49 protein-coding genes (1 of these 49 running past the window's edge) are annotated in these 57,671 nt (G+C 38.9%); 23 read left to right on the forward strand and 26 right to left on the reverse strand.

Annotation, left to right across the window (positions count from 1 at the left end; translation table 11 throughout):
* From Q8M41_RS00585 to Q8M41_RS00600, 4 genes are all read left to right on the forward strand, one after another.
* Positions 1-2,242: Ig-like domain-containing protein (locus Q8M41_RS00585; protein ID WP_305363287.1), on the forward strand; the 2,242-nt coding region annotated here is incomplete at its 5' end.
* A gap of 22 nt (positions 2,243-2,264) precedes the next feature.
* On the forward strand, positions 2,265-3,206 hold the full coding sequence (locus Q8M41_RS00590) for a type IX secretion system membrane protein PorP/SprF (protein WP_305363288.1): 942 nt from the start codon (positions 2,265-2,267) through the stop codon (positions 3,204-3,206).
* Positions 3,207-3,223: 17 nt separating this feature from the next.
* Positions 3,224-5,323, forward strand: a complete 2,100-nt coding sequence (locus tag Q8M41_RS00595) for an OmpA family protein (RefSeq protein WP_305363289.1) — start codon at positions 3,224-3,226, stop codon at positions 5,321-5,323.
* A gap of 65 nt (positions 5,324-5,388) precedes the next feature.
* Entirely contained in the window at positions 5,389-6,213 is an 825-nt protein-coding gene (locus tag Q8M41_RS00600) for an FkbM family methyltransferase (RefSeq protein ID WP_305363290.1), read from the forward strand.
* A gap of 265 nt (positions 6,214-6,478) precedes the next feature.
* On the opposite strand, the gene Q8M41_RS00605 is transcribed toward Q8M41_RS00600, so the two are convergent.
* The 4 genes from Q8M41_RS00605 to Q8M41_RS00620 are packed head-to-tail and all read right to left on the reverse strand — an operon-like array spanning position 6,479 to position 11,416.
* A complete protein-coding gene (locus tag Q8M41_RS00605; RefSeq protein ID WP_305363291.1) occupies positions 6,479-7,810 on the reverse strand; it encodes a flippase in 1,332 nt (443 codons plus the stop codon).
* Positions 7,807-9,621 carry a glycosyltransferase gene (locus Q8M41_RS00610; protein WP_305363292.1) on the reverse strand — a complete coding sequence of 605 codons (1,815 nt, stop codon included), beginning with the start codon at positions 9,619-9,621 and terminating at the stop codon, positions 7,807-7,809. The genes Q8M41_RS00605 and Q8M41_RS00610 overlap by 4 nt, the downstream gene beginning before the upstream one ends.
* A 12-nt stretch (positions 9,622-9,633) precedes the next feature.
* On the reverse strand, positions 9,634-10,494 hold the full coding sequence (locus Q8M41_RS00615) for a glycosyltransferase family 2 protein (RefSeq protein ID WP_305363293.1): 861 nt from the start codon (positions 10,492-10,494) through the stop codon (positions 9,634-9,636).
* 22 nt (positions 10,495-10,516) lie between these two features.
* On the reverse strand, positions 10,517-11,416 hold the full coding sequence (locus Q8M41_RS00620; RefSeq protein ID WP_305363294.1) for a glycosyltransferase family 8 protein: 900 nt from the start codon (positions 11,414-11,416) through the stop codon (positions 10,517-10,519).
* 150 nt (positions 11,417-11,566) lie between these two features.
* On the opposite strand from Q8M41_RS00620, the gene Q8M41_RS00625 reads away from it, so the two are divergent.
* Entirely contained in the window at positions 11,567-12,298 is a 732-nt protein-coding gene (locus Q8M41_RS00625) for a class I SAM-dependent methyltransferase (RefSeq protein WP_305363295.1), read from the forward strand.
* Positions 12,299-12,304: 6 nt separating this feature from the next.
* Here the strand turns inward: Q8M41_RS00625 and Q8M41_RS00630 are convergent, their stop codons facing one another.
* The 11 genes from Q8M41_RS00630 to Q8M41_RS00680 form a co-directional block, all read right to left on the reverse strand.
* Positions 12,305-13,516: a glycosyltransferase gene (locus tag Q8M41_RS00630; protein WP_305363296.1), complete on the reverse strand. Its 1,212-nt coding sequence runs from the start codon at positions 13,514-13,516 to the stop codon at positions 12,305-12,307.
* Positions 13,513-14,133 carry a DapH/DapD/GlmU-related protein gene (locus Q8M41_RS00635; protein WP_305363297.1) on the reverse strand — a complete coding sequence of 207 codons (621 nt, stop codon included), beginning with the start codon at positions 14,131-14,133 and terminating at the stop codon, positions 13,513-13,515. Before Q8M41_RS00635 ends, Q8M41_RS00630 begins: the two co-directional genes overlap by 4 nt.
* Positions 14,134-14,144: 11 nt before the next feature.
* Entirely contained in the window at positions 14,145-15,233 is a 1,089-nt protein-coding gene (locus Q8M41_RS00640; protein ID WP_305363298.1) for a class I SAM-dependent methyltransferase, read from the reverse strand.
* Positions 15,234-15,237: 4 nt separating this feature from the next.
* Positions 15,238-16,692, reverse strand: a complete 1,455-nt coding sequence (locus Q8M41_RS00645) for an O-antigen ligase (protein ID WP_305363299.1) — start codon at positions 16,690-16,692, stop codon at positions 15,238-15,240.
* A gap of 235 nt (positions 16,693-16,927) precedes the next feature.
* A complete protein-coding gene (locus tag Q8M41_RS00650; RefSeq protein ID WP_305363300.1) occupies positions 16,928-18,115 on the reverse strand; it encodes a glycosyltransferase in 1,188 nt (395 codons plus the stop codon).
* Between the two features lies 1 nt (position 18,116).
* Positions 18,117-20,312 carry a lipopolysaccharide biosynthesis protein gene (locus tag Q8M41_RS00655; protein WP_305363301.1) on the reverse strand — a complete coding sequence of 732 codons (2,196 nt, stop codon included), beginning with the start codon at positions 20,310-20,312 and terminating at the stop codon, positions 18,117-18,119.
* Positions 20,313-20,320: 8 nt separating this feature from the next.
* Positions 20,321-20,923 (reverse strand): TolC family protein, encoded by a 603-nt coding sequence (locus Q8M41_RS00660; protein ID WP_305363302.1) that lies wholly within the window; start codon positions 20,921-20,923, stop codon positions 20,321-20,323.
* Positions 20,924-21,001: 78 nt separating this feature from the next.
* Positions 21,002-22,111 carry a sugar transferase gene (locus Q8M41_RS00665; RefSeq protein ID WP_305363303.1) on the reverse strand — a complete coding sequence of 370 codons (1,110 nt, stop codon included), beginning with the start codon at positions 22,109-22,111 and terminating at the stop codon, positions 21,002-21,004.
* Positions 22,095-22,481 (reverse strand): two-component system response regulator, encoded by a 387-nt coding sequence (locus Q8M41_RS00670; RefSeq protein WP_305363304.1) that lies wholly within the window; start codon positions 22,479-22,481, stop codon positions 22,095-22,097. Before Q8M41_RS00670 ends, Q8M41_RS00665 begins: the two co-directional genes overlap by 17 nt.
* A 491-nt stretch (positions 22,482-22,972) precedes the next feature.
* Positions 22,973-23,437: a rhodanese-like domain-containing protein gene (locus tag Q8M41_RS00675; RefSeq protein ID WP_305363305.1), complete on the reverse strand. Its 465-nt coding sequence runs from the start codon at positions 23,435-23,437 to the stop codon at positions 22,973-22,975.
* A gap of 78 nt (positions 23,438-23,515) precedes the next feature.
* A complete protein-coding gene (locus tag Q8M41_RS00680) occupies positions 23,516-24,097 on the reverse strand; it encodes a TlpA disulfide reductase family protein (RefSeq protein ID WP_305363306.1) in 582 nt (193 codons plus the stop codon).
* Between the two features lie 330 nt (positions 24,098-24,427).
* Here Q8M41_RS00680 and Q8M41_RS00685 point away from each other — a divergent pair, with 330 nt between their 5' ends.
* Complete coding sequence (locus tag Q8M41_RS00685; RefSeq protein WP_305363307.1) at positions 24,428-24,718, forward strand: hypothetical protein; 291 nt, start codon at positions 24,428-24,430, stop codon at positions 24,716-24,718.
* A 33-nt stretch (positions 24,719-24,751) separates the two neighbouring features.
* Here Q8M41_RS00685 and Q8M41_RS00690 read toward each other — a convergent pair whose 3' ends face one another.
* From Q8M41_RS00690 to Q8M41_RS00715, 6 genes are all read right to left on the reverse strand, one after another.
* On the reverse strand, positions 24,752-25,600 hold the full coding sequence (locus tag Q8M41_RS00690) for an N-acetylglucosamine kinase (RefSeq protein ID WP_305363308.1): 849 nt from the start codon (positions 25,598-25,600) through the stop codon (positions 24,752-24,754).
* 2 nt (positions 25,601-25,602) lie between these two features.
* Positions 25,603-25,995, reverse strand: coding sequence for a response regulator (locus tag Q8M41_RS00695; protein ID WP_305363309.1), 393 nt, complete (start codon positions 25,993-25,995; stop codon positions 25,603-25,605).
* A gap of 57 nt (positions 25,996-26,052) precedes the next feature.
* Positions 26,053-27,375, reverse strand: a complete 1,323-nt coding sequence (locus Q8M41_RS00700) for a TolC family protein (RefSeq protein ID WP_305363310.1) — start codon at positions 27,373-27,375, stop codon at positions 26,053-26,055.
* A gap of 56 nt (positions 27,376-27,431) precedes the next feature.
* Positions 27,432-30,539, reverse strand: a complete 3,108-nt coding sequence (locus Q8M41_RS00705) for an efflux RND transporter permease subunit (RefSeq protein ID WP_305363311.1) — start codon at positions 30,537-30,539, stop codon at positions 27,432-27,434.
* A 48-nt stretch (positions 30,540-30,587) separates the two neighbouring features.
* On the reverse strand, positions 30,588-31,658 hold the full coding sequence (locus Q8M41_RS00710) for an efflux RND transporter periplasmic adaptor subunit (RefSeq protein ID WP_305363312.1): 1,071 nt from the start codon (positions 31,656-31,658) through the stop codon (positions 30,588-30,590).
* A gap of 124 nt (positions 31,659-31,782) precedes the next feature.
* A complete protein-coding gene (locus tag Q8M41_RS00715) occupies positions 31,783-32,250 on the reverse strand; it encodes a MarR family winged helix-turn-helix transcriptional regulator (protein WP_305363313.1) in 468 nt (155 codons plus the stop codon).
* A gap of 135 nt (positions 32,251-32,385) precedes the next feature.
* On the opposite strand from Q8M41_RS00715, the gene Q8M41_RS00720 reads away from it, so the two are divergent.
* Complete coding sequence (locus tag Q8M41_RS00720) at positions 32,386-34,191, forward strand: M61 family metallopeptidase (RefSeq protein ID WP_305363314.1); 1,806 nt, start codon at positions 32,386-32,388, stop codon at positions 34,189-34,191.
* A 135-nt stretch (positions 34,192-34,326) separates the two neighbouring features.
* Here the strand turns inward: Q8M41_RS00720 and Q8M41_RS00725 are convergent, their stop codons facing one another.
* Positions 34,327-34,800 carry a hypothetical protein gene (locus tag Q8M41_RS00725; protein ID WP_305363315.1) on the reverse strand — a complete coding sequence of 158 codons (474 nt, stop codon included), beginning with the start codon at positions 34,798-34,800 and terminating at the stop codon, positions 34,327-34,329.
* A 210-nt stretch (positions 34,801-35,010) separates the two neighbouring features.
* Here Q8M41_RS00725 and Q8M41_RS00730 point away from each other — a divergent pair, with 210 nt between their 5' ends.
* Together Q8M41_RS00730 and ggt are read left to right on the forward strand one after the other, a co-directional pair.
* Entirely contained in the window at positions 35,011-36,777 is a 1,767-nt protein-coding gene (locus tag Q8M41_RS00730; RefSeq protein WP_305363316.1) for a long-chain fatty acid--CoA ligase, read from the forward strand.
* Positions 36,770-38,479: a gamma-glutamyltransferase gene (ggt, locus tag Q8M41_RS00735; RefSeq protein ID WP_305363317.1), complete on the forward strand. Its 1,710-nt coding sequence runs from the start codon at positions 36,770-36,772 to the stop codon at positions 38,477-38,479. Before Q8M41_RS00730 ends, ggt begins: the two co-directional genes overlap by 8 nt.
* Positions 38,480-38,610: 131 nt before the next feature.
* Here ggt and Q8M41_RS00740 read toward each other — a convergent pair whose 3' ends face one another.
* Both Q8M41_RS00740 and Q8M41_RS00745 read right to left on the reverse strand, forming a co-directional pair.
* Complete coding sequence (locus tag Q8M41_RS00740) at positions 38,611-39,126, reverse strand: hypothetical protein (protein WP_305363318.1); 516 nt, start codon at positions 39,124-39,126, stop codon at positions 38,611-38,613.
* Positions 39,127-39,144: 18 nt separating this feature from the next.
* Positions 39,145-39,546, reverse strand: a complete 402-nt coding sequence (locus Q8M41_RS00745; RefSeq protein WP_305363319.1) for a hypothetical protein — start codon at positions 39,544-39,546, stop codon at positions 39,145-39,147.
* Positions 39,547-39,671: 125 nt separating this feature from the next.
* Here Q8M41_RS00745 and Q8M41_RS00750 point away from each other — a divergent pair, with 125 nt between their 5' ends.
* The 11 genes from Q8M41_RS00750 to Q8M41_RS00800 all read left to right on the forward strand — a co-directional run bounded on the left by Q8M41_RS00750 (position 39,672) and on the right by Q8M41_RS00800 (position 50,663).
* Positions 39,672-40,136 (forward strand): MarR family winged helix-turn-helix transcriptional regulator, encoded by a 465-nt coding sequence (locus tag Q8M41_RS00750; RefSeq protein ID WP_305363320.1) that lies wholly within the window; start codon positions 39,672-39,674, stop codon positions 40,134-40,136.
* An 85-nt stretch (positions 40,137-40,221) separates the two neighbouring features.
* Entirely contained in the window at positions 40,222-42,627 is a 2,406-nt protein-coding gene (locus tag Q8M41_RS00755; protein ID WP_305363321.1) for a 3-hydroxyacyl-CoA dehydrogenase/enoyl-CoA hydratase family protein, read from the forward strand.
* Positions 42,628-42,689: 62 nt separating this feature from the next.
* Positions 42,690-43,049: a four helix bundle protein gene (locus Q8M41_RS00760; protein WP_305363322.1), complete on the forward strand. Its 360-nt coding sequence runs from the start codon at positions 42,690-42,692 to the stop codon at positions 43,047-43,049.
* Between the two features lie 60 nt (positions 43,050-43,109).
* Positions 43,110-44,288, forward strand: a complete 1,179-nt coding sequence (locus Q8M41_RS00765; RefSeq protein ID WP_305363323.1) for an acetyl-CoA C-acyltransferase — start codon at positions 43,110-43,112, stop codon at positions 44,286-44,288.
* A 299-nt stretch (positions 44,289-44,587) separates the two neighbouring features.
* Complete coding sequence (locus tag Q8M41_RS00770; protein WP_305363324.1) at positions 44,588-46,378, forward strand: acyl-CoA dehydrogenase family protein; 1,791 nt, start codon at positions 44,588-44,590, stop codon at positions 46,376-46,378.
* 219 nt (positions 46,379-46,597) lie between these two features.
* Entirely contained in the window at positions 46,598-46,786 is a 189-nt protein-coding gene (locus Q8M41_RS00775; protein ID WP_305363325.1) for a hypothetical protein, read from the forward strand.
* 19 nt (positions 46,787-46,805) lie between these two features.
* Positions 46,806-47,471 (forward strand): TetR family transcriptional regulator C-terminal domain-containing protein, encoded by a 666-nt coding sequence (locus tag Q8M41_RS00780; protein ID WP_305363326.1) that lies wholly within the window; start codon positions 46,806-46,808, stop codon positions 47,469-47,471.
* Between the two features lie 34 nt (positions 47,472-47,505).
* The gene (locus Q8M41_RS00785) at positions 47,506-48,816 is read left to right on the forward strand and encodes an AarF/ABC1/UbiB kinase family protein (RefSeq protein ID WP_305363327.1); all 1,311 of its coding nucleotides are present in this window, start codon (positions 47,506-47,508) and stop codon (positions 48,814-48,816) included.
* Between the two features lie 122 nt (positions 48,817-48,938).
* A complete protein-coding gene (locus Q8M41_RS00790) occupies positions 48,939-49,412 on the forward strand; it encodes an FKBP-type peptidyl-prolyl cis-trans isomerase (protein ID WP_305363328.1) in 474 nt (157 codons plus the stop codon).
* Positions 49,413-49,421: 9 nt separating this feature from the next.
* Positions 49,422-50,294: an FKBP-type peptidyl-prolyl cis-trans isomerase gene (locus Q8M41_RS00795; RefSeq protein WP_305363329.1), complete on the forward strand. Its 873-nt coding sequence runs from the start codon at positions 49,422-49,424 to the stop codon at positions 50,292-50,294.
* Between the two features lie 57 nt (positions 50,295-50,351).
* Positions 50,352-50,663 carry a ferredoxin gene (locus tag Q8M41_RS00800; protein WP_305363330.1) on the forward strand — a complete coding sequence of 104 codons (312 nt, stop codon included), beginning with the start codon at positions 50,352-50,354 and terminating at the stop codon, positions 50,661-50,663.
* Between the two features lie 71 nt (positions 50,664-50,734).
* Here the strand turns inward: Q8M41_RS00800 and Q8M41_RS00805 are convergent, their stop codons facing one another.
* Positions 50,735-51,163, reverse strand: a complete 429-nt coding sequence (locus Q8M41_RS00805; protein WP_305363331.1) for a CBS domain-containing protein — start codon at positions 51,161-51,163, stop codon at positions 50,735-50,737.
* Positions 51,164-51,454: 291 nt separating this feature from the next.
* On the opposite strand from Q8M41_RS00805, the gene Q8M41_RS00810 reads away from it, so the two are divergent.
* The 3 genes from Q8M41_RS00810 (at position 51,455) to odhB (ending at position 57,210) form a co-directional block, all read left to right on the forward strand.
* Positions 51,455-52,888 (forward strand): DASH family cryptochrome, encoded by a 1,434-nt coding sequence (locus tag Q8M41_RS00810; protein ID WP_305363332.1) that lies wholly within the window; start codon positions 51,455-51,457, stop codon positions 52,886-52,888.
* A 276-nt stretch (positions 52,889-53,164) separates the two neighbouring features.
* Complete coding sequence (locus Q8M41_RS00815; RefSeq protein WP_305363333.1) at positions 53,165-55,960, forward strand: 2-oxoglutarate dehydrogenase E1 component; 2,796 nt, start codon at positions 53,165-53,167, stop codon at positions 55,958-55,960.
* Positions 55,961-55,980: 20 nt separating this feature from the next.
* Complete coding sequence (gene odhB, locus Q8M41_RS00820; protein ID WP_305363334.1) at positions 55,981-57,210, forward strand: 2-oxoglutarate dehydrogenase complex dihydrolipoyllysine-residue succinyltransferase; 1,230 nt, start codon at positions 55,981-55,983, stop codon at positions 57,208-57,210.
* Between the two features lie 106 nt (positions 57,211-57,316).
* Here odhB and Q8M41_RS00825 read toward each other — a convergent pair whose 3' ends face one another.
* On the reverse strand, positions 57,317-57,671 hold the 3' portion of the coding sequence (locus Q8M41_RS00825; protein WP_305363335.1) for a head GIN domain-containing protein. The gene runs 386 nt beyond the window's last position; 355 of the gene's 741 nt are visible here — the last part of the coding sequence; its start codon lies beyond the right edge, outside the window; it ends in the stop codon at positions 57,317-57,319.

Genomic DNA, 57,671 nt, shown 5'->3' on the forward strand with positions numbered 1-57,671 from the left:
CAATGATACGGATGTAGACGGAACGATCGATGTAACGAGTGTGGACCTTGATCCGGTTACGGTGGGGGTTCAGACCACTTTTACGGTGAGCGGACAAGGAACCTACACGGCTTCTAATACCGGTACGGTGACTTTCACCCCAGTACTTAACTATAACGGTACGGCCACCCCGGTCAATTATGTGGTTAAAGATAATAGTGGTTCATTGAGCAATAGTACGACGATCACGGTCACGGTCACGGCGGTGAATGACGCCCCTGTTGCCGTAGCGGATGCTTACACAGTAGTAAGAGGGGGAACGCTGACCATATCAGCTCCCGGATTACTTAATAATGATACAGACACCGAAGGCAGTACAATTACAGCTATAAAAGTAACAGATCCGGCGAATGGTATCCTGACTCTAAATAGCAATGGTTCATTTACTTATGTTCATAATAATGGCACATCCACTTCAGACAGCTATACTTATAAAGTAAATGACGGAACGATAGATGGGAATACAGTTACAGTCAGCATTATTATCACTTTCTCAAATACACCTCCTATCATTGCGGATATTTCTAAAACAGGGCCAAGAGATCAGGCTGTTCCATTTACAAGCAGCGACTTTACAAGTAAATTTACTGACCCGAACGGAGACGCATTATCAAAGATAAAAATCGTTACCCTGCCAACCAGTGGTACCCTGAAACTTGATGGTGTAAACATTATAATGGGTCAGGAAATCCCTCTGGCAGATCTGGCAAAGATCACCTTTGTACCCGCGACCGGCTTTACCGGAGGCCCTGTGGTCTTCCAATGGAATGGTTCAGATGGAACAGACTATGCGCCAACATCTAAAAATGTTAATGTTATCATTACTGCCGTAAATACACCTCCTGTAGCTGTAGCGGATAATTATTCTACAACTAAGGGCGGTACGTTAACGGTCGCGGCACCGGGGGTGTTAACGAATGATTCTGATGCCGATGCTAACCAAATAACAGCGATAAGGGTTACTTCCCCTTCAAATGGTACGCTTACCTTGAATGCCAATGGTTCATTTACTTATATTCATAATAATGGAGCATCAGCTTCTGATAGCTTCACCTACAAGGTAAATGACGGAACAGCAGACGGGAATACGGTTACTGTAAGTATCACAGTGGTTAATAATCCGCCTGTAGTATCTAATATTGTAAAAACAGGTACAGGACCTCTGCCAATTCCATTTACTGTAGCAGACTTTACCACTAAGTATACTGATCCGAATGGTGATCCTCTGGTTAAAGTTAAGATCGCGACACTTCCTTCAAACGGAGTATTGAAATTAAATGGAGTACCGGTAATTATCAATCAGGAGATCCCTGTCGCTGATCTTGGAGGACTTATTTTTGAGCCTGCATTGAACTTTACCGGAACAACAAATTTTGCCTGGAATGGCTCTGATGGCACATCTTATGCCCTTAATAATGCAAACGTAGGTATTACTATTGCCCCTCCAACTGATCCAAATGCAAAGATAGGGCTTGCTAAGAACCTGGCTTCTGCTACCCCGGTTTTGAATGGAACTTATGATGTTAAGTTTGTTTTTATAGCAGTCAATTTTGGTCCTAATGGTTTAGAAAATATTAGTATAAAGGACAATCTTGCTTTGGCATTTGGCGGTTCAGAAGTGATAATCAAGTCGATAACAGCCTTTGGAAATCTGAGAGCAAATACGTTATTCAATGGTTCAACTGATACAGAACTTTTACTACCGGCCAGTCGTCTGCTTGCCGCTGAAGAAGCAAAAATAGAATTATTGATTAATGTCAGGCTGGTAACAACATCCGGTGTTTTTCAAAACACAGCTACTGCCGAAGCTAGTTCATCTGTTAATGGATTTAAAGTAAGGGATGTTTCAACTAACGGTTTGAGACCTGATCCAAACACGGCTGCTGATGTTAGTCCTGCAGAGACAACACCGATTAAACTTGATCCTTTACCTGCCTATGTTCCTGCAGGTTTCTCTCCGAATGGAGATGGTACGAACGATAAGTTTGTCGTGCAGAATGCGAACGGTAAACAGGTATCCCTTGAAATGTATAACAGATGGGGTAACCGTGTTTATAAATCCGAAGATTACAAAAATGACTGGGGAGGAGAGGTTACTGAAGGATTTTTCCTTGGCAGGGACATCCCTGATGGTACCTATTACTATATTATTATAATAGATAAAAAGGATAAATACGCGGGCTTTATTACTGTGAACAGGTAATTAAATGAGAATATTAACAGTAATGATGCGCAGAATATTAAAAGGATTATTTGTTATTGTAGTTTTGTTATTACAAGTTGCTGAAGTGTTTGCACAGCAAAATGCATTGTTTTCACAGTATATGTTTAACACCCTTGCATTCAATCCCGCCTATGCGGGAAGCAGGAACGTGGCAGCCGCTACAGCACTCTACAGAAATCAATGGGTAGGTATTGAAGGAGCACCTCAAACCGGAACCTTCACTATGGATGCACCTTTTGCAAATGAACGTTTGGGATTGGGTATACAGTTAATGAGTGATAAAGTTGGAATTACAAAAACCACAGGAATCGTGTTAAGCGGGGCTTATCGTATTCCGATGAATGAAGGAAGTCTTTCATTTGGTTTGCAGGGAAGTATGAATAATTATTTCGCTGGTTTCTCAAATGTTAATCTTGATCCTTCGGGTCCGGTACCTGATATGGCATTCGCCACTGATATAAATAAAACATTGTATAATTTTGGTGCAGGTACATACTACCGCAATAGCCGATTCTATGCAGGATTATCAATTCAGGATTTCGTTAGAAACCGACTCAATTATAACGACATAAATGCCGGGGATATTACTGCCAGACAATCTGCTCATGCTTACTTTGCAACAGGTTATGTTTTTCCATTGGGGTATGACTTTAATCTCAAGACCTCTGTACTTGTTAAGGGAGTTAAGGGAGCTCCTGTTCAGGGCGATTTAAATGCGACACTTTGGATAAAGGAAGTGCTCGCAATTGGAGCTGAATATCGTACGAGCGCTGATATCTCTGCAATGATGGAAATAAGGGTAAGTCCCCGGGTGAGTTTAGGTTATGCTTATGATAAGAGTATCACAAGTTTGAGAACATATAATTCCGGGAGTCATGAGTTTATGTTGAGGTACGAGTTTTCTTTTGACCGCGACAGAGTACTATCACCCAGATATTTTTAATAAAGAGGATTTAAGATATGCAATTAAGGAAACCATTAACGATCATTTGCTTATCAGTAATGCTGTTCATTGCTATGCCATTTGCAGATGCACAGCAGCTTGATAATAGCCCCTTGTTACGGAAAGCCATAATTGAATACCAATCTCTGCGATTTACTGATGCTATAAGGGAGCTTAAAAAAGTTTTGGATAAGGATCCTGAGAATGTATCAGCTCAGGAGATGATGGCAGCAAGTAACCGGAATATTAAGGATTATGAAGAAGCAATGTATTGGTATGGTGAGCTTTGTAAACTTAAAAATGTTAAACCAGAGTGGGCTCTGTATTATGCGGAAGCATTGGCAAATAAAGAAAAGTATGAGCAATCTGAGCAGTGGTACCGTAAATTTCTAAGTATGAAGCCCAGTGACCGCCGGGCAGATGCATTTTCCAAAGCAAATTTGAATTCTTTCTCAAGGAATGCAGGGGAATATAGGGTTAGCTACTCAAGTATCAATACAGATGCTTCTGAATATTCACCAATGTATTACAAAGATGGATTGCTCTTCGTGAGCAACCGCTCTCAAAAAACCAGATATATTTTTCAATGGGACAGGACTTCCTATTCGGACCTGTATATTATTGACAAGCTGGAGGATATCACAGAGGCTGATCCCGACAGTGTTGGTAAATCAGATAAGGCATCTAAACCTTCTAAGTATATCGCATCGAATTCAGACACAGAGCGGTCTATATTGTCTTTATTTGCTTCAAACAAAGCTGAAAGTACTGATGAAGGCTCTGAGCCTTATTTACTCAGAGGGAAAGTGAAGAGCAGCTTTCATGAAGGCCCTTCGATTCTTTTGCCAGAAGGAAGTCTTTTATTTACAAGGAACAATTATGTTGGAGGAAAGGCTGCAAAAAGCAATAATGGAGTTAATAAATTAAAGCTTTATACAGCTTCAGGACCAGGCTGGAATAAGATAACACCTTTCCCATACAATAATAACGAATACTCAACCGGGCATCCGGCTCTTTCTCAGGACGGAAGAATATTGATCTTTGCTTCAGATATGCCCAGAGGGTTTGGCGGTACCGATCTTTACTATAGTGTTCGTACAGGCGATGGAAAGAAATGGGGTAGGCCAACCAATTTAGGTCCTAAGATTAACACTGAAGGTAATGAACAGTTTCCATTTCTACATAAAGATGGTAAGCTTTACTTTTCTTCAACAGGACATCCTGGTTTAGGTGGACTGGATATTTTTGAGGTAATATTGAAAGATCTTAAAGCAGTAGGTAGCCCCAAAAATATGGGAACTGATATTAACTCTTCTTCGGATGATTTTGGCTTTATTATGGATGAGCCTGCGAAAAGCGGATATTTCAGTTCAAACAGAAGAGGTAATGATGATATCTATCAATTTACCCGTATGGCATATACTGTTGTACTCAAAGGCAAAGTTATTGATGCAGGGACAAATGCCCCGCTTCCGGGTACCAGGGTAATTCTGCGTAACAACGGCTTAACTGATACCCTTGTGGCAAACAGTAATGGAGAGTTTACCAGAGTGCTTTTAAAGGAGACGGATTATGAATTGAGTGGTAGCCGAATGTCTTATGTAAGCCGTCAAAGTTTCCTGAGTACAGTTGGTATTACTGCTGATTCAACTATCAACGTCCTTGTTAAATTGAACAGGGCTGAGAACCTTCAGCAATGGGTAAGCGACAACTGTGAGACATTAAAGAAAACCTTCAGTCTGGATAATATTTATTATGATCTCGACCAGGCAGAAATCCGTCCTGATGCAATCCCAACTCTTGATAGAATTGCGATGATCATGCAAAAAAATCCGGAAATCAGTATTATTTCTGCAAGTCATACTGATAGTAGAGCTACCGATAATTATAACAGACAGCTGTCATTGAGAAGGGGAGAAGCTGCGCGTTCTTATTTGATTTCCAAGGGGATAGATGGAAGGCGTATCGAAGTGAAATACTACGGTAAAAGCAGGCTGGTAAATTTATGCGTGGAAGGTGTTAACTGCCCTGAAACTGAGCAGCAGATGAACAGAAGAACAGAATTTGAGGTTATATTGAATGATGTTAATATCACCCAGTTGAATTGTAAAGATTGATTGTTTTGGAGTTTAAATTTAATTGTATATTGATTCCTTAGCCATTTTGAAATAATTTAAACAGAATGTTAAAATACTGGCGATTAAACTGGACTCTTCAGCAAATTTTTACATTTCAAAACTATAGAAGGCATAATCAAATACTTCATTCTTCATGGAAATATTGGTTCACACTGATTCTAAAGTTTTTCCCTTCGATTTATAAAGGCCCAATTTATCTCAAGCTGAAAGAGGGCGGAAGTTTTATCGTGAAGGACTTTATGACCCTTTATATCTATAACGAGATATTTGTTGAGAAGTCGTATGATTATCCCCATCTTACAGCAAATCATCCGGTTATTATAGATATTGGTGCAAATACAGGACTTTTTTCCTTGAGAATGAAGCAACTTTATCCTGAATCAAGCCTGTATTCTTACGAGCCATTCCTGAAAAATTTTGAGCAGCTTGAGCGGAATATTAATTTAAGTAATCTCAGGAATATTGATATATTTCAGAAAGGTGTCGGAGGAAGGACGCGGACTGAAAAGCTTTTCCTCAACAAAAATAATCTTGGTGGGCATAGTCTGTTTGAAATGGAAGCCCGAAGTAGTGAATTCGTTGAAATTGAGATCATTGGGATTGCTAATCTACTAAGTAATTTGGGCCTGGACCGGATTCATTTGATTAAAATGGATTGTGAAGGAGCTGAATATGAGATAATTAAAGGAATTGACGCTCAGCTGGCCTCAAAAATAGAAATTATCTTATTTGAATCAACCGAAAGTGTATATAGCTTGAATAAGTTGACAGATCATCTAAAAGCTCTGGGCTTTGAGATTGAATTCATTGAGAAGAGCTGTAATTATGTTGCCCGGAATCTGAATTTTTCGACTTGCAAAATCACCTAACAGAGCGGAAAGTAGATTTCGTCTTCGCTTACTAATGGAGCGACTGACGAATTTATCTTGCATGGTGCCTATGTAAATTCGTAAGTCTGAACTACCCTGACTTGCGAAATCACCTGACAGAGCGGAAAGTCGATTTCGTCAGTCGCATCTTAAGAATTTATAGAGTAGGATTTCTAAGTATAAAAGCGACTGAAGAATTTAAATGCATAGCGCCCAGGTAAATTAAAGTCAGGAATTCGATTTGGCCATCGGATCAAGTACTTTTTCAGGATGCTTTCAGATACTTCCTGAAGAATTCAGGGTAGAATTGCCAGGCATAGATAAAGGTGTTTTTAATACTAACATTCAATTCTTTCCTGAGAATACTTTGGCCAATGAAAAAGCCAATTATGTGGGCCGCTAAAGTGGCATAGGCAGCACCCATTACCCCAAATCTACTGATTAAGATATAGTTCAGCCCTATATTTATTGAGGTAACCATCAATACCACAAAAAATGTCAGGCGGGTTTTGCCAATTGAGTCCAGTATATTGCCAAACTGCCTTCCATACGGAGTAAAAAGACAATAGAGCAGGGTGATATGAAGTAGTGGAATAGTATCCTTATAGTTTGTGCCGGCTACGAGTGTGACCACAAAATCAGAAAAAAGGTAAAGAACTATTACCCCAGGAATAAGTAATGCAATCAGAGTGCCTACTGATTTTTCATACAGGTACTTAATGCCTTCTTTTCCTTCAGTAGCCATACGCTTTGCGCTTTGAGGAAATACAATTACCGCAACTGCATTGGTTGGTATGTCGAGCAGATTTGTGATTCTAACCGCTACATTAAAAGCCCCGGCCTGAACAGGTGATAGAATTGCCCCCAGCATCATCTGGTCAACTGTAACTGAGAGAATAGCACTCACAGAAGTTCCAAAAGCATATTTTCCGTAATTAAATAGTTTTTTGACCCATTCGGTGTAGATTTTGAATGAAATGGATAAATAGGGTCTGACCAGTAAAAATGCAATCAGGGCGCCTATAAGATTGGTTGCTATCTGAACATACACCAAATTGATGAGACTGATGCTAAAATTGCAGATATAGCAAACAGCTACATATGTAAAGAAAGCTAGCTGCATAATAAATGAGCTCAGAAAAATGCTTCTGAATTGTAAATTAGCCTGAAGAATACAATTAAACTGGGTCAGTATACCTGAAATGATAAATGTAATGCAATAGACATTGAAGATTTTAATCAGTTCTGGAGCTTTCCATAATAAGGCAAGAATACTTCCAAATCCAAGAATAAGCAGAATACATATCAGGCTTAGAATACCACTGATGGTGAATGATGCAGCTGTAATTTTATGATGCTCACTTTTTTCTTCGGCTGCAAGGAATCTGATTAAAGCATTCTGAAGAAGCCCTCCTCTGATGGTCTCAATAATTGTGGTAGTTACCATGAACAATACCCAAACTCCATATTCATTAGGCCCCAATATTCTCAAAAGAATATAGAAACTCCCTATACTAAAGAAAACACCCGAAAGATTCTGAAGCAGGGAGAAAAACCCTGCTCTGATCCAGTAAAGATCCTTATTGAAGATCTTCATTGCCGGGATAGGGTTTTTTCATCGGATAGGTAATTGTCAATATGACTGAACAGTTCTTTATCACTTTTTGCGTGGTATATCCTTGCACCAGATAGTTTGGGGTATAATTTCTGATAACATTTAAAATGATGCTCCGGACCTTTTTTAGAAAGGATCAGGTTAATGCCTCCAAAATAGCTGGCAAGAGTTGCTGTTCCTCCATGTGTAGAAATGAAATGACTGGCATTTGCATAAACCATCAGTTGCAGATGATTGAAATTAGTTGCTTTGGCTTTATTCTCCTTATATAAAGTTTCCATCAGGATTACATCCGGATGCTCTTGCTCCAGCCATTCATATTCATGAAGATCATAAATTACACTGTCATCAACGGTAATATTTTGTGACCTCGGGCGGTTATAGATGATTGTATATTTGCCACTTAGTTTTTTTATAATTGAATCAAGTACAGGAATACTAAGGAAGCTAACAGGCGCATCATCCCATTCCATATTATATCGATTGGCTATAATCAGGATAGGCTTTTCATAAACATAGACTAAATTCTGGTAAGTCTGCTTTAGTGGTACCTGTTCCCATTTTTTGATGTCATAATCCTGGCTATAGAGTATTCGGGGTATTTCAAAATTGTAATTTCCTTCGTTAGAGCGTTCTTCAAAAGCCTCCTCATGATTCGTTGAAAAAAAGTAGAGTTCCTTGGAGTATTTTGATGATCGGGTTTTATCCAATGTGCCATTTTTAAAATGCCAGTAAGCAAAGGGAAGTACAAACTGTAATTCTGGCGCAAATTCACCATTGAACGAAATGGTTTTATATTTTTTCCGGATAAAAAAATCTTGCAACAGATGCCTGAACTGGACAATCTGGCAATAATAAGTATCCTTATAAAACTGCATGTATTCTCTGGAAACACCTGAATACCTGATTCTTACATAAAGACTCAAGATCTTATTTAGTACTGCCTTGGAAAGATCGATAAAGCTGTTACTTTCTTTTCTGAGTTTTGCGATGTCTGATTGTATCGCAAAACCATGGTTTGTTCTGAGAAAACGGAGGTCATAATTATACCTGAACTGACGGTAAAGATCTCTTGAAAATTTTATGAATGGGTTTTTACTCAGTGTTAATACCCCTCGGATAGTAGTGCTTGGCTCTTCTTCCGGATTAATCTGCTTGAAGAGGCTCAGGTAATCGTTATAAAAAAGTCCTTTACCTCTTTGCTGAATAAACGATATGCACATCCGGTACTCAGAACGGTCAACGCTCACTTGCTCTGTATATGGACCGAATTTTTCAATAAAATTGGATCTTCTTAAGTGAGGATGATCACTGTAATAATAGATTTTACGGTAATTCAATGACCATGGTTTATAGACCATTTGAGAAAATCCTTTTTCAAATGGTATAAGATGTGGGTATTTGATATAGGAATAAAAGCGAATGATATCCAGATCTTTCTTTTTCTTTATGATTTCAAGAGCATCTTTAAACCGTTCCCCAAAAGGAGGTAATGGCACAAAATCTTCCTGAACATAGAGAGTATAGGGTAATGTAACGGCTGCCTGTCCTTTATTAATATTATTGCCCAGTCCACTATTAACTTCAGTTGTGATCAGTTTAAAATCATATAGGCTTTGAAGTTCTTTGATAACTTCTAAATGCTCGGGTAAACTGCCATCGTCCGAAACGACAATTTCTTCAAAAGCATAGTTGAGGTCTTTGAAGGTTTTCAGTAGACGTTCGAGAGAGCTGCTGCGGTTATAGTGGGTAATAAGTAAACTGACGTCTTTGAAAAAGTAGTCTGAGGTCATAGCTTCTGAAGATCAGGACTTTCCTTCTGGTTTTTTATTTTCGGGTAATCTGGAATGCAAATTATAAAAAAAACGTCTAAGTTCTTTGAAGAAGCGAATAATTAGTGCACCCGAGATGCTTCCATCAAGCCTCAGGGTTCGGATGCCTGTCCATGTTCTTGCTTTTTTTGCTTTTACCTGTTTAATTTTTCCATATTTCATCAGGTCAAGGCAGAGCTGTCCATCTTCACCTCTCCGGTTTATCTTTATAAAACCAACCTTCAAGCCATATTCTTTAAGATAACCCATACTCATTCCATAGGCATTGAAATAGGGTCGGTTAACATGTCTGAATTCTGCAATAATGTCTTTCATTAATTCAAAAATGCTCAGTTTCCAGCGGGGATATCCGGATTCACTGATAAAGGAATAGCGGCCATAAACACATACCACTTCCGGCTGTGATAGAACACTGATCATTTCATCAAGCCAGCAATCAGGATACAGACAATCGGCATCACCCATTAAGATATACTTCCCCAATGCATTCTCCTGCCCCAGCTGCCTGGCCGATCCGCAACCCTGTACCTCTTCAAACAATGATTGAATATGTAATTGGTCTAAGGTGTTTTGAGTTTGGTCTGTTGAATTATTATTAACTACAATTATTTCAAATGGAATTGAACTTTTCAATTTAGAAAGACTTGCAATGCATCGAAGAATATTGACTTCTTCATTCCAGGCAGCAATTACTATACTTACTACCGGATCTTTACTGATATTTCTATCCAGATTTTGATTAATTTCCTCAAAAACCGATTTGGGAATGTCCTTAGCTGAATTGTAAGGGTATTGAAACTGCTTAAGCCAGGTAGGATTTGCTAAAAAGTACATTGCTTTTGAGGATTGATCATATTTATATGGTTATACTCTTATTCAACCAGTTTCTTTTCTCGAATTTATTATAAATTTTCTTCAATAACCTACGATATTCTCCAATAGGTTTAAAATTGTTCCACTTGGTTTGTTTTAAATATTCATAAAATTGATCCTTGTAAGAACTATTATAATTATACGATTTATAGAAAGGTTTACGTCCGGTAAAGTGAATAATAAATGGCTTTTCTATGGCAAGCATTGCCTGACTATTCCAACGTGGGTCCAATTCGAACCATTGATTGGCAAATACTACATTTAAGCCATACTGATCAGGGAAATCTGCGAAAGTAATATTATCATGGATACACTTTATTACCTTCTGAGTAATATTTAATTGCCTCCATTTCTGAGTATTAATAAGCAACAAGCCACTATTATAGTATTTTGCATCAGGTGAAATACCCAGGTCTTTGTAATTTTTTATTCCCAGCCATTCATTACTTACTGAACCAGACCTGTCTACAACACCGGCAATCACCTTATTTCCAATATTTCTCTCCCATAATTTAGAAATATCCTCAAGCACGATCATGTCCACATCGAGGTAGATAGCCTTTTCTATTTGGTCAGGTATGAAATGGGGTATAAATAATCTGATATAGATATTTAGCGGGAAAGATGAATAATCTAAAGGAAGTTTAAATTCCTTTGGAGTTATTTCAGACATTTTCAGCCACTTGATATTTATGATTTCTTTATTGGTACTATCAAGCAGCATTTGTTTGTTTTTTGATGATATCTCATCTTCAACAATATAATAATCAATTTTCTCGCTGGAATGGTGGTTTTTTTCGATGGATTTTAGAAGTGCAGCAAGCATAATCATATAATGATTATCACATACAGAAATTATAGTAATTCTGTTTTGCTCATTCATGATTTAGAGATTCAATTAATTTTAATAACAAATATAATACCTTGTAGTAAGGTATTTAAGAAAATGAATACATTTTGTAAAGGCCTGATTTATTCATTCTTTTTTGGTAAATTAATCAAGGTATCGGTATCTTAGTATTATATAAATAAGATGAAATTAAGGAACCCCAGCTCGAGGTTTGACCTCTCCATAAAACCTACAGACAGAGTAATTGAAGTTGGAGGAGGGCATAATCCACATCCCCGGGCAAATGTTGTTGTTGATAAATTTGTAGACTCAAATTATCATCGTAGCGGTGATATAAAAGTGTTAACCCATCAGCAATTTTTAAGTGCTGATGGTGAAGAACTTCCTTTTGAAGATAAGTCCTTTGATTATGTAATATGTGCACAGGTGTTGGAACATGTCGATGATCCGATCCGTTTTGTAAAGGAGCAGGTAAGGGTTTCTTCAAGGGGGTATATGGAAACTCCTTCAATTATCGGTGAGTTTTTAATTCCAAAGGAATCTCATCGCTGGATTCTGCAAGAGATTGATAATAAGATCGTAATGTATGAAAAGGAGCAGATCGGATTTAAACCGGTTATGGATTTTGGTTATGTGTTTCAGGAGTTTCTGCCAAAGAATTCTTTAGGTTTCAAAATCATGCAACAAACTCATAGCGACCTGACCCTGATGAAATATGAATGGCAGGATGATCTTGAAATTCTGGTTAATCCTGACAGTTCTTATTTTCGTGATTTCTTCACAAAGCCCTGGGATGAAGAAGCTTGTAACAGGTTTTTATACAAGCGGACTTTGGGTAAGGAAGGCCTGTCTAGTTTTTCAGCCTTTATTGATATATGCCAGTCGGTGTTTAAAAGTAAAGTACTTAGAAGATAATTATGGTTAGGATTGTTTGTCTTTTATCGTATTAAAGATCAGTTCCGCAATTTCTTCTCCCCGTTTTTCCCATGTATTTTCTTTCGCAACACTGATTCGAGCCTGTTTTAAATGAGGATTGTCTGTTTTCAGGACCTCCTCAATAGTCTTTATGAATGAGGGAGCATCTCTGCAAAATGAAACCATACCATGTGTGAATTCTTCAAGATCAGGGTTGAAATCGGTTGCAATGACGGGTTTTCCGGCTCCAAGGTATTCAAATAGTTTTAGCGGGAAAATGGTTCTGCTGACTTCATCTTTTTTGAATGGGATGATGGCAATATCGAATCCTTTAATTAGCCCTGGCATATCTTCAAAAGGCAAACGTCCGATATAATGTAAATTGGGAGTTTTCAGGAACCAGTCAGGGACAAATTCGGGCATGAGGGGACCTGCAAATACAAAACTTTTATCCGGGTTAGCATCAATAACTTCTCTGATCAGCTCATAATTAAAACGTCTTTCAATGCTGCCGGCATAACCAATAACCGGACGTACCATTCCTTCTAAATGGTGGTTAATGCTTAAGTTTTCATTAAGGGCTTTTGAACTATGCTCAATGTTGGCCGCATTGGGTATGAAATAGGTGTTGGAATTCTGTTTCTTCTTTTCCTCGTAAAGCATTCTGCTTGTACAAATGACCAGATCACTTTTTAATACAAGTTCATCCTCAGAGATAATTCCGTGCTTCATATCGTAGGGGATGATCATAGGATCTACACAATGATATACAGATAGTGATGGTTTTAATGAATCAGCAATTCGCGGATAATGGAAGTTGAATGAGTTGATATAGATAAAATCCTTAATCTTATTTTTTCTGATAGCCATCTTCATTCGCTTCCGGATAAGAAATTCATTAATCCGAAGAATTGACCGGTATACTCGTCCTTCCGGAAGGAAATTGATACTTATCAAAGGCGGACTGATTATGATTTTAAGGTTTTCAACCTTGTCTGAAATGATGCCGTCTGAAAATGGGGAGAAGTATTGTTTACGTGCCTGAATTAGTTTACTGTTCTTCTTGCTGAAATAATCTTTCCAGGTGATGGGGTAGTCAATGTAATAAACAAAATTCTTTTTGGATAGTTCTCTTGCTATATTAAAACTTGTTGACTGATCAGGACCATCAAATTTTGTTGCGCCCAGAATGAAGATATGTTTACCTTTCAGAATCATGGATTAACTTTTTCCCAAACTTTGGTGTCCGGGTTGTATTGCTTCACAATTCTTGCAGGGTTTCCAACTGCAACGCAATAAGCCGGAAGATCTTTGGTTACTATACTGCCTGCCCCAATGATAGTATGCCGACCGATACTGACACCGGCTGTAATTACAGAATTCGCTCCCACCCATACATTTTCCGCAATGCGGATTTTTGAAGTACTGACCTTTTGCATAGTAGGGGGGATCTCAATATCTTCATAGCTATGATTCATTCCTGAAATGACTACATTTTGGGCTGTCATCACATGATCTGCAATTTCTACCGGACCGATAATGACGTTTGAAACCCCGATAAAGGACCTGCTGCCAATCAATACATCTCCAACACCATTATTGATTGTTGTAAAATCTTCGATAACGGAATAAGAACCTAATTCGAAATTTTTATAAGGGAAAAGATCCATTTTAGTTCTCCACCTGATGATCGAGCCTTTTCCGCGGCTATGTTTAAATGGATTAAGAAACAATCTTACCCATAAGCGCGGACGATATTGATTTGGTGAAATAAGTGCCCAGCGAGCAACTTTTTTCAAAGAATCATTAGATTGGATCAGAGATGAGAGAGACATTTTCCTGATTTTTATTTCTCAAATATAAACATTGGATATTCTCCTTTTCTACCGCATAGTTCCGGGTCTTTTTCCTCTTTAGTATAAACCCAGTTTAAGATCCGTTTTCCGAAAAGTGCAGGATGAATGTAGTAACGCATGAATGGTACACTTAAGGACCTCCACACTGCAAGTTTAAAGGGTGGCAGATTTTCTCTGAAATAGGTATAAGTATGAGCGTAGAAATAAAGTCTTTTTGCAGGTTCTCCTTTTCCAAGAAGTTTGCTGATCAGGCCTAATAAGCGGTTCTTTATAAAAACAAATCCGCGAAATGGTAGCAGATATAGGTTCATCCAGACAGAATGTTTATACCAGTCGTAAACCACTACTCCTTTACCGTTCTTTGCCAATAATCTGTATAATTCCCGGATAGCAAGTGCCTGCTCACTTTTAGGGATATGATAAATGGTATTCAGGGATACAAAACCATCCATTACATTATCCTTAAAAGGCATATTACACATATCGGCGAGAACGTAGATTCCTTTTTCCCCCAATTTTTTTCTTGCTTCTGACAATGCCTGAAATGAAAAATCTACACATACCCTGAAGGTGTAATTTGCAGAATACTGCAGATAGTCGGGATATTGCAACGCCCCGGAAGCGGCATCCAGCATATAGGTTCCTGAAGAATTCAGGTAGCGGGAAACACGGTCATGGCATTTTTTTAGATAATCTTTGGAAACATCTCTGAGATCTTCGTAAATAACAGCATCTTCATAATTACCTTCCTCATTCACAAACCAACCTTTCTGATTATAGAAATTTTGAACTAATTGCTTGTCCTTATCTTTTTCTGCCTTAATGAATTTATCAGCAGAACGAGTCAGTGCAAGATCTTTCAATAATATGATTATGCCATTAATGATGGGGTAAATGTATGATTGGTCTGACGAGATCAGACCCTGTTCTAATGTCTGATTCATCACCGATCCATCGGCTTGCCATAGCTTATGAGCGGTTGCATCTGCTTTGAGCAGCATAACCTCCTCTTCTGTAAGAATGCGAAGGTCGAGACCGGTAAGCGGGCATTTTAAAATTCCAATCCAATTCATATTCATTAATTCAATTTGACAGGGTATTTGATATCTTAAGCTTTTCTTCTTTCTTTTTCTTATCGAGGTTATAGGTTGAATCAATCAGTGCCGCTACAAGGAAAAAATAAACATTTAGGGGGTACTGTGTAATCGCTTCCTGTGGGTAGTTGCCGATGGTAATTGCATACACTATCAATACCATGGCAAGGCAGTAGCTTTTGAGTTCCGGATCTTCCATTTTAAAGAAATTTGAGATACCCTTTTGCAGAATGATAAATAACAGAGAGCAGAAGATAAATAGGCCGATCCAGCCCATTTCAACAGCTACCCTTACATAACCACTGTCTGGAGGAAATGAAGCCAGAAAGGATCCGGGCGAAAACTTTGCACCCCAAACTCCAGTAGAGCCAAGCCCACCTCCTATAGGATGCGACCAGATATAAGGCTGAATCATCTTTTGATTCCTTGCTCTTACATTGAAGGACGCATCTTCAGAGGGTTTAAATGCTGATTGGAAACGATATAAAACAGGGTTGCTGGTAGGTATGAATATGATAACAGCCATAAAAAGGGCCGCCCCGGTGGTTATCAGCATGATCTGCCGGTTGAAAACCAAAATAGTCAGCATTAACATGGCAGCCGGTAATAATACATAGGCACTTCTGGTCCCTGAAAAAAGCATGTTTGAGATGAAAAACATGACCAGGGCTGACAAGAATATTTTTCTTCTCGTTGATATCTTTCCGAACATCATCCCAATACAAAGCAGACTGCTTAAGATCATGTTATAAGAGAACACCGTTGGATCAGAGAATATGGAAAACTTCCTCCAAACTCCATTAATAAAAAGTAAATCCCTGATTAAAGGGTCAGAATAAAGATAAGCCTCTTCAAAACCCATGAAACCGATAAACTGTTGTCTATATCCATTAATTCCGGCAAAAACACTGAGAATCAGCCAAAGTTTAATAATGAATCTGATAAACTTTATGTCCCGGATATGATAACTGAATATGAAATAGGTAAGCATAACAATGGCCATACCTCTTATTGTATAGAGCCATGCCATTTTGGATTGAGCTACCGGATTTGCAACCAGGATGAGATTATAAATAATCCAAATGGAGATCATAAGACTGATCGGACTACTCAGAAATGACCAGTCGGGTCTATATTTAAGTTGAATAAACAACCCTATAATCAATAATGCAAGCAAGCCATCCATTATTGTACCTAATGGGAACCTGACCAGATCCATTCGTATTATCCACATGATCAGATAGGAAGCGATCAATAAGGCAGTAATTCCAAATTTGGGTTTAGAAATTATCGCAAATGCAATAATTGGGCCGATTAATAGAATTAATATTATGGCTGCCCCCTTGATCTGGGCTTCATTTACTATATAGGCAAACAAGATAGAAATGGCAAGTAACACGAAAAACCCCAAGGGTTTACCAAGGGCTTTTGCGAATGAGGTCATGCTATTAAATCCTGATCGTATCACTTAAACTCTTATTAAATTCTAAAAATTAGAGAAATAGTATTTTGATAAAAAAGAAAAATACAGTTATGAAAGCCAATGCCATGGATCCATATTTACTGAAAAGAAGGAAAATTTCCTTGCTTGTTTTCCTGTCTTTTATGTGGTTGTATCGCATGGTTTAAACACTCTAATCAATATTAACTATTTATATTTATGTCAGGGTCTTCAATTGTTAATCTTCAGAAGATTTTTTGTGAAGATGTTTTGTAGCCACTGAAATTTTGTTCGCCGACTTTATTTTAAGCAATGACAACACCTGTAGGAACATAAATTCTGGAATAGTTATCAGGGCCTTATAAATCCTCGGATCTGTATCTCTTTGAAATATTGTGATGCCGAAACCTGTTATAAAACAGACAAAAGCAAAGATCCATACTATAGCTATGTTTGGATCAAGAAAGATATTGAGGATGAGACATACCATTGAAAGAATCAGGAAGATAAACAGGGGTGGCCTGAGCAATGTTAATCCAAACAGGAACTGATTTAGATTAGAATACTGAAGGCCCTTTATCAGGAGCTTAAATCCATTTGAAAAGTATTTAAACCAAGTATTTATCCATCTTGACCTTTGTTTAACCAGTTGATCAGAAGCAGAGGTCTTTTCATCATAAACGATTGCTTTTTCTGCAAAGGCTATCCGGTGTTTAAGTTTTACAATAGCGTATTGGAGAACTTTATCAAAACCTGCCCCGCGTATCTCTTTGTTTTCCAGACATTCGCGAAACAGCGTAATGGTAAAAGCCATCCCTGAACCGGAAAGTGTAGCAGATGAGCCGAGACCAAATAGAACTTTTCCATCATAAAAATGATAATAAAGGTCTCTCGCAGCATCGAGGGCCGCTATTTTGGTATCCAAATTCTTAGCTTTTCTTATTCCTTGTACTGCAAGAAAACCCTTGTTGAAATGTTTATTGAGCTCATTTAAGTATCCGCTATCGACTAAATTATCACTATCAATTATTGTGAGATGTGTATGTTCTCTTTTAAAATGCCTGATTGCATAAAAATGTGAAGCGGTATTACTTGCAAGAGTTTGCTCTGGTCTGAGCAGAATTATCCGTTCATCATTGAAATGCAGGTTGGATACATCGCATTTATCGGCCACAACATAGACCAAAAACTTGCTGTAATTTGATTTCAGGATAGAACTGACTGCCGCAGGAATAAGATCGGTCTGTTCGTATGCAGTGACTATTATTGCATAATCAATCTCCTCAACATGACAAAATTCCAATGTCTGTTTTTTCAGTATACCCGAAATTTTGTAAAAAAAAAAGAGAATCAATGGTAAAAGAAGATTATATCCGATCAATACCTGGATTACTATCCAAAAATATATTGTGATATGATACAGCATATCATTCTAATACATTTGCATGGTCAATACGTTCTTCAGGTTTTCCCTGTTGCTTAACTTTATTTAGAATCCAGCCAATAAACTGGCCATTGAGTGTTGTCAGATAGTTAATGTGCTGATTCTTTATCTCATTTAAAGTTTGATCAGCTTCAAAAACACTTACAGTTTTGTCGGTAAATATTATCCATTCTTTTGCTTTATTCAGAGCATCAAGAGGAGGGGTCTCAACCAGAATAACATCGAAGTGTGATCGTAATTGTTCCAGCCTTTCCATAATGGTTTCTTCGTCGCTTACTTCAAGCAAAGATTTGTCTCCACCCCGGTTTCCCATGACCATTATTCCGGAGTTGAAATTAATTCCACCCAAATCACCTGAGTGCAGAAAATCTTCAAGGAATAGTTTGGTATTGGAGTTCTTGGTGATAGAAGGATTGTCGAAGTTTCCATCAACAAGCAGAACTTTTTTATTCACCATGACATAGGTATAGGCCATGCAGGCAGAAATGAGTGTTTTTCCTTCACCTTCGCTGATACTGGTAATGCTTAAAACCTGACCACGGTCTGAGGTGCGGGCGAGTTCACGGTTTACTTCAAATCGGGTAGAGCGTAATTGCTTTTTGAATTCACGCATTTCTGCTGTGCCATGCAGGTTCTTCCAGATACCTTTCAGATCGAGTGTCGATTTGCCAACAAGGTTGAGGTAACCGAGTACCGGTGCCTTGGTAAGCATTACAAGGTCTGCAGGGCGGCGGATACGGTTATCCAGGAAGAACATGACAAACAGGATGATTACACAAAAAACCCCACTTAATATCCCACTGATAATAACTAAGAGCATTTTTTTGGATGGTAGCGGTAGTCCGGGCATCGCAACCTGAGCTTGCCGGAGCTTAACAGGGAACTCAGCCTCCATCGTCACTTTGTTGTACTGTGCCAGTAAATCCTGATACTCTTCACTACCTGTTTGGATATCCCGTTCATAGCTTTGAATTACAGCCTCATGCGGTACCAGTTGCTCGAATTTCTTACTCATGACAGCAAGCTGATTTTTGAGTGAATTCAAGCCATAAACAGTACGGTCAAGTTCAATCTGAAGATCAAGTTTCTTTTGAATAAGTGCGGTTTTTGAGCTTAGGGGATTGTCAGTGTATTTATCCGACATCGTATTGATTTGGGCACTTACAATCCTCTGAAGTGAATCGATCGAATTTTTATAACGCTCATCAAAATCACTCTGAATGTATTTATCCTGCAGTGCATTCATTTGAGCCTTTGACCCGATTATCTTTTGATTAATATCGGTAAAGGTCGATTCCATATATCGGCGGTCAGCAGGATCGAATCTTTTATCAATGTTGGCAATGGTTCCTTTAATAGCTACAATATCTTTTTCGGCCTGCTGCATTCTCAACTCATAATCTGCAGTCTGGGTATAAATCTGGGAGGATTGTTCATTGAGGTTAAGTATTCTGTTTTCTATTTTATATTCACGCAGTCCACTAATCCTGGCTTGAAGGGTGTCAGATTTTATTTTCAACAGGTTTTTAAGGAAGTTTACAGAAGAACGCTGATTTTCTTTCACCAGAACGGTATAATAGTCGGTAAATTCGTTGGATAATGTGTTGACCACAAAGGCAGATAATTCGGAATTTTCAGATTGATAATCAATGAAGATAAAGTCTGTGGTTCCGGCACGGTATATCAGCATATCATTCATCAATGACATATAGTCATACCCCATAGACCCTAATATGCGATGCAAACCATTTTCATCGTCATTTCTTAAATTTAAACCCTCTTTTTTACTATACTTTTCTTTAAAGACGCTTAATGCATGTTTTTTAGCCTCAAGATTTAATGTTTTCAGAAGTTCACTGGGTTCTCTGAAAGGCTTACCACTCAGGTCATGTATAATTAATTTATATGAAACCAGGTCAATCATGCTTTTTGAATTCATGACCTGCACCATGTTTACAAATTTTTGATTGATTCTTGACTCCTGTAATACACTGGCCTCTGAAAGTGCCATTTGTTGAGTTTCGTCGACAATACCTGTTGCAATCTGGGCTTGTGCTGGATAAACATCAGGAAGGTTTCGGACAATATAAAAAGTAACCATGACCGTAATAAGCGGCACGGTAATTAAAACTATTTTGTAACGTAATAATAAATCGATGAATTTTTTTAGTTCTTCCATACTGTACCCTACTGTATTTCTTCGATTTTTTTCGTCAATAATTCTTCAAGAGATGCTTTGGCGATCAGAAAGTTTGATTCTGCGGCAATTTTAGATTGCAATGCTCCTGAATAGGACATTTGCATTAATGTATATTGCTCATAAGTTATTTCGCTTTTTTCAAATTTGGTTTTGACATCATTACTGACATTAAGTGCGTCAGAGCTCAGTTTGGTTTGGAGACGTAAATTGGAAAGTGCCTGAACATAGGTAAAATAACGTCGTTTTACCTCTGTTTCGAGAGTTAGATGGTATTCGTCAAGATCATACTGGGCTAGTTTTACGCTTTCTTTGGCTTGTTTTACATTGCCTGGTTTCTGGAGTAATGCACTTAAATTAAGATTGAATGCTGCCTGATATCCGTTAAAAAATCTAGGAACTGCCAGGTTCAAAGTATTGTTCGGGTTATAAATGTAGGAAAATGAAAACGCATCGAGCCAGGATAATTGCTCCTGGCCAACTGTAGTTTTAGCGATCTTTATTCGACCTTCATAATTATTCATTCTAGGATAGTTTTCTTTGGCAGTAGCAATCAGTTTTTCAAGAAAAACATATGAAATGTCTGTCATCATTGTTTCCTGCGACTTAGCAGAATTACATAAAAGAAGTAAAAAAAACGTTGCTAAAAAAAAGTATTTCCTGAACATATATTAAAATTTTTCCTTGTGCAATATTACCGGCAGTGTTTTAATCAATATTTCAAAATCGAACCAGAACGAATATTTTGACGCGTAAAAGTTATCAAATTTTTTCCGTTCCCGCTCGGAAATATCTCTTTTTCCTCTACTTTTTATTTGCCACAAACCTGTAACACCTGCAGGCCCCATAAAACGCTGTGACCAGTCATTTGATGTCAGCATTTCAGCTTCATAAAGCGGTAATGGTCTGTTCCCAACCAGAGACATATCTCCTTTTAAAACATTGAAAAGCTGGGGTAATTCATCGATACTGGTCCTTCTGATAAAGGATCCAAACCGGGTTATTCTTGGGTCGTCAATTAGTTTTACAAAAGTTGTTCGTTTTTTCTCGTCATCAGCTTCTTCTTCCGGATATTCATCGTTTTTGTATCGATTAAGATCTGATAAATCTTCCAACTGGCTGTCGGCTCCCACTCGCATGGATCTGAATTTGTAGAAATCAAATATATTGTATCCAGTACCAACCCTTTTGCTTTTATAAATAATTGATCCTTTTGAATCCAAGCGAATTAATATTGCAGTTAAAATTATGACAGGTGCTAAAACAATGATACATGTTGCTGAGATTACTACATCAAAAAGGCGCTTCATCTGTGGTAATTTGTAGATAACATCAGTGTTTTCCAGTACAGAAAGCTGTGGTCTGATCAATTTGAATTTAACTAAAAAATGGAGTCTTTCTATCAGATGTTCAATAGGGAAGGGCATGATATAAAAGTCGTGCACCTTTAATTTTAAAGCACTTGCTTTCCACACTTTATCCTTTTCAGATGCAATCAGCACAATGATCAACTCACGATAAAGTGGATTTTTCTTAATCTTCTCAATGAATTTAAAACATTTCCCCTCAGAATCAGTTTCAATCAGTATTACATCAGGTAAAGTTAAAATTGACTGATTATCCAGGTAGTCCTGAAGTTCTTCTAAGGAATGGTGCTTATTTATGAAAAATTCGGATGGTAAATCATTAATTAGCAAGGATGTAGAATCTGTGCCCATGTAAGCAATGCTTAAATGATGTACAGTGTTGGTATCCCTCCCTTGCTTAATTATTTGCGACATTATGCTTTTGGAGTGTTTCAGTTATTGATGACTTTAATTCAGTAGGATTGAAAGGTTTTTTAAAATAACAATCTGCCCGGAATGGCATTTGCTCAACAATCTTATCAAGATTATCAGCCCCGGATAGAAGAATTACAGGGGTATCCCTGTAAAATCCACTAATTTTCAGGTTTCTTATAAATGAACCACCATCAATATAAGGCATTTCCAAATCAGAAATGATCAGTGCAGGATCATTACCATCTTCAAGCCAACTTATAGCATCTGCGCCATTTTGTTTAATCACAAGATCATAGTCTTTTGACAGTATGAAATTAAGCAGTTTTAATATGCTCAACTCATCATCTACAACCAGAATTTGTTTTTTCATAATTTAAATAGCCCTGCCTTCTCATTGAATGAGATTTATTTCAATAAATACTTATCTACCAGGCAATTCAAATGTTGAATACAGATATTAAAAGTACTTAATTATTGAAAATATATTAACCTTTAAAATAAAAATTAATTAAATAATTACTTACCAAATATTACAATGCTAATGCCAATTCAAATAAACTGCCTAAGAGCCTGTGGTGTGGTAAGTGTGGAAATTATTCCCGAAATAGTGTAGAAAAATTTCCACGATTATGGCAAAAATTTAACCTAAATTCCCAGGGTGTGGAGAGTATGTTAAGCTTGATTGATAGAAGGGAGAGTTGACACCCGATAGCTATCGGGTTGATAGTTAAGGTCCCTCCTGGTGGTACTCGGGATGACAGAGTGTTGAAATGGAATCAGCTACAACAGCAATACTTTTCCTAGAAGTAAGAATTTCCTATTTCAGATAACAGCTAACTGATAACAGCCAACATCTTGAGGTTATTTTGCTCCTATTGGATAGCCCTTCTCGATCCAGTTCTGTTTCAAATTTGTTGGCAGGTTAAGCAGTTTGCCATTTGTGAATCCCATGGTTTTTAGCATGTTTACCGCAGGGCGGATATTTGGACATTTTTCAAACGGACAGCAGCCACAGTAAACGACTAAAAAAGTGTTCTTTGGCAATTTTGACAGTGCATTATTTAACTTTTGGAGATTCTCTTTTTCGCTTACTCCACCCATATTTATAGCCCCTTTGATATTATCAACCACTCCAATGTTAAATATTTTAGGTTGATTAGCCTTGGGATTAGCGATAATTGCTGCCAACGCAGAAGGCTCGATCAGGTCTTTTTGAGTCCAATTGTCTTTTTTGTCTAATGCCTGATTGGCTCTGATGGTAGTTTGAGCCAGGCTCAAGCTAGTTGCTGATATGAAAAATAATATGGTGTAAAAAAGAATTTTCATGTTGTTTTTTCGGTTAATTAATTACAAAATTAAGCATTTCTAAATAAGGGAGGTTAAAATTCTTACTAATATGTTCTTTTATCTGCTCAGAGCATTCAAGAAGTTAAGCATTTCAGTATTATCATAATCTGCCATCCCACTATGCTGAAAAACGATATCTCCTTTCGGTCCTACAATTACTGTTGTAGGGAGACTGCCGCTAAAAATATGTTCGGGGATTGCCGACTCACTCGAATAGACTTTTAGTTGGTAGGAGTGTTTTTTCATAAACTTAACAGATGATACAATTTTATTGTCAACGTCTACCATTATAAAATTGACTTTATCCTTGTTCTTAATCTTCGAAGACAATGAATTTATTGATGGCATTTCGGCACGACATGGGGGGCACCAGGTTGCCCAAAAATTGATAAAGTAAACTTCACCTTTATTTTCGCCCAGTTTAAGCAGCTCTCCATCTTCTGATCTGAAAGTCAGATCAGAAGGTACGGATTTGCTTATTTTTAGATCTGAAGAGGGCGCATCGGCATTATAAAGCCCGGTACTCATAAGCCCCTTGATGAGGAGTGTCCTCGCATCAGCACTAAAGAACATAATACCTGCAAAAAGCACAAATAAGATATTACCGATATTTGTTTTGACAAATCTTAAAAATCCCATTCTTTATCTGTTTTTGGTTCCTGGCAAGTTAACACCTTTCATTACGCCTATTTGTAACATTAGTTACAATGCTTTTTAATTACGAGGGGATTTTGAGCAATAATGTACAGAAGGATGTCCATTATTTTCTACACTTTTCTAACAAGTTCAGGTCAATATCTTCTTAGCTAAGTCATTAATCTGCAATAATTTACAGGATTAGCACTCAAATAACTTTTGTAGAGCACTTTTAGGAATTAAGCTTAATAATCTGACAATCATTTGATCAAAGGAAAAACATTTGGTCTGATTTTCGAGTATAATTAATTAATCTGTTAAAATTATATCGGTATGGTAAAAAGTAAAATAGCCGCGATAAAAGACTGGATCAAAACAATGGGATTTGAATTGATAAAATCGCATGATTTGAGTGGCGAAGAAGTTAAAATTAACTACTACAGTTTGGGTAATTTTGGTATTTACGAGGAAATATCGAATAAGAAATTGGCTGGCCGGGCTACGGGGACAAAAATGCGATTTATTTCATGGAACCCATGGGGAATTGATTTTGAAGTTAGCTCCCTTAAAGATTTGGTAGACGCTTATCAGGATTCTAAATCCCTAAGTCCAGAGATACCTTAATGACTTAATTATAGGATGAACTATCTGAATAAACTAGATTCCGTTTTTTAAAATAAACCGGGATAGTTCTTCGATAGGATGTTTCAGGATTTTCCCTACTTTAATTTCGTTTGCAGTACAGAGCTCTTTCAGGATGTCTGAGAAATGATATGCAATTGAGCCTACAAAATGGCAGGTTTGATCCCTGTAATCGGGATAAGATTTGATGTTTGTTTCTATAAATTCACTGAATCCTTTTTTTAAGGTATCAATAATAAAGGGGTGGCTGATATGTTCACTTAGAAAGGGTGCGAAAGATGCCAGATAGAAATTTGGTGCGGGTTCCTGGTAAACATGCTTAATGATCGACTCTTTATCGATTTTATAGATTGCATCAAAGCTAACAGAAAGCTCTGTTGGCATCCGTCCATATAAGAAACTGGCAATTAATTGCCTTCCGAGCCAGGTTCCTGAACCTTCATCGCCAAGAATATATCCCAAACCATGCTTACTTTCATGGATTTTTGATCCGTCGAAATAGGTAATGTTAGATCCTGTACCGATTATACAACAGATTCCTTTTGAATTGCCTGCAGTGGCATAAATGGATGCAATGATATCTATATCAACACTGACAAATGCGTTTTTAAATATTTTAGATAGAGCGTTGGATATATGTTCACGTCGGTCCGGGCTTGAACAGCCTGCTCCGAAAAAGTATATTTCGTTTACCTGATCTGTATAAGGCTGTATTGCAGGAGTATTCTGGAATATTTTGATAATATCTTTCTCAGACAGGAAGAATGGATTGATGCCACTTGTTCTGAAAGGTATGGTTTCAGTATCTGAAAGCGTTAATATCCAGTCGGCTTTGCTTGAGCCGCTGTCTGCAACTAATAACATATTTAAATTTCCTGAAGAATTTGACTTGTAAGTGGTTTGCCAATAAACTTGGATACGAGGTGATTTTCTTTCACTCTTCTTATGTCTTTTGGATCCAGAGATGAGGTGAGAACATAAATCTTAATTTTATCGGGTCCCAGATCAGGCAACTCAGTTAATGCCTTAAGAAATTCAAAACCGTTCATTAAGGGCATTCTCAGATCCAAAAAAATGACCTCGGGAAGTTCCTTACCTTCAAGGTATAAATCCCGTATGTATTTATAGGCTTCTTTTGGTGATTCGATTACGGTAATAGACTCTGCAAAATTGCCATTATCTAAAATCTTTCGATTGATCAGATTGTCTATGTAGCTATCATCTACAAGTAATACACTTTTGTATTTGAAGGTAATCATCAAATCAAAATTACTAATTCTTTACACTTAAGCAAGAGAATTAGAATTATAGGTCTTTTACTGAAGATTAAGTTTTCCTGAGAGCTGCATTAATGCTACCTCTGCCAGTTTAGCTTCGAATTGTGCATTGGTATAACGAGCATTTGCATCAATATAGTTTCGCTGAGCTTCTCTGAATTCAAGCGGTGCAACACTTCCCAGTCTGAATTTTTCGAGAGTGATATCCATGTTTTGTCTTGCTACTTCCAGGTTCTGACGTTCAAGTTTCACCAGTTGCAGGTTAGTCTGGAAGGTTTGGAACAAAGAGCTTAATTGTGAAGTGATAGACTGATTTAGCTTTTCATATTGTAACTGACTGTTTTCTATTTGAAGAGAGGCATTCTTTTCTGCTCTCTTTTGCAAATGGCCATTAAAAATATTAATTGAAGCAGTGAGACCGTAGTTAAGACCCCTTCCCACCGAATTTCTGGCAAAACCAAGTTCAGAAGTTGATCGGTTAAAGTTATAACCTGTATTCAGGTTTATTCCCGGATACCGGTTTGCCTTAACTTCTCTAAGATTGATTTCTGAAATTCGTTTATTAATCAATGCTAATTGTAGTGATGGATTTAGCTGAGCTGCAGAATTTTGTAATTCAGGAAGCATGAGACTATTGCCAATAATTATGGTGTCTGACACTGAGAAATCGGTATTAATATCTCTTGCCAGAAGTTCATTGAGTTTAATTTTTGTATTGCGGTACTGGTCAATTTGTCTAAGGAGGTTGGTGGTATCTGTATTCAGGTCAACAGAAGCGGCCAGCACTTCAAGTTTAGCAGCTTTCCCAATAGTGTACCTGCTTTTAGAATTCCGGAGTCTGATTCTGGATATTTCAAGTGCACCGCCGAGTGCTTTGATTTGCTGTTGCTGCTGAACCAGATCATAATAGTTGTTAATAACATCAGCAAGTGTTGTCTGAACTGCCAGTTTGAAGTTTGCTTCACCTAAGTTTTCAAGTTCCTTCAGTCTGTCATATCGGGCGAACATTTGAAAACCGTCAAACACTTGCCAGTTAACAACGGGTCCATAAACCAGATTGGTATTTTTTGCACCATTTCTTTCCTGTGATATTCCGCTGGAAAGTGTTTGTTTCGTATTTGAAACGGTATTGTTTGTACTTAAATTTCCTGTTACTACAGGAAGCATGCCCGCATTAGCCCTGTTCACATTATTTTTGGCCTGCTCAACCTCATTCTTGTTCAACTTGATATCATAGTTGTTTTCCAATGCGGTCTGCACCGCCTGCTCCAGACTAAGTCGTTCCTGCGCATGGATGCTTGAAATGTGCAATAGGCATGCAAAAATTAGTAGAATACTGAATTTAATTTTTTTTCTGTTCATATGTATTAATATCCCAATGATAAAGCCTCTTAATAAGCCTGATCCTAGTGTATTTATTAAGCATTAATCAATTCTGCTTCAAGAACTGCTTCTGGTTTTCCTGTTATCTCCGGAAGCGGTTTATGTTTTTTCGACCACATTGAATAAACTGCTGGGATTACGTATAGCGTTAAGATCAAAGAGAAAAGTGTACCACCTATAATTACAATCCCCATACTCATTCTGCTTTTTGCAGCTGCACCCAAAGCCATGGCTATTGGTAATGCACCTAAGGCAATTGCCAGACTTGTCATCAGGATTGGCCTTAATCGTGCTACTGATGCTTCTATAATCGCCTCACCTAAAGGCATTCCCTGTTCTTTCAATTGGTTTGCAAACTCCACAATCAAAATACCATTCTTGGTAACGAGCCCAATGAGCATGATCGTTCCGATCTGGCTAAAGATATTCCAGGTTTGTCCGAATAACCAGAGAGAAAGGAAGGCACCGGCCACAGCCATTGGCACTGTCAGGATAATAATGAATGGATCAATGAAGCTTTCGAACTGGGCGGCCAGAATCAGGTAGACTAATAGCAAGGCTAGTGTAAATGCAAAAAGGGTATTCGAAGAACTCTCTCTGTAATCACGTGATTCTCCACCAAGATCGGTAGTAAATGTATCACCCAGTATTTTTGCAGCTGCTTTGTCCATTACATCAATTCCGTCGCCAATGCTTTTTCCCGGAGCCAGGCCTGCGGACACTGTTGCGGACATGAATCGGTTGTTATGATACAATTGGGGAGGGGTACTCGTTTCCTGTACTGTAACCAGATTATCGAGCTGTATAAGCTCCCCTTTGTTATTTCGTACAAAAATAGAGGTCAGATCCAATGGGTCATTACGGTCGGGTCGGTCATATTGACCGATAACCTGATATTGCCTGCCGTTCATCTGGAAATAAGCAAATCGCTGTCCGCTAAGTGCAAATTGCAGGGTTTGAGCAACATTAAGTACCGATACACCCAGGTTTCTGGATTTTTCACGATCAATAGTGATATTAATTTCAGGTTTATTAAATTTCAGATTTGCGTCAGTTGCGGTAAAAGTTGGGTCCTGACTGATCTCTTCCATGAACAGCGGTAACTTTTCACGAAGCTTTTCAAAATTTGGAGCCTGAATAATGTAATTCACCGGTAAACCCCCACGACGGGTAACTGAAATTGTGGGCTGCTGGATTACAAATACACGGCCCTCTGTATAGGGCTTGGTAATTTTTGTCAATCTTTCAGCAACTTGTGCTTGTGAAGTTTGCCTTTCTGATGGTTCGCTCAAACGAATTCTTAAAAATCCGGTGTTTGCTGCTCCTGAACCACTAAATCCCGGAGAAGTTACCATAAGGTTAAATTCTTTCTCCGGAATAGAATCCTCTACCAGTTTGGAAAGCTCAAGAATGAAGTTATCAGTATATTCGTAAGATGAGCCCTCTGGGGTTGTAACCTGCATACTAACTGCTGCACGGTCATCATAAGGTGCGGTCTCTTTTTGAAGAACTGTCCAAAAGAGTGCGATAAGACCGATACAAACAATAATGATTGGAAATGCAACCCAGCGTTTCTTCATGAAATTTTTCAGGGAACTTGCGTAACCTGAGGTCATACTCTCAAAATAGGGTTCTGACCAATTGTAGAATTTGGTTTTCTTTTTATTGGCCTTCATCATATAAGCATTCAGCATCGGTGTTAAAGACAGCGATACAAATGCAGATATTAATACTGCAGCCCCGATGACGACCCCGAATTCGCGGAAGAGACGCCCGACAAATCCTTCCAGAAAAATTACCGGAAGGAATACTGCAGCAAGGGTTACAGAGATTGAAATTACCGCAAAAAAGATCTCATTTGAGCCCTTTATGGCTGCTTCAATTGGACTGTATCCTTCTTCAAGTTTTTTAAAGATGTTTTCTGTAACAACAATTCCATCATCCACAACCAAACCGGTAGCCAATACAACTGCGAGCAGAGTAAGTACATTGATGGAAAATCCAAACAGGTACATAATGAAGAAAGTTGATATCAATGATACCGGTATATCGATCAATGGCCTGAATGCGATACTCCAGTCACGGAAGAAAAGAAATATGATCAGAATTACCAGGATCAGAGAGATTAATATTGTTTCGGCTACCTCGGTAACAGAGCGTTTTATAAATATGGTGGTATCCATTGCAATATCAGTCCTGAAATCTTCAGGAAGATCTTTCTTAATTTGCTCGTACCGTTTGTAGAATTCATTTGAGATTTCCAGATAATTTGAACCCGGTTGTGGAATCAAACCCATTCCAATCATCGGCGTACCGGATGAGCGAAGCATAGTCTCTTCATTTTCAGGCCCTAATACTGCAGTGCCGATATCTCTCAGACGAACAATATTATCCCCCGAACTTTGAATAATCAGATTATTGAACTCTTCTTCATTGGTGAGATTACCCAATGTCTTTACGGATAATTCGGTAGCGTTTCCGGTTATTTTACCCGAAGGTAATTCCACATTTTCGCGGTCAAGAGCATTTTTTACATCCAATGCTGTAAGCCTGTATGCCGCCAGTTTAGCCGGGTCTATCCAGATACGCATGGCAAAGCGTTTCTGCCCCCAGATCTGTATTCCACTAACTCCGGGAATGGTCTGAAGACGTTGAGAAATTACGTTCTCAGCATAATCACTCAGCTCCAATTGATTTCTGCGGTCACTCTGCAAGGTCATTGAAAGAATAGCTTCTGAGTTCGCATCAGCCTTAGATACTACCGGAAGTCCGTCGATGTCTTTTGGCAAGGTTCTTACAGCCTGAGAAACCTTATCTCTTACATCATTTGCAGCTTCTTCGAGTTCCTTATCAAGGTTGAATTCAATGTTAATATTACTTGTTCCCTGATTACTTGAAGAGGATATGTTTTTGATACCCTCAATACTGTTCAATGCTTTTTCAAGGGGTTCAGTAATCTGAGATTCAATGATATCTGAGTTTGCACCCGGATAGCTTGTTCGTACCGAAACAATCGGCGGATCGATGGATGGGAATTCCCTCACGCCTAAAAAATTGAAGCCAATGACGCCGAAAAGAACCAAAAGCAGATTCATAACGATTGCGAGTACTGGTCTTTTTATGCTGGTGGTTGACAAACTCATAGGACTATTTTCTTATTTTATCTGGTAAAATATGCTACTAAGCTTAAATTAATTTGTAACCTTAACTTTTACTGGCAGATCGTTTTTCAATGACATGATACCTGTTGTCAGGACTGTATCGCCAATGCTTAATCCCGAAAGGATTAATACCGATTTTTCGGTGCGGGTTCCTGTCTCAACCATAACTTCTTTGGCTTTTCCTTTCGAACTTACGTATACTTTTTTGCCCTGAAGAACAGGTACAATCGATTCTGTTGGTATTAAAATAGCGTCATTTATATTGCTAAGAGGCAAATCAATCTTAGCGAAAGATCCCGGTAGCAAATCCCCATTAGAATTGGAAGCTTTGGCTTTTAATTGCATGGTTCTGGTAGACATATCTATTCCTGGTTCAATCGCATAAACTGTACCAGTATAGGTGTTATTCGAGCCAGCGACTGTAAAGGAGATTTGTGTATTTAGTTTTATCGTACCTGCATATTTCTCAGGAATTGAAAATAAAATCTTAACTGGGTTAGTACTGACCAATCGGGCAATATTGCTTGAGGGGGTAATATATTCCCCTGCAGAAATTGTCCTTAATCCAATTTTACCACTGAATGGTGCGCGGATCAGAGTTTTAGCCAATTGTGCGCGGATAAGTTGTGTTTGAGATTGCAATGAGCGTAATTCTGAGAGGGCAACATCGTACTCTTCTTTACTGATTGCCTCTTTTTCAAGCAGCTTACCTGCACGATATTCTGTTTCCTGCGCTAATTTTTGCTTAGTTAAAGCCTGAGAAAGCTGAGCTTGCAGCTCAAGATCATTGATCTTTAACAATACCTTTCCCTTGGAGACGGTACTACCTTCGTTGAAAAGGATCTCGGTTACAAGGCCGGATACTTCGCTCCGAATATCAACCTGCTCGTTTGCTTCTATTGTACCAGCGATTGCAAGTGAGTTTGAAAAATTCTCTGCCTTAGTAACGATACCGTTTACGGTTAGTACAGAGGCTGGTAATTCTGATCCATGACCTGCGCCTGCACCTGCTTTTTGAGCTTTATTCTTATTCATTCGGTATGCTACAAATACAGCCAGCAGGATCACAAGAATTGTGTAAACGATATATTTAGTTTTCATCTGTTTCTTTTTTGATTTTTTAATGGTGATGAAGCCCGTCCGAACTGCTTGGCCGGGCGGGCTATCATGATTGGATAATTATATCCATGAAAGGTTTAAGCAAAATCATGATGGTTTCATGCAATTAATTATAGTTTTTTAATATAGAATGTGTTTTTTCCTCTAATTCGGGTGTATTGTCGATTAAATTAAACTGAATAGTTGTTAATACCTCGTTGAATATTTGCTTTTTAGACTCACAAATATTTTGAAATGCTACTTCATTCAGCTCTTTTATAGCCTCTCTGATGATTGGTATACTGCTTTCAGCTTTTGGGGTTAATCTGATGAGTTGTTCCCTACGGTCTTGTGGATTTTTTTCACGCATCGCATAGCCCCTTTCTTCCAGATAATCTAAAATTGTGACCATATAGGATTTATCGATATGTAAAATTTCGGCTAGTGCTTTTTGGGTTAGGTTTTCATCATGAGAATCTATTAAGATTAATACATAATGATACCTGTCTATAGATAACTGAGCAACCATTTTTGAAAGGGCACTCAGATATTTTTTAGAAACAGCTATAAATGGATTAGCTAGCGGTTCAAGCATATTAATAACACAAATCTATTTTTATACTTTGTAATTAGTTGGATGTAGCAACTATTTTACCGAACATTAACAGCCACTCCAATTTAAATTAAATCGAAAACTTACTTTTGCGATCGAACAATTATTTATAGAAGAATGAAATATTTTGTCTCTTTAATTTTTATTGCCCTTATGTCCAGCTCAGTTCTTGCCCAAAATAAAATTGCTTATGAGGTTTCCTTTACAGAACCTCAGGCTCATTATGCAGAGGTACTAATGAATATTTCTGGAGTTAAAGCTGCACATATCGATCTAAAAATGCCTGTTTGGACTCCGGGGTCTTATCTGATCAGGGAATTTTCAAAAAATGTGGAGGGTTTTAAAGCCTTTGGTTCAGGCGGTAAAGAACTTCCATTTGAAAAAATTAACAAAAACACCTGGAGAATCAGTAAAGCAAACTCCGGGATGATAAAAGTGAGTTACAGGGTATATTCTTTCGAAATATCTGTAAGGACAAGCTTTGTGGATGAATCGCATGCTTTTTTATCTCCAGCAGGAGTTTTTATGTATCCGGATGGTCAGCTGAATATAGCATCTGAGATCACAATCAATCCTCATAAATCCTGGTCTAAAATATCTACCGGTCTTGAAAAAGTGACTTCAAAGCCAAATACTTTTTATGCCCCTGATTTCGATGTGCTTTATGATTCACCTTTCGAAGTAGGGAATCAGGACATTTTTGAATTTGTTGCCGAGGAAGTACGGCATGAGGTTGCGATGTACGGAAGAGGAAACTATAACAAGGAGATTCTCAAGCGGGATATGGCAAAGATCGTTACAGAACAAACCAGGACTTTTGGTATTAATCCGAACAAGCGTTATGTGTTTATTGTTCATAATTTTAATTCCGGAAGTGGCGGACTTGAGCACCTGAATTCAACTGTTTTAGGAGCCAGCCGCAATTCATACAATACAGAGACAGGCCTTTTGAGGTTCCTGGGACTTGTTTCTCATGAGTATTTTCATATTTGGAACGTAAAGCGTTTGCGTCCGATAGCATTGGGGCCATTTAACTATGAGCAGGAGAATTACACCAGAAATCTTTGGATCGCTGAAGGTTTTACGGCTTATTATCAGGATATCTATACCAAAAGGGCTGGTTTACAAAGTCCGGATCGTTACCTGATGAATTTAGCCGCTTCGATTAGCTCTGTTGAAAATCAGCCGGGGAATCGGATTGAGACTGTTAGCGATGCTAGTTTTGATGCCTGGATTAAACAATATCGCCCAAATGAAAACTCTGCTAATTCCACTATTTCATATTATAGCAAGGGAGCTCTTATCGCTCTGATTATGGACCTTGAAACCATTTATTCTACTCAGGCAAAAGCCGGATTGGATGAAGTGATGAAGGCGATGTACGATGAGTATTATACAAAGAAAGGCCGGGGATATACGGATGCCGAGTTTAAAACAATGCTTGAAAAGGTAGCAGGAAAATCATTTGACGATGTTTACAAAGATTATGTTAACGGCGTAAAGACCATAGATTACAACAAATATTTTGCCTATGCCGGATTTACACTGATTGATGATGCGGCTAAAGGTAATGAAGCATATCTGGGAGCGTTAACAGCACTAAAAGATGGTAAGATCATAGTGACAAATGTAAGTCGCCAGAGCCCGGCATGGATTGCCGGGCTGAATGTGAATGACGAGATACTTTCCATAGATGGAAACCGTATAAATAATGTTTCGGATCCCAGATTATCAGAAGTTGAGAAATTCATATCCACTAAAAGTCCCGGTGAAAAAATATTGATATCATTTAATCGTGACGGATTGATAAGACAGACTGAAGTGACGCTGGTTAGAAATCCAAATCATAGATTTAGAATTGCTTCTTTATCAAATCTTACTGAAGCACAGATTGCTGTGAGGAAGAGGTGGTTGAAACTTTAATAATTGAGAATTGAGAGTGGAGAATTGAGAATGGGTAACGCGGCCCCTCCAGGCTAATGGTTTATCCTGATAACAGACAACAGATAACAGACAACAAAGAAAAGGGCTGCTTCATATGACGCAGCCCCTTTTTTTTTAGAAAGTAAGTCTAATTGCAAGACCTACATCTCCGGTACGAAAATCCGTATTTGGAGTTAATTCGAAACGCGGTCTCCAATCGATAGCAAGGTTTAGCGGAGCTCCTTCAATTTTATAATCCAGACCCAGCACACCATCAGCACTTAACCAAAGGTCACCTTCGAAATCCCTTCTTTTATAAGATCCGATACTACCACCACCGCCGTAATACCAAAGCAGACCAGGGGCACCTTCAATAGGATTATGAACTTCGTAAAGTCCGGTCAACAGAAATCTTTTGAGATCATCATTGTTTCTGAATGATAAATTAAGGTCTAAGGCCTTGTTTGTATTTAAAAACGTTTTGTAGTTTAAGCCATTGTAAGACCCAAGTCTTACTCCGATGGCATTCTCATAAGTTTGTGCTTGTGAGTTTGAATTGGCAAGAAAAATAAATCCTGCAGTTAAACATAGTAGAAATAGCTTGTTCATAATCATAATTATTTATAAACAGTAGTTTTCAAATACAGTGCCATAGCAGAGTTTTTCTGACAGAAATTAAATTTTGTCATGATATTTAATCTTACATTTTGCCAATCACATGAAGCACACAACTTTATATCAGGGAGAATTTATTTCTTAAGCAGACCTTATTTATTTTTAGCTATTTTGCTAAATTACATTTTACAAAGAATAGAAGTTATGGCAGAAATTACACGTGTTTTTGATCTTTTGGAGCATTCGCTTGAAAAGCACCGGAAAGATGATATGGTGGCCGCAAAGCAAAATGGTATTTGGAATAAATATTCGACAGAAAAATTTGTTGCGCAGGTAAATTCAGTAAGTCAGGGATTAATTGCTTCGGGGATCAAAAAGGATAACAAGGTTGCAATTATGTCAGCTAACCGTCCTGAATGGAATATTTGCGATTTCGGAATCATGCAGATCGGGGCAACTCAGGTACCCATGTATCCAACACTTGCCGAGAACGATATCAAGTTTATACTCAGAGATGCAGATGTAAAAATAGTATTCGTTTCTGAATCTGTACTGTATGAAAAACTGAACAATGTCAGAAAAACTGAGGGGCTCGACTTTAAGATATTTAGTTTTGATAGCATTGAAGGAGTACCACACTGGCAGGAATTGATTGAGATTGGAGAGCGGGCTGAACCTGTAAATCTTCAGGTTTATCGCGATCGTATACTCCCTGAAGATCTGCTGACTTTAATATATACATCGGGGACTACCGGAACACCAAAAGGAGTCATGCTGACACATAGCAATCTGGTAAGTAATGTGATTGCCTCTTCTGTATTGTACCCTGAGGGCTTCAAAAAAGCACTAAGTTTTCTTCCGCTCTCACATATTTTTGAGCGGATGGTGCTTTACATGTACTTCTACTTAGGGGTATCGGTATATTACGCCCAGAGTATGGAAACCATAGCTGCAGATCTTGTAGAAGTTAAACCGCATGGTTTTACAACAGTTCCCCGCCTTCTCGAAAAAGTATACGACAGAATAGTAGCCAAAGGCTCTGAATTAACAGGAGTAAAAAAGCAATTATTTTTTTGGGCATTAAACCTCGGACTCAGGTATGAAATGAATGGAGCAAACGGTCTCTGGTATGAAATTCAATTAAAACTAGCTAATAAGCTGATTTTCAATAAATGGCGTGATGCTTTGGGTGGCAATATTCTGGCCGTAGTATCGGGTGGTGCTGCTTTGCAATCGCGTCTTGCGCGGGTTTTTTGGGCTGCAGGTATGCCGGTTCTGGAGGGCTATGGTCTAACAGAAACTTCTCCTGTAATTGCAGTAAACGGTCTGACTGTAGGTGCTGCAAAATTCACGACGGTTGGGAAGGCTATCCGGGATGTGGAGATAAAAATTGCCGAAGATGGAGAAATATTATGTAAAGGTCCAAATGTGATGAAGGGCTATTATAATCGTCCGGATCTAAGTGATGAGGTGATTGATAAGGATGGGTTCTTCCATACCGGGGATATTGGGGAATTGGTTGATGGTCAATACCTTAGAATAACCGACCGTAAAAAGGAGATCTTTAAAACAGCTGGTGGAAAATATATAGCACCACAGATACTCGAAAATAAATTCAAGGAATCACCTTATATCGAGCAAATGATAGTAATCGGGGAGAATGAGCGGTTCCCGGCGGCTTTAATTCTACCTAATTTTTCTGCATTATCTGCATGGTGCAGCCGATCAGGAATACCATTCAGCAATAATGCAGATATGATCAAAGATCAAAGGGTAATTGATAAAATTCAATCTGTTATTGATCATTTCAATAAAGATTTTGGACATTGGGAGCAAGTTAAAAAATTTGAACTGCTGACAGAAGATTGGAGTATCGATGGAGGAGAACTTACTCCAAAACTAAGTTTGAAAAGGAAAGTTATCTTACAGAAATATAAAGATCAGGTTGAAAAAATATATAAAAATGCATAGAAATACAGCAATGAGATTTATGAAGGGAACAAGTTTATTAATTGTCCTGGGTATTCTGCTTTCGGGATGTCTTGGCGGAAGCCTCTCTAAAAATAATTCCGGTGAATATAAAAATGGTGTGGTCGTTTCTGCCCATCCATCTTCCTCGAAAGTAGGTTTGGATATCCTCAAAAAAGGTGGAAATGCGGTTGATGCTGCGGTTGCAGTGCAATTTGCTCTGGCGGTGGTTTATCCCGGCGCCGGTAATTTAGGTGGAGGAGGATTCATGGTATACCGCTCTGCAAGCGGAGAACTGGCAACGCTGGATTTTCGCGAAAAAGCCCCGGGAATGGCAAGTCGTGATATGTACCTCGACTCTGCCGGTAATGCCATTACAGATAAGAGTTTATACGGACACCTTGCCGCCGGTGTACCCGGAAGTGTTGATGGTATGGTTAAGGCTCATGAAAAGTTCGGTAAATTAAGCTGGGCAGAAGTTGTACAACCTGCATTGGATCTTGCCAGAAAGGGATTCCCAGTCACTGATGAACAGGTAGAAGAGTTTACAGAATTGCAGGAAGGAATCAAAAAATACAATCCGGGTAAATCATACTTTATTAAGGAAAAATGGGAAAAAGGTGATCTTTGGGTTCAGGATGATCTTGCTAAAGCTCTGGAACTGATCCGGGATAAAGGCCGTGAAGGATTTTACGCGGGTGAAGTGGCAGATCATATAGAAGCTGAGATGAAAAGGGGTGGTGGTTTGATCAGCAAAGAGGATTTAAAGAATTATCAGTCGCAATGGCGCGAACCTTTGGTTGGAAACTACAAAGATTATAAGATAATTACTATGCCACCATCATCAAGTGGTGGCATTGCTTTGCTGCAACTTTTGAATTCTGTTGAAGAATACCCACTCAGGAGATGGGGACATAACTCCGACTCCACCGTTCAGATTATGGTTGAGGCTGAGCGTAGGGTTTATGCCGACAGGGCAAGCCATCTTGGCGACCCTGATTTTTATAAGGTACCCCAGAAATATCTGGTTAGTCCGATCTATTCAAAGTACAGAATGAAAGATTTTAATTGGGAGAAAGCAACACTTAGCTCTGATATTAAAGCAGGAGAAATGCCAAAGGAAAGTGAAGAGACTACCCATTTCTCTATTGTTGACCGGGATGGAAATGCGGTATCAGTGACTACAACACTGAATGGTGGTTATGGCTCAATGGTATTTGTGAAAGGAGCAGGCTTCCTTTTAAATAATGAGATGGATGATTTTTCAGTAAAGCCGGGCACTCCTAATATGTTCGGAATGCTTGGAGGAGAAGCCAACGCGATTGTTCCCGGAAAACGAATGCTTAGCTCAATGACCCCAACTATTCTGGAAAAAGGAGGTGAACTGTTCATGATTGTTGGAACACCAGGCGGCTCAACTATTATTACTTCTGTTTTTCAAACTATATTGAACGTACTTGAATTTGATATGGGAATGCAGGCTGCGGTAAATGCGAAGAAATTCCATCATCAGTGGTATCCGGATGTGGTTACCTTTGAAAAAGCTGGATTAGATTCCCTGGTCAGGCAAAAGCTGAAGAAAAAGGGCTATACCTTTAAGGAAAGAAGAGCAATTGGCCGTGTTGATGCGATCCTTAAAACCCAATGGGGTTATTATGAGGGTGGCGCTGACCCCCGGGGTGATGACACCAAGATGGGCTGGTAACGCTCTGACCTTTGAAAATCCAGGATTACAGTTTAGGTTTTCCCTCTGGTCGGTGTTCTCACCGTACCATGGCACTCGCACATTCCATAGTTGGCGAAAATACCGACCAAAGGAACATCAGGGATTAAATCTCAGACTCTGCTTTTTTGCTTCCCTTTTGCGGAAATAAGAACTGTGATCAGAAAGTGGAGCAACACCAACGTCAATAACAAAAATTTTATTCCTGCAAAGATAAAAGCTGCACCCGCATATAAATCATCAGGGCCGGAATTGATAAGTTGTAGTAGTGAAAGGTTCTCCAGGAAATCACAAGCAACTGCAGCAAGGGCCATATTGCTCATAATTCTGAATTTGTTTAAGGGATGATCTTTATCCAGTCTTCCGCATGCCCATGCACTGCCATAAAACAATGTAGCTCCATACAGAAGCGGGAAGATAAAGTCGAGATAAATGCTTAGTGTCATCAATTCTGTATGGCCTAAGGTCTCCAGCTTGTTAAGAAACAGTTCTGCATTTGCGGCTGTTCCAATAAATTCAAAAGTGAGAATACTGCCCGGATCAAGAGGGGCAGTCATGCTCCGCATCAGAATGATCCATCCCAAAGTTATCAGTAAAAGAATGGTGAATCTCAGGCCTTTATTTTTCATAGATTTTTATTTTTTGATTCAATCTTTAAAGGGGTACTTACGGATTGAACTCTGGCTCATCCCGTCTTTTTCATATATCGCTATACAATTCTTCTTAAAGCGTTCTGCTATATTAATTTCTCCGAAACTCAATTCTTCTGGTAGATCAGTGTTGTTAAGAAAAAAGTAGATTCTGGTTGTTCCGTATTTTGTATGAGGCATATAATTGCCATACTGCTCCATCTCATCCCAATTTTCAGTCTTAAGACTCACCACATAGATTCTGATTACCGGACCTGTGTTCTGTTCATTTCGAATAAATGCTACTTCTTTAAAGTCACTTTTAAGGTCTTTTATTCCGGGTTCTGTAATGGTGTTCCAAATTATCGCAACAACTATTAATATTGATACAACAAGGATATAGACTTTATATTTCTTCATTTATTCCCAAAGCTAAGCTTAAATATACAATTCATAGTTTCTGCCCGCTGAAAAAAAAAGCATAATTGCTCTTGTTTTATATTTATCTATTTTATACATTTGCTATGCTTGCATAGTAAATTTGAATGAAACCTGAAGAAACTGTAGATTATTTTTTAAAAATTGTTTGGCAAACGGTTGCTAATAAATACAATCAGATTGCTGCAGATTATGGAATAACACAGGCTCTGGGTTACATGCTGATTAATATACATGAAGAGGGTACGGCAGTTTCGCAAATTGCGGCCTTGTCGGGTGTGAAATCTACAAGTCTGTCGAGAATGCTAAAGAATATGGAAGAGCTCGGTCTGATTTACAGGGAGACAGATTCAAATGATAAGCGTTCTGTTAAGATATTTTTGACTCCATTCGGTATTGAAAAGCGGCAGATTGCCAAAGATGTCGTGAGAAAATTTAATGAGTATCTCAATGCACATATTTCCGATAAGGAAAGGCTTAAACTCATTAATACATTAAACAAGATAAATCAACTAACCACTGATTATAAACCTCAGTTTTGCTACCCGGAAATTCCGGGTAGTAAAACCTGAAAAAGAGTATTATGAATCCAAGTTCGGGGTTTAAACATCAAAGGTAACATCTGCATCAGCGGGATAATAAACAAAAAATAGACAGATGAAACGAGTCATCAGAAAAGTAGCGGTATTGGGTTCGGGTATAATGGGATCCCGCATTGCATGCCACTTTGCGAATATTGGTGTTGAAGTATTGCTGCTTGACATGGTGCCGAAAGAGCTGACAGCCGAGGAGCAGGCAAAAGGTGCTGATCTGAATTCTAAAGCAGTCAGAAATAGAATTGTCAATTCAGCTCTTGAAAGTACTTTAAAGGCTAATCCATCTGCTGTTTTCTCCAAAAAAGTTGCTGTCAATATATCTACGGGCAATTTCGATGACAATATGAAAGATATTGCATCCTGCGATTGGGTGATAGAGGTTGTTGTCGAGAGGCTTGATATTAAAAAATTGATTTATGATCAGGTAGAAAAATTCAGAACTCCGGGAACTCTGATCAGTTCTAATACTTCAGGAATTCCGATTCACTTAATGGCTGAAGGACACTCAGAAGATTTTCGTTCGCACTTCTGCGGCACTCACTTCTTTAATCCACCGCGATACCTGCGTTTGCTTGAAATCATCCCAACCGCTCAGACAAAACCTGAGATTATTGATTTCCTGATGCATTATGGCGATAAATTTCTGGGTAAAACCACAGTATTATGTAAAGATACTCCTGCCTTTATAGCCAACCGTGTTGGTGTTTATTCGATCATGGCACTCCTGCACCTTGTTGAGAAAATGGATCTTTCGGTTGAGGAGGTTGATAAATATACCGGACCTGCCCTGGGCCGACCAAAATCGGCGACTTTTCGTACTACGGATGTAGTCGGACTAGACACGATGATCAATGTAGCCGGTGGATTATATAACAATCTCCCTGATGATAAAGCGCATGATCTGTTTGAACTTCCTGGCTATGTTAAGAAAATGCAGGAGAACAAATGGCTTGGAGATAAAACAAAGCAGGGTTTTTATAAAAAAGTAAAAGGTACTGACGGGAAATCTGAAATTCTGGCTCTTGATCTTAAAACATTAGAATATAAAGCTCAGCAGAAAATAAAATCGTCAACACTTGAGGCTACAAAGCTGGTTGAAAATTTGCCTGAGCGGATGAAAGTTTTTGCTAATGGAACTGATAAGGCTGCTGATTTCTTCCGCCATTCTTTTTTCGGACTTTTTGAATATGTTTCTGACCGTATTCCTGAAATTTCTGATGAATTATACCGCATTGACGATGCAATGAGAGCCGGTTTTGGCTGGGAACTCGGACCATTTGAGGTATGGGATGCAATCGGCGTAAAGAAAGCTATTGAAGGAATGAAGAAATATGGTAATGAGGCATCAGCATGGGTTCATGAGATGCTTCAGGCCGGAAATGAGTCGTTTTATAAGGTTGAGAATGGTCTTAAGAAGTATTATGATATTCCGTCAAAATCTTATAAACCGGTTCCCGGGACTGATTCTTTTATTATTCTTGATAATATTCGTCAAACAAATACAATCTGGAAAAATTCAGGAACTACAATTACCGATCTGGGAGATGGAATACTGAATGTTGAATTTCACACCAAAATGAATACGATTGGCGGTGAGGTTATTCAGGGATTAAATAAAGCAATTGATCTGGCAGAAAAAGATTACAGGGGCCTGGTTGTTGGGAATGACGGTGCCAATTTTTCGGCTGGCGCGAATATCGGAATGATATTTATGGCTGCTGTAGAACAGGATTGGGATGAGATCAACATTGCAATTAAGATGTTTCAGAATACGATGATGCGGATGCGTTATTCAAGTATTCCGGTTGTGGCCGCTCCACATAATCTTACTTTGGGAGGTGGTTGTGAGTTATGTCTGCATGCAGATTTTGTTCAGGCTAATGCCGAAACTTATATGGGACTGGTTGAATTTGGGGTAGGATTAATTCCGGGTGGAGGAGGTTCAAAAGAGTTTGCCCTTCGTTTATCGGACGACTTCAAAGAGGGTCAGATAGAGCAGGCAGCACTCAGGGAGCGTTTTTTAACCATCGGACAGGCTAAAGTTTCTACTTCAGCAGTTGAAGCAGTAGAACTCGGTTACCTGCAAAAGGATAAGTTCGGCATAAGCATGAATCGTAACCGATTGATCGTCGACGCTAAGGAGAAAGCAATTGAACTTGCTGATGCAGGATATACCAAACCTGTTCAGCGCAAAGATATCAGGGTATTGGGTAAGCAGGGGATGGGTATTGTTTATGCAGGAGCAAATTCCATGTTCGCCGGAAATTTTATCTCAGAACACGATAAGAAGATATCTGAAAAATTGGGCTATGTTTTGTGCGGAGGAAACCTCTCACAACCAAGCTTGGTTTCAGAGCAATATTTACTCGATCTGGAAAGGGAAGTTTTCCTTTCACTTTGCGGAGAGAAGAAAACACTCGAGAGAATACAGAGTATTCTGACTAAGGGCAAGCCGTTGAGAAATTAGTATTGAGTAGTTAGTATTGAGTATTGAGTATTGAGAAAGCGGGGCGCATAAATCTGAGGGATATGCATAAGTACAAGGAATTGAAATTGTGGCAAAAGTCAATTGATCTAGTGACTTCTGTTTATTTGTTGACTCGTTCTTTTCCACAGGAAGAAAAATTTGGATTAGTTTCCCAAATTAACCGATCTGCAGTTTCAATCCCATCCAACATAGCTGAAGGTGCCGGGCGAAATTCAGATAAGGAGTTTATCCAATTTTTGTCAATTGCTCAAGCATCATCTTATGAACTGGAAACTCAATTAATTATATCAAAGAATTTAAATTATTTAACAATTGAAGAACTAAATCATTTATCTGAGCAAATCGAAGAAGTTCAAAAGATGAATTACTCTATTCAATTAAAATTTAAGCAGAAGGTTTGAGTACATAGCCCCAATTATTATGTACTCAATACTCAATACTAACTACTCAATACTATAGGAATGGAAGAAGCATATATCATAGCCGCATACAGAACCGCAGTTGGAAAAGCACCCCGCGGAGTATTTCGTTTTACCCGGGCTGATGATCTGGCGGCAGAAGTGGTCAGATATCTCGTGGCATCAGTACCTGATCTTGATAAGGACCAGATCGATGATGTTATCATCGGAAATGCTACTCCCGAAGCGGAGCAGGGATTGAATATTGCCCGTATGATCTCTTTAATGGGCCTGGATACGGATAAAGTTCCGGGTGTTACAGTGAACCGTTACTGTGCTTCCGGATTGGAGACTATAGCCATTGCGACCGCGAAAATAAGGTCGGGTATGGCTGATTGTATCGTTGCCGGTGGTGTTGAAGTGATGTCGGGTATGCCTTTCGGGGGTTGGAAACTTGTTCCGAATGCGGATGTTGCAAAAAATAATCCTGAATGGTATTGGGGAATGGGTCTTACAGCCGAGGCCGTTGCCAAAGAATATAAGGTTAGCCGGGAAGATCAGGATGAGTTTTCTTTTTATTCGCATCAAAAAGCCATTGCAGCAATAAAGAATGGCCACCTTAAAGACGGACTGATTCCGATTACCATTAAGGAAACCTATCTGGATGAAAATTTAAAGCAGAAAACAAGGGAATTTATTGTTGATACAGATGAAGGCCCGAGGGCTGATACCGCAATTGATAAGCTCGCAAATCTCAAACCGGTATTTGCTGCCGGCGGTTCAGTTACTGCAGGTAATTCATCCCAAACATCTGATGGGGCAGCCTTCGTATTGGTGGTTTCAGAAAAAATGTTGAAGAAATTAAATGTACAGCCAATTGCGCGCCTGGTAAGTTATGGAGTTGCAGGAGTGCCGCCAAGAATCATGGGTATCGGTCCGATAGAGGCTATTCCATTGGCCTTGAAAAAGGCAGGTATGAAGCAGCAGGATCTGGATCTCATTGAGCTGAATGAAGCCTTTGCTTCTCAATCTCTTGCTGTGATAAGAACACTGGACTTAGATCAGGACAAAGTAAACGTTAATGGCGGTGCTATAGCCCTTGGTCATCCCCTGGGTTGTACAGGTTCAAAACTGTCTGTTCAGCTTTTCAATGAACTGAAGCGAAGAGAAAAGAAATTTGGAATGGTTACCATGTGTGTTGGAACAGGGCAGGGAGCAGCGGGGATATTTGAGGTGATGTAGATATGGAAATTGAGAGTGGAGAATTGAGAATTGAGAATGGAATAGGGATAATGGATACTACTAGTATTTAAATTTTAGCAGGATGTCATCCTGAGTGTAACGAAGGAACTTAGCCATATTTAGAGAAGAGTGACATTGACAAAAGCTATTAGGGGCTAAGATCCCTCCTGCGTCGGGATGGCAGCAAGAATGGAATTGAGGCCCGATAGCTTTCGGGTGGAGAATGAAACAGGCAACTGGTCAAAAAATAGAAAATAAAGAGTAATAAGTTGATCCTTATTCCTTAATCAATTAATTATATGAGCACAATAAAAACCAAATCAATCAAAGGCGGAGAATTTATTATTCGCGAAACGTCATGTGAGGATATTTTTATCCCTGAAGAGTTTGATGAAGAGCAGTTGATGATCAAAAAAACCTGTGAGGATTTTTTGGAGGCAGAGGTATTTCCTAATCTCGACAGGATCGATAATCAGGAAGAGGGATTAATGGTGAACCTGATGGATAAGGCCGGTGATCTGGGTTTATTAGCTGTTTCTATTCCCGAGGAATATGGTGGCTTTGGCAAGAACTTCAATACCTCTATGCTGGTGGCTGATTCAGTTGGGGCTGGATGTTCCTTCGCGGTAGCACTTTCTGCACATACAGGAATCGGTACATTACCTATTCTTTATTATGGCAATAAAGAGCAGAAGGATAAATACATCCCAAAACTGGCAACAGGCGAATGGAAAGCTTCCTATTGCCTGACTGAGCCCAATTCAGGTTCTGATGCAAATTCTGGCAGGACAAAAGCTGTGTTGAATGATGCGGGCACTCACTACCTGATTACCGGTCAGAAAATGTGGATCACCAATGGTGGTTTTGCTGATATATTTATTGTTTTTGCAAAAATCGGAGAGGATAAAAATCTGTCTGCATTTATTGTAGAAAAGGATTTTGGCGGAATTACGATGAACCCAGAGGAGCATAAACTGGGTATTAAAGGATCATCAACAAGGCAGGTATTTTTTACTGACTGCCCTGTCCCTGTTGCCAATTTACTTTCAGAACGTGAGAATGGCTTTAAAATAGCTGTAAATATTCTGAATATCGGCCGGATTAAACTAGGTGTTGCAGCTATCGGCTCTTCCCGTAAGGTTTTGAATCAGGCGATAAATTATTCGAATGAACGTATTCAGTTCGGTTTGCCGATATCCAAGTTCGGTGCTATTCGCTATAAACTTGCAGAAATGGCTACGAGGAATTTTGCTCTTGAAAGCGCTTCATACCGTGCCGGACAGAATATTGATGATGCTTATGATGCTTTGGTAGCAGAAGGGATGGAACCTTCACAGGCTAAATTGAAATCTACCGAGCAATTCGCTGTGGAATGTGCAATTATTAAGGTCTGGGGATCTGAAGTATTAGATTATATCGTTGACGAAGGTCTGCAGGTCTACGGAGGAATGGGTTATTCTGCTGAGGCACCGATGGAACGTGCTTATCGCGATAGCCGCATCAACAGAATATTTGAGGGTACCAATGAGATTAACAGGATGCTTATCCTGGATATGCTTTTGAAACGTGCTATGAAAGGTGAACTGGATCTGATGACTCCTGCGCAAGCTGTTGCCGCCGAATTAATGTCTATTTCTGATTTTGGAGAAGAAGATAATTCATTATTTGCTGCAGAAAAACGTCAATTAGCAAATCTGAAAAAGGCGGGATTGATGATAGCCGGTGCCGCAGTTCAGAAATTGATGATGACCCTGTCAAAAGAGCAGGAGATTCTGATGAATATTGCTGACATAATTGGATACATATATGTTGCTGAATCAACCATATTAAGGGTTGAAAAACTGGTGAAATTAAGAGGTGAAGAAGCATGTGCCGGACAGCTGGATATGATGCGGATCTATCTTTATCAAACTGTAGATAAGGTTTCTGTAGCCGGTAAGGAAGCCCTTTATTCATTTGCTGAAGGTGATGAACTACGAATGATGCTGGTTGGACTGAGACGTTTTACAAAATCAGAGCCTTTCAATATCAAGGAAACAAGACAACGTGTCGCTAAGCAATTGATTGAGGCAAATAAGTATTGTTATTAAATAATATTTTAATTGAAAATTAAGACATCAGATTGGTTCTTGCCGGCCTGATGTCTTTTTAATACCTGAACAGCGGTCTTCAGGGCTATTTTTGTAATGCATCCCGAATATTACAAAATATGACAAAATGTAAACTATCTGGAAGATTTCTGGCAAACTCTTTGTCTATATATAACGTATATCTTATAGCTGAAATCAGGCAATTAATAATAATAGTTTATGAAATTAGTTAATTTAATCACCATAGCACTTCTTGAAATGTCCGGACTGATTGACAAATTAAAGGCCCTGAAAGAGAAACTTCAGGATTTCCTTCCGGATCTTAATCCTCAGGAATCAAATAAAAAACAGTTGATCTATATTCCCCTGCGTGTTTCTGACCAGGACAAGATCAGGAAAAAGTCTTAAGGACAATTAAAATTCCAATATGAATAATGCTATGAATACTGCGGAAGAAATTCAAAATGCTTATATCGTTTATGTTTTGACAAAGGGCATCAAACCAGCCTCGGTTTATGTATTTGCAAAAGAAAATAATCTGACGGAAGAGGAGTTCTATAATTTCTACGCTTCCTTTGAAGGGATTGAAGAATCAATCTGGACTGAGCTTTGCGACAAAACATTGACTGAAGCGCAAAATCAGGAAATCTGGGGGCAATACTCTTCACGTGAGAAGACACTTGCATTTTTTTATGCCTTTATTGAGTTGCTGAAGGGTAAACGAAGCTTTGTATTGTATAGTTTGAAGCATTCAGGGCAAAGCATCGGTACACCGGCAATTTTAAAAGGAGCTAAAATGCTTTTTGAAGGATTTGCATCCGGTCTGGTGGATCAGGGTGTAGAGTCGGGAGAATTGGCAAACAGGCGTTTTCTGACCTCGAAATATAAAGATGCTCTCTGGATTCAGTTTGGTGTCATTTTGAATTTTTGGGCTAAGGATAACAGCCCTGGCTTTGAAAAAACTGATGAAGCCATTGAAAAGGGAATTAACGTCACTTTCGATCTTTTTGGTAAATCACCATTGGATAGTTTGTTTGATTATGGGAAGTTCATGATGAATAATGGCGGCATGAAACCAAATGTCAAGTTTTAATAGCCATAAAGACAATTAGAACTTCAATTGCTAAATGAAAGAACAGGACAGTATTCCAACATCAAAAACAGAGCGTTCAGCAAAATTTGTAAAAACTGGTCTTAAGGTTGGCGGAAACTATATAAAGCATTACTCTAAAAAGCTATTTAATCCCTCTCTAAATAAAGATGAGTTAGATCTCGACAATGCAACAGATATCTATGCATCCTTAAGTGAGCTGAAGGGAAGTGCCCTAAAGGTAGCCCAGATGCTTAGTATGGATAAGAATATATTGCCCAAGGCATATGTCGATCAGTTTTCACTTTCTCAATACAATGCTCCTCCCTTATCAGGGCCACTGATAGTCAGAACTTTTAGTAAATATTTTGGAAAAACTCCATCCGAGATATACGATGAGTTTAATATCAGGTCGACCAATGCCGCTTCTATCGGACAGGTACATCAGGCCAGCTTAAATGGTAAGAAGTTAGCAGTAAAAATTCAATATCCCGGGGTTGGTGACAGTATATCTTCAGACCTCAAAATGGTAAAGCCATTTGCATTCCGCTTATTGGGAATGAGTCAGAAAGAGCTGGAAGTTTACATGACTGAAGTGGAAGAACGGCTGCTCGAAGAAACTGATTATGACCTCGAAATAAGACGATCCATAGAGTTTTCGGAAGCTTGTAAAAACATACCCAATGTGGTTTTTCCTGCTTATTATCCTGATCTTTCTTCAAAAAGAATCATCACCATGGATTGGCTCGAAGGCCAGCACATGAAAGAATTTATGAAAACGAATCCTTCACAGGAACTCAAGGATAAGATTGGCCAGGCTCTGTGGGATTTTTATAATTTTCAACAGCATGAGTTGAGGGCGGTACATGCTGATCCTCATCCCGGAAATTTTCTGATCACACCAGAAGGAAAACTGGGGATTATTGATTTTGGATGCATTAAAGAAATGCCGGATGATTTCTACTATCCTTTCTTTTCGCTGACCTCTACAGATATGCTGAAAGATAAGGCCGGGACCATAAAGGCATTTCGGCAATTGGAGATGATCCGGGAAAACGATGATGCGGCACAAATAGAATTTTACTACAGGATTTATAAGGAAATGATCGAATTGTTTGCCCAGCCATATATGTCGAACACCTTTGACTTTAGTAAGACTGAATTTTTTGATAAGCTTTATTCCTATGGAGAGAAGATTTCCCGAATGCCGGAATTCAAACAAGCCCGGGGTGTAAAGCATTTTATTTATGTAAACCGGACAAACTTTGGCTTATACAATATGCTTCATGATCTGGGTGCAACTGTAAGAACAGATACATGGTATCCTCATTTGGAGGTCGCTGTTTAAATCAGAATAATCAAAGCTTTATATCTTCCGGGATTTCATTAAGGGGATGATAAAATAAAATATTTTGTTAAAAAATGTTAATCCTTACTTTTTAACGTTTAAAAGGATAAATTTGCTGCAATATGAAAATTCACCTATTACTGTTCTCTATTGTCATGGTGCTTGGATTAAGCTCATGTCTTAAAGATGATTATGTTGACCCAAACGTTCAGGCGCAAAAAGACGATGCAACAATTGTTAAATTTCTGACTGACAATAAAATATCTGCAATAAAGCATTCCAGTGGTTTGTATTATCAAATTATTCAATCAGGTGCTGGCAATATCACTTATACCGCTAACACAACCGTTACCTCTAATTATACCGGAAGATTATTATCAGGACAGGTTTTTGATAAATCGACCACGCAACCACTAACTTTCAAACTTGGGGGTGTTATTGTTGGCTGGCAGATTGGGGTTCCCCTGATTCAAAAAGATGGTAAGATCAGATTGTTCATTCCTTCTGGTTATGGATATGGACCTCAGGGTTCTGGCCCGATTCCCGCAAATTCGGTACTCGATTTTGATATCGAATTAGTGGATGTTCAAAATTAAAAGCACAAAATGAAACAATTTTTTAAATACGCCTTCGCAGTTATTTTTTTGTCGGGCATCCTTGTTTCCTGTGTAAAGGAATACGAGTCTATTGAAGTAATTGATGATCGGAATGTTAAGGAATACATACAGAAAAATAGTTTATCTGTTCAGGAATATAATGGTACAGGTGTTTATTATCAGGTTGTTAGTCCGGGGCTTGGAGCCGAAGTGCAATATTCAGAGCTTACTCCCGCAATAATCACAATCCGCTCATTGGATGGTAAATATGTAGCTGTTGATACCTTCAGCAATGGTAACAGATATTACAATTACCTTGGATATTTTAATCCGGAAGCTGTCCGTGTTGGAATTAAAGAGGTGCTAAAAAAATCCAATGGAACAATCAGAATAATTGTTCCTTCACGTTTGGCATTTGGAAGGAATGGAACGGCACAGATACCTGGAAATTCCTCACTTGACATTGTTGTGAAGGTTATGGAAAAGGAGAAAATTCCAAAGTATGATGATTATACAATAATCAAATACATGGAAAAAAATGCAATGACTGGCTTTACCAAAACAAGCACTGGAATTTACTATAAAATAGGTCAGCCGGGTACAGGTAGTCCAATAACAATTGACTCGACAGTAGTTGCGAATTATACTGGTAAACTACTTAATGGTGCCATATTCGATCGGGCAGTAGCCGGAAGTGAGGCTACTTTTAGCCTGGTTTCAGTTATAAAGGGTTGGCAACAGGCAATTCCTCTCATTAATCAGGGTGGTAGTATTCGTATGCTAATTCCTTCAGCACTGGCTTATGGTATGGAGGGAAGTTCACCTTCAATCCCGCCTTTCTCTTGTTTGGATTTTGAGGTTAATGTTACTGATGTCAAGTAAATTCTTTTGATGCCCTGTTAAGCTGATTCTATTCAGTAATTCTATCTTTTCGTTAAGATGATCTATAAGAAGCATATTTTCGTTTGCACAAATCAGCGTCCATTTGGCGCCAGGATTTGTTGCGGAGAAGAGCATGGTTCAGCACTCGTTGCAGAATTTAAAAAATTGATAAGGAACAAAGGCCTTGATGTTGAGATGAGAGCTCAGCGAACAGGCTGTTTTGATATTTGTGAAAAAGGACCAACTGTTGCAATTTATCCTGAAGGAGTGTTCTATGGTAAAGTGCAACTAAGCGATGTCGAAGAAATCGTTTTCGAACATTTAGAAAACGACAGAATCGTCAACAGGTTGCTGGTCACCGAAGATTAAACATCCACCGTCCTCATTTCTTACCATGTCAGTCCGGGCTTAACCCATGTCAGTCCGGGCTTGACCCGGACTCAACTACTTATATAACTCTGCAACTGCTCAATCGTTTGTTTCTGGTCTTCTATTACAAACTTAACCAGATCCCCAATCGAGATCATTCCTGCAACCTTTCCGTTATCAATAACAGGTAAATGGCGGATATGCTTATCCGTCATGATCTGCATGCAATGATCGATACTTGAATTCAGGTTAATGACTTCCAGTTTGGCTGTCATTACACCTTCGATTTTCGTATCCTTGGAAGATTTCCCCTGCAGAATAATTTTACGGGCATAATCACGTTCTGTAAAAATTCCTTTTAATTCAGAGCCTTCCATGACCAGCAGAGCGCTGATATTTTTATCCATCATAACCTGAAGTGCATCCAAAACCGAGGAATCAGGACTAACTGAGTAAATTGAAGTGGATTTATTCTGGAAAATATTTCTTACTGTTTTCATAATAAGATGGTTTAGCTATTAAATATAATAAATTATTTAATAGCTAAGATTTAGAAGTTTTAATAATTGAACATGAATAAGCCTGTTTTTTTGAAGATTTCATAAAGTATTATCCCATATTGAATAGTTTGAACTCCTGAATCCTCATTTTTCTGCCAAAATTCTGCATCTATTTAAAATCTTACATGAAAATGATTAAGAAAGTCAATCCTATGACCGTAATTTGCCACAACATTCAAATTTTCATCAATATTAATGCGTGAAGGTATTCCGGGGGAGCCTTAAATAAATATGAGCGGTAAAACCATTTTAGTTTGGTTTAGAAAAGATTTACGAATTCACGATAACGAGATTTTAGCTGAAGCGGTTCGAAAAGGTGACAGGATTGTACCTGTGTATTGTTTTGATCCCCGTCAATTTGAAATGACCTCATTTCAAATCATGAAAACCGGTTTGATACGCACCCGTTTTTTACTGGAAAGTGTAGCTGACCTGCGTGACTCTTTTAAAAGAGCGGGAGGCGATCTGATCATTAAGTTTGGTAAACCTGAAATTATCCTTCCTGAACTTGTTGCAAAATACCAGGCAAATGAAGTATATCATCACCGGGAGGTAGCATCCGAAGAGACCCGCGTCTCTGCGGATGTTGAGAATGCACTTTGGAAGCTGAAAATCAATCTGAAGCATTTTATTGGCCATACACTATATCACAAGGAAGATCTGCCTTTTCCGATCAATAGTATTCCTGATGTCTTTACCAGTTTCCGTAAGAAAGTTGAACGCGACGGCTCAGTCAGAGCATGTCACGAGACTCCCGGCAAAATGAATTTTCCTGAGAATCTGGAAAGCAGCAAACTCCCCAATCTCTCTGATTTCGGGTTTGATGAGCATGTGCCTACAGATGAGCGATCTGTAATGAAATTCTATGGTGGAGAGACCGAGGCTTTAAAACGAATGCAGGATTATTTCTGGGTGACAAATGCTGTTCAGAATTATAAACAAACGCGTAATGGTCTCTTAGGTTCTGATTATTCATCTAAGTTTTCTGCCTGGATTGCATTGGGATGCCTTTCACCAAGGGAAGTTTATTGGGAGATCAAAAAGTATGATCAGGTCCATGGTTCTGGTGATTCAACCTATAGCCTTTATCTGGAGCTATTATGGCGTGACTATTTCCGTTTTATGTTTAAAAAGTACGGAAATAAATTTTTTCAGAAAATAGGATTCAAAGGAGTTGCTCCCGAAGAAAGCGAAAACCAGCAGGAACTCTTCGAACTCTGGAAAAATGCGGAAACAGGTATTCCTTTTATTGACGCTAATATGAAGGAATTGAATGCAACCGGCTTCATGAGCAACAGGGGTCGTCAGAATGTGGCCAGCTTTTTGGTAAAGGATCTGAAGGTTAACTGGATGTGGGGGGCTTCTTATTTTGAAGAAAAGCTGATTGACTATTGTCCGGCAAATAATTGGGGGAACTGGGCATATATTGCCGGCGTGGGAAATGACCCAAGGGAATACCGTTATTTCAATGTGCTTAAGCAGGCAATGGAGTATGATCCACAGGGCGATTATGTGAGGTTATGGATTCCGGAACTTTCAAAAGTACCCGGGGCTGGTGTTCATCAACCATGGAACCTCTCGCAGGCTGAACAATCTGAATATCAATTGATAAGCTATCTGACAGCCCCTCCGTATACTCCAGAATTAGTCTTTTTAAAAAAGTAATTCAACAAAAATGTTAATTAATGGCTTTTAAACCATATTTAGGCAGTATTCCTGAACATTTTTTCTTAATTTTCCGGCGTGGAAATTATGTGTTTCCTTGTATGCCCTTAATTTCAAATTAGCATACACTTTTACACGATTCCATGCTTAAAATCTTATTTTTGTGTCACAAACACTCTGTTTTTAAATGAAACCTGCATAAGCTTAATACTCACACAATAAACTTTAGCTCATGCAATCCCGCACATGCGTGACTTGAAAAACAATAATATACTAATGAAAAATTTATCATACCTCAACAACGCGAATTCTGCTTACATCGATTCTCTCTATCAGTTATACAAAGAAGACCCTGCTTCAGTGGAGTTTGGCTGGCAGAAATTCTTTGAAGGATTCGATTTTGGTCGCGGTTCTGAAGCAGGGGTAGTTAGTGCTGAAACTCCTGATCATTTCTTAAAGGAGATAAAAGTATTAAATCTTATAAACGGCTACAGACAGCGCGGACATTTATTTACTAAAACCAATCCTGTTCAGGAACGTAGATCTTATTTCCCGGGTAAAGAACTATCAACCTTTGGTTTGGATAATGGGGATCTCGAAACAGTGTTCAATGCTGGTGTTGAAGTAGGTATTGGCCCGGCCAAATTAAAAGATATTCTGGCGCTTGTTGAGCAAACTTACTGTCAATCAATAGGTGTTGAGTATAAGTATGTCAGAAATCCCGAAAAGCTTAAATGGTTTGAGCAAAGAATGGAATCCGAGCGTAATACGCCTAATTTCAGTATTGACACCAAAAAAGGAATTCTTAAAAAGCTGAATGAAGCTGTTGTTTTTGAGAATTTTCTTGGAACCAAATTCTTAGGCCAGAAGCGATTTTCACTTGAGGGTGCAGAAACGGTTATTCCAGCTTTGGATTTTGTTATTGGTAAAGGAGCTGATCTCGGTATCAATGAGTTTGTGATTGGAATGGCTCATCGCGGGCGCTTAAACGTTCTTGCCAATATCATGCAGAAAACTTATAAGGATATATTTTCTGAATTTGAAGGTAAAGGTTTTGATGCCAACACACCTTATGGAGGTGATGTAAAGTATCACCTGGGGTATTCAACGGATGTTGAAACCGGTTCTGGAAAGAAAGTCCACCTAAGTTTATGCCCTAATCCATCGCACCTCGAAACAGTAGATTCAGTTGTACAGGGAATGGTTCGTTCCAAGATTGATTTCAAATATGGTGGAGACTATAAACGCATTGCCCCAATTCTGATCCATGGTGATGCATCACTTGCCGGACAAGGGATAACTTATGAAGTTTTACAGATGGCGAAACTGGATGGTTATAAAACTGGTGGAAGTATTCACCTCGTTATCAATAACCAGGTAGGTTTTACAACGAATTTCAAAGATGCACGGTCTTCAACATATTGTACAGATCTGGCGAAGGTTACACTATCTCCTGTATTTCACGTGAATGGAGATGATGTGGAAGCCATAGTCTATGCAATCAATATGGCAGTAGAATACCGTCAGAAATACCATAATGATGTATTTATAGATATTTTATGTTATCGCCGGTACGGTCATAACGAGGCTGATGAACCTAAATTCACACAGCCGCTTTTATATAAAGCGATTGAAAAACATCCAAATCCACGGGAGATCTACAATCAGAAATTATTGGATCAGGGTAGTGTTGATGCTAATCTGGCAAAGGAGATGGAAAAAAACTTCCGTGCCTTACTTCAGGACAGATTGAATGAAGCTAAAGAAGATCAGAGCTATTCGGCTGTACATCAGATATTTGGCGGATCATGGACGGGGCTGCGTTTGGCAAAACCGGGTACTTTAGCCGAGCCGGTAAATACAAAAGTTCCTGCGAAGAACATCCTTTCCATTGCAAAAGAAATAAGCACTCTGCCTGGAGATAAGAAGTTTTTCAAGAAAATTGAAAAACTTTTCGAAGAGCGGAAAAAGATGTCGGAAACGAAAGTATTCGATTGGGCTATGGGTGAATTGATTGCCTATGGAACATTGCTTCAGGAGGGTTTCAGAGTGCGTGTTAGCGGACAGGATGTAGAACGCGGCACTTTCTCGCATAGACATGCAGTAATCACTCTTGAAGATTCTGCTGAAGAATATGTCCCATTGGCCATGCTCGATAATGGAGCTGCCAAATTTGAAATTTATAATTCACACTTGTCTGAGTATGGAGTTTTGGGTTTTGAATATGGTTATGCCTTGGCAAATCCAATGGCACTTACAATTTGGGAAGCACAGTTTGGTGATTTCGTGAATGGTGCTCAGATCGTAATCGATCAATTTATAACCAGTGCCGAAACGAAATGGCAGCGCTCTAATGGTTTGGTGATGCTTCTTCCTCACGGATTTGAGGGACAGGGTCCTGAACATTCTTCGGGAAGAATTGAACGTTTCCTGGAGGCCTGTGCCGATGAGAATATACAGGTTGCTAATTGTACCACACCTGCGAACTTCTTTCATGTTCTGCGCAGACAAATGAAACGCGATTTCCGCAAACCTCTGGTCGTATTTACACCAAAGAGCCTGCTGAGAAGTGCACAATGTGTAAGCAAACTTGAAGAATTTACTGATGGAGGATTCAGGGAACTGATTGATGATACTTATGTAAAGGCTGCTGATGTAAAACGGGTATTATTTTGTAGCGGTAAGATTTATTATGATCTTCTTGAAAAGCAACAGACAGATAAAATTAAAGACATAGCGATTGTTCGTCTGGAGCAATTGTATCCTTTACCTTATAATCAGATTGAAGCTGTCAGAAGCAAATACAAGAATGCAGATGAGCATGTTTGGGTACAGGAAGAGCCGGAGAATATGGGTCCATGGCCGTATATTTCGAGAAAATTCCGAAAGTCATCGATGAATTTTGACTTGGTATCCCGTAACGAAAGCAGCAGTACAGCAACCGGTTATGCCAAACAGCATATTGCACAACAATTATTTATTATTACCAAAGCATTTGAAGTGAAAGCTGCAGGGTCTGAGGTAAAAAAACGGGTAGAAAAAACAGCAGAGAAAGTTGTTGATATTGACTAATAGTATTAAGAAAAACCATTATGAGTTTAGTGATCAAAGTTCCGCCAGTAGGCGAATCTATTTCCGAAGTTACATTGTCCCAGTGGATCAAAAAAGACGGCGATTATGTTGAAATGGACGAAATTATTGCGGAGTTGGAATCTGATAAAGCAACATTTGAACTTACAGCAGAAAAGGCCGGAACTTTAAAAACCATTGCAAAAGAGGGTGATACCCTTGAGATTGGTGCACCAGTATGTAGTATTGAAGAAGACGGAAGTCCGGCAGCTGGTAAACCCGCAGTCGAAGCATCACCTAAAGCTGAAGCACAGAGTCCGGCTATGAAAGTTGAAGATGCAAAAGCAAGTACTTACGCTTCAGGAGCTCCATCACCATCTGCCGCTAAGATCTTAGCTGAGAAAGGTATTAATCCTGCAGATGTGAATGGAAGTGGAGTAGGAGGAAGATTAACAAAGGAGGATGCTTTGAATGCATCACCATCCGCTAAAGCTGAAAGCGCTCCTGCAAAACCTGCCGCCGCCGCTCCTGTAGTAAAGGCAACCGCAGGTTCAAGAGATGAAAGACGTGAAAAAATGTCTTCATTACGTAAAACCGTTGCCAGACGATTGGTTGCTGTTAAGAATGAAACAGCGATGCTAACTACTTTTAATGAAGTAGATATGCAGCCAATTATGGAATTGCGTGCCAAATACAAAGATAAATTTAAAGAAAAGCATGGTGTGGGTTTAGGCTTTATGTCTTTCTTTACCAAGGCTGTTTGTGAAGCTTTGAAAGATTTCCCATCTGTTAATGCCCGTATTGAAGGTGAAGAAGTTGTATTCAATAATTTTGCAGATATCTCAATTGCAGTTTCTGCTCCTAAGGGATTGGTGGTTCCTGTAATCCGGAATGCCGAGTCAAAATCTCTTGCAGAGATCGAAGCAGCAGTAATGGAATTGGCAGTTAAGGCTCGCGACAGTAAATTAACTATTGAAGAGATGACCGGTGGGACATTTACAATCACCAATGGTGGTGTATTTGGTTCAATGATGTCAACTCCAATCATAAATGCACCTCAGTCTGCAATTTTGGGGATGCATAATATTGTGGAAAGGCCGGTGGCCCTGAATGGTCAGGTAGTGATCAGGCCAATTATGTATGTTGCATTATCCTACGATCATCGGATTATTGACGGACGCGAGTCGGTTGGATTCCTGGTGAGGGTGAAGCAATTGCTGGAAGATCCGGCGAGGTTGTTGTTAGGGGTTTAGGCTGAAAGCTAAAAGCTTAAAGCAGAAAGCGAAAAGAAAAAAAGGGTACTTCATTTTATATGAAGTACCCTTTTTAATGTTAAAAATATAGCATTGTGGGCTGTTATTATAGTCCTCTTGAAATATTACCGGATCCGCTTTTTGTGCTATTCACAGAGGCGTTACCCCCGTATCTGATATCTCCTGAGCCACTCATTACTGCTTCCAGTTGTTTGTCGGCAATAATTGAAATATCTCCTGAACCGCTTACTTTTGCATTGGCGTTGGAGGTTTTTAAATTGCGGCCATCAAAATCGCCTGAACCTGCAACAGTGATTCTCGCATTTCTTGCACTTCCTTTCGCACTGATTTCGCCAGAACCACTGATAACAGCATTGTAATTCTCGACCTCAATATTAGCTGTTATACTTCCAGAGCCGCTGATGGTATTATTAAGGTTAGCTGATTTCACCTTGCCATTC

Source organism: Daejeonella sp., from assembly GCF_030684675.1.
GTDB lineage: Bacteria > Bacteroidota > Bacteroidia > Sphingobacteriales > Sphingobacteriaceae > Daejeonella.

Bases quoted from the DNA above. Each gene is read 5' to 3' on its own strand.
- Q8M41_RS00590 (WP_305363288.1), top strand. From the start codon at position 2,265: ATGATGCGCAGAATATTAAAAGGATTATTTGTTATTGTAGTTTTGTTA.
- Q8M41_RS00595 (WP_305363289.1), top strand. From the start codon at position 3,224: ATGCAATTAAGGAAACCATTAACGATCATTTGCTTATCAGTAATGCTG.
- Q8M41_RS00600 (WP_305363290.1), top strand. From the start codon at position 5,389: ATGTTAAAATACTGGCGATTAAACTGGACTCTTCAGCAAATTTTTACA.
- Q8M41_RS00605 (WP_305363291.1), bottom strand. From the start codon at position 7,810: ATGAAGATCTTCAATAAGGATCTTTACTGGATCAGAGCAGGGTTTTTC.
- Q8M41_RS00610 (WP_305363292.1), bottom strand. From the start codon at position 9,621: ATGACCTCAGACTACTTTTTCAAAGACGTCAGTTTACTTATTACCCAC.
- Q8M41_RS00615 (WP_305363293.1), bottom strand. From the start codon at position 10,494: ATGTACTTTTTAGCAAATCCTACCTGGCTTAAGCAGTTTCAATACCCT.
- Q8M41_RS00620 (WP_305363294.1), bottom strand. From the start codon at position 11,416: ATGAATGAGCAAAACAGAATTACTATAATTTCTGTATGTGATAATCAT.
- Q8M41_RS00625 (WP_305363295.1), top strand. From the start codon at position 11,567: ATGAAATTAAGGAACCCCAGCTCGAGGTTTGACCTCTCCATAAAACCT.
- Q8M41_RS00630 (WP_305363296.1), bottom strand. From the start codon at position 13,516: ATGATTCTGAAAGGTAAACATATCTTCATTCTGGGCGCAACAAAATTT.
- Q8M41_RS00635 (WP_305363297.1), bottom strand. From the start codon at position 14,133: ATGTCTCTCTCATCTCTGATCCAATCTAATGATTCTTTGAAAAAAGTT.
- Q8M41_RS00640 (WP_305363298.1), bottom strand. From the start codon at position 15,233: ATGAATATGAATTGGATTGGAATTTTAAAATGCCCGCTTACCGGTCTC.
- Q8M41_RS00645 (WP_305363299.1), bottom strand. From the start codon at position 16,692: ATGACCTCATTCGCAAAAGCCCTTGGTAAACCCTTGGGGTTTTTCGTG.
- Q8M41_RS00650 (WP_305363300.1), bottom strand. From the start codon at position 18,115: ATGCTGTATCATATCACAATATATTTTTGGATAGTAATCCAGGTATTG.
- Q8M41_RS00655 (WP_305363301.1), bottom strand. From the start codon at position 20,312: ATGGAAGAACTAAAAAAATTCATCGATTTATTATTACGTTACAAAATA.
- Q8M41_RS00660 (WP_305363302.1), bottom strand. From the start codon at position 20,923: ATGATGACAGACATTTCATATGTTTTTCTTGAAAAACTGATTGCTACT.
- Q8M41_RS00665 (WP_305363303.1), bottom strand. From the start codon at position 22,111: ATGTCGCAAATAATTAAGCAAGGGAGGGATACCAACACTGTACATCAT.
- Q8M41_RS00670 (WP_305363304.1), bottom strand. From the start codon at position 22,481: ATGAAAAAACAAATTCTGGTTGTAGATGATGAGTTGAGCATATTAAAA.
- Q8M41_RS00675 (WP_305363305.1), bottom strand. From the start codon at position 23,437: ATGAAAATTCTTTTTTACACCATATTATTTTTCATATCAGCAACTAGC.
- Q8M41_RS00680 (WP_305363306.1), bottom strand. From the start codon at position 24,097: ATGGGATTTTTAAGATTTGTCAAAACAAATATCGGTAATATCTTATTT.
- Q8M41_RS00685 (WP_305363307.1), top strand. From the start codon at position 24,428: ATGGTAAAAAGTAAAATAGCCGCGATAAAAGACTGGATCAAAACAATG.
- Q8M41_RS00690 (WP_305363308.1), bottom strand. From the start codon at position 25,600: ATGTTATTAGTTGCAGACAGCGGCTCAAGCAAAGCCGACTGGATATTA.
- Q8M41_RS00695 (WP_305363309.1), bottom strand. From the start codon at position 25,995: ATGATTACCTTCAAATACAAAAGTGTATTACTTGTAGATGATAGCTAC.
- Q8M41_RS00700 (WP_305363310.1), bottom strand. From the start codon at position 27,375: ATGAACAGAAAAAAAATTAAATTCAGTATTCTACTAATTTTTGCATGC.
- Q8M41_RS00705 (WP_305363311.1), bottom strand. From the start codon at position 30,539: ATGAGTTTGTCAACCACCAGCATAAAAAGACCAGTACTCGCAATCGTT.
- Q8M41_RS00710 (WP_305363312.1), bottom strand. From the start codon at position 31,658: ATGAAAACTAAATATATCGTTTACACAATTCTTGTGATCCTGCTGGCT.
- Q8M41_RS00715 (WP_305363313.1), bottom strand. From the start codon at position 32,250: ATGCTTGAACCGCTAGCTAATCCATTTATAGCTGTTTCTAAAAAATAT.
- Q8M41_RS00720 (WP_305363314.1), top strand. From the start codon at position 32,386: ATGAAATATTTTGTCTCTTTAATTTTTATTGCCCTTATGTCCAGCTCA.
- Q8M41_RS00725 (WP_305363315.1), bottom strand. From the start codon at position 34,800: ATGAACAAGCTATTTCTACTATGTTTAACTGCAGGATTTATTTTTCTT.
- Q8M41_RS00730 (WP_305363316.1), top strand. From the start codon at position 35,011: ATGGCAGAAATTACACGTGTTTTTGATCTTTTGGAGCATTCGCTTGAA.
- ggt (WP_305363317.1), top strand. From the start codon at position 36,770: ATGCATAGAAATACAGCAATGAGATTTATGAAGGGAACAAGTTTATTA.
- Q8M41_RS00740 (WP_305363318.1), bottom strand. From the start codon at position 39,126: ATGAAAAATAAAGGCCTGAGATTCACCATTCTTTTACTGATAACTTTG.
- Q8M41_RS00745 (WP_305363319.1), bottom strand. From the start codon at position 39,546: ATGAAGAAATATAAAGTCTATATCCTTGTTGTATCAATATTAATAGTT.
- Q8M41_RS00750 (WP_305363320.1), top strand. From the start codon at position 39,672: ATGAAACCTGAAGAAACTGTAGATTATTTTTTAAAAATTGTTTGGCAA.
- Q8M41_RS00755 (WP_305363321.1), top strand. From the start codon at position 40,222: ATGAAACGAGTCATCAGAAAAGTAGCGGTATTGGGTTCGGGTATAATG.
- Q8M41_RS00760 (WP_305363322.1), top strand. From the start codon at position 42,690: ATGCATAAGTACAAGGAATTGAAATTGTGGCAAAAGTCAATTGATCTA.
- Q8M41_RS00765 (WP_305363323.1), top strand. From the start codon at position 43,110: ATGGAAGAAGCATATATCATAGCCGCATACAGAACCGCAGTTGGAAAA.
- Q8M41_RS00770 (WP_305363324.1), top strand. From the start codon at position 44,588: ATGAGCACAATAAAAACCAAATCAATCAAAGGCGGAGAATTTATTATT.
- Q8M41_RS00775 (WP_305363325.1), top strand. From the start codon at position 46,598: ATGAAATTAGTTAATTTAATCACCATAGCACTTCTTGAAATGTCCGGA.
- Q8M41_RS00780 (WP_305363326.1), top strand. From the start codon at position 46,806: ATGAATAATGCTATGAATACTGCGGAAGAAATTCAAAATGCTTATATC.
- Q8M41_RS00785 (WP_305363327.1), top strand. From the start codon at position 47,506: ATGAAAGAACAGGACAGTATTCCAACATCAAAAACAGAGCGTTCAGCA.
- Q8M41_RS00790 (WP_305363328.1), top strand. From the start codon at position 48,939: ATGAAAATTCACCTATTACTGTTCTCTATTGTCATGGTGCTTGGATTA.
- Q8M41_RS00795 (WP_305363329.1), top strand. From the start codon at position 49,422: ATGAAACAATTTTTTAAATACGCCTTCGCAGTTATTTTTTTGTCGGGC.
- Q8M41_RS00800 (WP_305363330.1), top strand. From the start codon at position 50,352: ATGATCTATAAGAAGCATATTTTCGTTTGCACAAATCAGCGTCCATTT.
- Q8M41_RS00805 (WP_305363331.1), bottom strand. From the start codon at position 51,163: ATGAAAACAGTAAGAAATATTTTCCAGAATAAATCCACTTCAATTTAC.
- Q8M41_RS00810 (WP_305363332.1), top strand. From the start codon at position 51,455: ATGAGCGGTAAAACCATTTTAGTTTGGTTTAGAAAAGATTTACGAATT.
- Q8M41_RS00815 (WP_305363333.1), top strand. From the start codon at position 53,165: ATGAAAAATTTATCATACCTCAACAACGCGAATTCTGCTTACATCGAT.
- odhB (WP_305363334.1), top strand. From the start codon at position 55,981: ATGAGTTTAGTGATCAAAGTTCCGCCAGTAGGCGAATCTATTTCCGAA.